This is a genomic window from Leptospira harrisiae, assembly GCF_002811945.1.
Lineage (GTDB): Bacteria > Spirochaetota > Leptospiria > Leptospirales > Leptospiraceae > Leptospira_A > Leptospira_A harrisiae.
Genome location: NZ_NPDX01000004.1, coordinates 230,567 through 288,237, shown reverse-complemented (window position 1 = coordinate 288,237; position 57,671 = coordinate 230,567). Strand labels below are relative to the sequence as shown.

Sequence of the window (57,671 nt, the reverse complement as noted above, 5' to 3'; positions counted from 1 at the left end):
CGAAATTGAATAATATATCGTTAAGTAGGGTAACCGCAGTAATGGCGTAGGCAATGAGCATAAGTCCCGCACCTTCCCTTTTTCTAATATAAGCTCTGATGAACAAAGGCACATACAGTATTATTGCAATCATTGCAAAACCGAAGAGATACAATGCGTAATGTGTGAAAATGGAAACTGGCAAAAACAAAGTTAGTAAAAAACTAAAGAAAACCAACCTGAGAACTTTTGTGATTATTTTGGGGATGTCCTTCGGAAATAAAAGATCGTAGAGTGTTACCATGGAAATCCCAATCATATAAATCACTCCGAACAGCAGTCGGATATATGAATCAAAATCCAGATCGGGGAATAGATAATAAAATGTATGCGTTTCAAAATTCAACTGTCGAATTCCCATAATCATACAGAAAAAACCGAACATCAGATATTCTTTGGAACGGAATCTTGACAGAAAAATAATCAGATGGTATAAGCCGATGATGATGATTGCAGAAGAACTCGCAATGTCCCGTATAACAAGATTGAGATGCTGTTTTTCTATGGATTTCCATTCTCCGAAATAAAGAGGTTCCCAAAATCCATGATTTTCATGATTGAAGTTGGATACCCAAACGACGATTGTCACTTCATCGGAAAGATAACCCAGATAGGACGTGCCTGGTTTCAGGTCAGGCTTCATTGTTTCAAAACTGTCTCCAGTTTGTCCCACTTTTACCACAGAACGGGAGTTAACGAAAATTTCGAAAGCAGACATGATTTCAGTCCAAAACAATCCGTAGTTTATTTCCCGTTTTGGAAGTTTGAGTTTGAGTCTGTAGGTTCCTTTTCCAAAAATAGGAAGGTTTTTCCCGTTTATTTTGTAGAATTTCCAAAAAGAGGGAACCGGAAAATAACCATGGCATTTTTTTTTCCATACGGACTCATCCGATTCGGGAGGAATCAATTCATCCCAACAAAATTCCCAATCTCCTTTCAAATTGATCACAGTTTGTTTAGGTTCCCATGCGGAAAGATCCATTGATCCGGAATTTATATCGGGGAGGGGAGAGGTTGCGACTTTACAATAAGAAAAAGATATAAAAACTACGAGTAGAGGTAGAAAAAATTTTTTTTTAAAAAAAGAAAGCGAAATTACCATAAAACTACCCATAGGCGAGAAAGAAATAGAGCATTTGACTCAACTGAAAAAATTCGCTTGAATTGAAGCTTCGTATATCTGATTCCGAGAGCAATCTATTATTTTATACTCTAAAAAGCTTACGAAACTGACAAACGCCAGCCGCAAATTGAAATTAACTTTGTTTGTTTCAAAAGCGAAGACAATCTATTGGGTAATGTTATTGATGGAATTGTTTTCTTCTATGCGGAGCAGCGGTCGGGTGAATCTTGAAATTGATAGTCAAAGCCGTCGATTTCGAGTTTATCTTTGTTCCAACGGGCTTGTCTTTTTTTTGTTTGGTTGGGAAGTGAGGAAGGGAGTTTTTGAAATTCTAATTGAATGACTTTTTCGGAAATCCATTGATACTTTCCTCTATACTTTGGTTTTTCCATTGTACCGTCACTTTCTCGAAATTCAACCAAAGTGAGTTCAAAGGAACCATTGGTATCAAATTTGATTTCCGAGATTGACCCATAAGCACCTGGACTTGGACCAAACCAAATCATATTTGTAAAGAGTTCTTTGGGACTTAAACCTGCAATTTCATTAAATCGGTACGTATTCCGAAGTAAGGAAAGATCTTTATCTTTTAGCATCAAACTTTTGTAAGTCTTTTTATATGTGACTGCCTGATGCAATAACTGAAATACGTCTTGTTCTTCTGTCAAATTCTCACATTGACTGAGTAGTATGGTGTAAACGCAGGCCAAGTTATAGTTTGCGTATGGGTCATTCGGATTTTTCTTTAAACTTTCTTTGAACCACATTTCGGCCTGAGACCAATTTTTCTGGTAAAAGGCATCAATCGCTTTTTGGTTAGTCACCGATAATGGTTCTGCATTTAGCGGAATTCCAAATCCGATCAAAAGAAAAAATGTGAGTAAATAAGTTCTAATAGGAGTCATTTGCTTTCGTATCTACAATGTACGATTTAGATCGAATCTCTTTCATTCGCAAGAGGAATTTTTATCGCAAAAACCGAGTGGGTCAAGTCATAGAAGGTGTGACCCTTACTGATGGGAGTGTAAGTGCGGTAGATAAGGTTTCCCACATCGACTTGTACCTTACTTCCTGGGATCCACTTTGTTTCTTTTAACTTTGTTCCCGTCATTTCGACGAGAAAGAAACCTTCTGTTAGCTGTTCTATTTTTGAAACTTTGGTCTGTGTGAGAAAAATCCAAAGGACTGACTTGATACTTCGTTTAAAAAATGAATTTGATTCCGGCTTGGCCATTCTCCGTTCGGAACTACTTTAGCATTGTTGCAAAATGATCCGTTAAAATCAGAATGTTGTATTGGTATATCCTAGCACAATGCCAATTTTAGGAATCGGACCTTGCTTAAAATCGATTCCTCATAGGAAAGATATCAAGGAAGGGATAAACAAATCACTTCATACACGGTGATTGGTTTTGACTTTCCTTTGACAATGACTTGATCAATTTCTCTAATTTCAAAACCATCATCTAGCGAATATTTGCCGACCACTTGTTTGTATGTTGCCTCAGATATTAAAATAGGACAATGGTAATGTTTTGTTAATCCTTCGATCCTAGAAGCTAAGTTTACATTGTCGCCAATAACCGTATAATCCAGTCGTCGGTCTGAGCCAATATTACCAACAATTGCTTCTCCTGTATGGATTCCTATTCCAACTTCTAATTTGTCTTCTGGACTAGTCATCTTTAGGTTTAACTCTTCTAATTCACGAATCATTGCAACTGCGGATTTAACGGCTCGGAGTGCGTCATCATCTCGTTTGAATGGTGCGCCAAATATGGTCATGATTGCATCGCCTATAAACTTATCAATTGTACCATTAAATTTGAATATGACATCAGTCATGCGAGACAAATATTCATTTAAAAACTGAACCACTTCTTCGGCGGATCTTTGTTCTGAAAATTTTGTAAAAGAGCGGATATCTGAAAAAAGGATGGTTACTTCTTTGTTTTCGCCACCAGGTTCTAGTTGTGCCTTGTTTTTATAAAACTCACTGACTAACTGTGAAGGAAGAAATCTTTCCATCATTTGTTTTGCATTTGCTTCTTTCACCATTTCAATATTAGAAACAGTTGTCACATAACCGACAGCAAGCATCATACCCAAGGCAAACATCATGGGAATAAAATCGATTGGGTATCCTTCGCCTAATCCAAGCGAAATCACCAGAAAGTAAACAAAAGCAAGAAATGCTCCGTAGATTGTCCCGATTTTTGAATGTCTCAGTAGATTGAACTGGTAAATAAAAATGGCACTAATCATTGCTATAAAGTATAAAAGTCCATTTTCTTTTTGGATTGTTGGATCCAAAAAGATCATTAGTCCTATAATTAAATAATCGAGAGTGATTGTGAAAAATTTTAAGTAAGGTTTATATGGTAAAAAAAATACAAAAAGCAAAACCAAAGCCGCAAACACTAAAAATGTAAAATCCAAGGAAACGGTGACCAAACTAGGTGTAACAATTGTATAGCTGATCCATCCAAGGTAAGATAAAAAATCCATAGTGGATGTGACTGAAAATAAAGCGAAACGGACAAGAGCAACTGTCTTTTCGTTTTTCATCTCCCTTGCAATCAGAATTTCATCCACTAGCGACTGTTTCATTTAAATACCATTTAGAAAAATTGAAGAAGTTTTTTGTCTTAAATAAACTCTAAAATCCGGGAATGGTTTTGGAATTTGCGGAACACATTCGTCAGGGTTTTGAATTGAGATCACAAATCCGCTTTGCCATTTTTTGGAATTCAATCCAACCCTATTCGTTGAATTGAATTCAGCCTAAATACAAGCCAGAACAAATGATTCCTTAAATGTTTCGATTTTTTTCGATAAACTTCAGGAACTCTGGAGATTGATTCCATTCTTTGTAGAACTGCCCATCTCCATCAAGGTCATATAGAATTTGAACATCATACTTTAGATCTAATGCCTTCTTTAATAATTCGAATGTTTTTCCTTTGTCTTTTTTTGACATGTAATAGTATATTGCTAAGTTTGCATATGGGTAGGCGGAACCAGGATCACAATCGATTGACTTCTCCAATTCAACTTTTGCTTTATCCCACTCTGATTTTAATAAATGAATCCAACCAAGATTGTTGAAAGATGTACAACTTTGAGAATTTATTTGAATTGATTTTTTTAAATCATTTGAAGCAAGGTCAAATTTTTTTAATTTTGTATAAACCAATGATCTGTCAAAATAGGCAATGTATTCGTTTGGTTTTTGTTGGATTGCTTTTTCAAAATCATTTAAGCTATTATCCATATCTCCTAATAAATAATAAGAATATCCTCGATTGCTTAATAAGAAATAATTTTTTGGGTCAATGTTTAACCCTGCTGAAAATGCAGTTATTGCTTTTTTGAAATAGCCAGTCTCTAGAAATTTATATCCAAAATTTGAAAAACAATAAATTTTATCTTTTGATTCGTTACATGTATTTTTATCTAAATTATCAAAGGTATCATCTGATTTTGCTGAAGAGGAGCGAAATTGGTCACTGATTCCATATGTAAATGGTGAATTTGATAAAAATCCACTAAACATAAAACCTTGAAATTCTTTATAACGAACTTCCACCCATTTTGCTTTAATATTTTCAATGGTATCTTCTACATCAGTAAATCTTAATATGACAACTTCTTTTCCAAATGGGACTAGAGTAACTTTTGGATTTGTCCTTCCCGGCTTTTCACGAATCAATAATCCAGATTTGGCATTAACATAACCTAGTTTTCCATTTGACTCTGTTTTTTTTGAATCAAACGAAGAACAATTAATTATGAAGATGGATGTAAATATAAAATAACATAAATATATGATAAAGTTTTTTGTGGGTTTCATATCAATAGGCTAATTGGTCGGGCTGCAGAAATCAATGTCAAGTTGAATTAATATATTTACTTAACTTCAATTCCGATCTACCTTATTCCTTCGACTATTTCTTTCGAAGTAACCATGCAGTTGGAACCAGGAAAAATAAAATAAGAATTCCGAATCCAATGATGCTAAGCCATATATTCAAAAAAGATAATATGGTAACAAAGGCGTAAATATAAGGCCCTTTGATGAAATGCGAAGTGATTTTTTGAATTTCGATTGGGTCTGACTCCGGGTTCAGCAGTTCTTTCTTTTTGACCCCATACCTCCACACAAGGTTGAACGGGATCCCTCCAATGGCAATCCAGGCTCCATATAGAAATACTGCAAAATTTGCATTTGTATTGTTCTGCAACATATATTCGCCGAGCATTTCGGAACAGAATGGTATAAAGATTACGTTTAACAAAAGCAGGTTATTTAAGATCATTAGGTTGTGATCTATATATTTTACATGCCTAAATATGGTATGATGGTTCGTCCAAACCACTGTGATGATCATAAAGCTAATAAAAAAACTTAAAAAACTTGGCCATCTTTCCAAAAGAGCAAATAGTAAACTACTTTCGCCAATTTGTTCGGGATGTGGGATTTTGATTTCCAGGGCCATGAGTGTGAGAGCGATCGAAAAAATGGCGTCGCTATAAGCTACCATCCTTCCGGATTCGGTGAGGACAGGTGCCGGACCTGTTTTTTTGTGCGGAGTTGTGAGATTTTTTATCTTTGCTGCCATAGAATACCTAAGAGTTTTCCAAATATAAAAAATGAGGGAAAGGAATTCAAACATTTCCCTTTATAGAATCTAAAGATTCTTGGACAAAATTTGAATTGCAAAACTATAAAAACCAAGGCCAATCTATGCAGTTTAGAATAGCAGGAGAACTTTATGGAAAAACGTTTTGCCACTTGGGCTGAGATTCTTGATATAACGATTTTAATAGGGACATTGGTTGTGTTAGGTGCTTGGATTTTAGGTTTTCCTTTGTTTTACCGAACGGACGGACCAGTTTTATCAATTTTTACAGCCATATCGCTACTTGTGATTGTAGGATTGCGACTTTCCACAAAACATTTCCATCTCTGGCCATTTACTGCCAATCTTGCCTTTTTGATGATTGTAGGTGGTGGGAATATTTCTTCCATTTTGATGTTGGTATCAGCACCAGCAGTCCATATCAATCCTAAGTCTACATTAGTGATGACCTCTATTTTTACATCCATTGGTCTTGTGTTCTTTAGTATTTATGAAATTCTTTTGTATTTACGTAAAACTCCGAAAAGTATTTGGATTCTGGATGATATTTTGATCCACCTAGCTCTTGTTCCTGGAGGAATTAGTTTGATTGGTCATATCTTTCAAAATCCAACTTATCTAAGTATGTCTAGGGATCCACGAGTAGGGATCTCGCCGCTCGAAATGGTGTTTATGGCAACTCTAACAGTATCTACGGTTTTATCGAATCCAAACTTGTTCCTTTGGAAATTCCTAAAAGGGGGAGTCGCCAACCAATTGACCTTTGTTGGTTTGTTTATCAATCAATACATAGCACCTATCATTTATTTGTTGATTGCTGGTGTTAATTGGCAAATGGAAACATTTGGCCCAGAATTATTTATTTTTCTTGGAGGAGTCATTGCCACTTTAGGATTTCTATTGTTCCAGGCCAAAATGGAAGAGAATGGGGAAAAAAACATTTAAAATGAATGATGGCATTGATTTGAAGGTTGGGAAGGAGAAGGGAATGTCTAAAAGTTTTGAACTTCCAAAAGATTTTTTATTGGGTTCGGCAACAGCTGCGACACAGATTGAAGGAGGGGATATCAACAACAATTGGTATCATTGGTCTTTGGCTGGCAAAGTAGGGAAGGACGAGTCAAGTTTTACAGGTGCAGATCATTACGCACGTTATGTGGAAGATGTAAAACTTTTATCAAAACTCAACCAAGAATGTTATCGTATGAGCATAGAATGGAGTCGGATCCAACCGTCCCAGGGAGAATGGTCAAAGGAAGCGGTGGCACATTATCGTGATGAGTTTCGACTTCTTTTGGAAGCTGGGATCAAACCTCTTGTCACACTCCATCATTTTTCTTGCCCTGAATGGTTTCAAAAAAAAGGGGGCTGGTTAGGAAAAGATGCTGTAAAAGAATTTCTAGATTTTGTAGAATTTGCGGTAAAGCAGTTTGGTGATCTTGTTTCCGAATGGTGCACCATTAACGAACCGAATGTTTTTGCTAATGATAGTTACGTGGATGGTAAATACCCTCCAGGAAGTTACGGTGATATCCCTGCATATTTAAAAGTAACTCGCCGACTCATTTTGGCTCACTTAAAATCTTATCAACTCATCCATAAAATTCGAAAGGAATCTGGTTATGCTGATCCAACTAAGGTTGGTTTTGCGCACCATCTTGCTATTTTTTCACCTCTTACTTCTCATCCTTTGGCTCGTCTTGGCTGTTTTTTGAGCGATTATCTATTTCATGAAATTCAAACGAAAGGTTTTGTCGAAGGAAAGTTATCCTTTCCAATCGGATTTGGTTACCCGGAAGGTAAGGGTGTATTTTGTGATTTTATTGGGATTAATTATTACTCCCGCCATCTTTTTAAAGTAAGTTACAATCCTGGTAATTTGTTTGCTGTACCAATGGTTGATCCTCTTTGTCCTGAATCTCGTAAAAACGATTTGGGCTGGGAAATTTATCCAGAAGGATTATCGTCCGTTTGCCATAGGATTTGGGACGAGTACAAACTACCGATTTATATTACTGAAAATGGAATTCCTGATGAAAAAGACGAAAAAAGAGAAAAATACATTGTAGACCATCTAGCAGAGATTCGCCGGTTAATGGATGAAGGTGTTTCAGTCGAACGTTACTACTATTGGTCATTTTTGGACAATCTTGAATGGAACGATGGTTATGGTCCAAAATTTGGGCTAGTGGAAGTAGATTATGAGAATATGAATCGAAAGATTCGTAGTAGTGGGCTTCGTTATGCGGAAATTTGTAAAACTAAAAAAATTAATTATAATCCAAAGATTGAATAAACAAAAATATTTTTCTTCTTTGGATTACAATAGGCTTTATTGCTTTCTTAATTCAGAAAAATATTTTTCTCGTTTTTGGAATGTTTTGTTCTATTTTTTAGCTTTTTGATTTAAAAGATAAGAAACAAAAATGATCACAAGGATGGAATCAAATACAAGGGCGATCGCCGACTTTGAAAGATAAGATTGCCCATAAACCAAGTTGAGCAAAACAAATGTACTTTTGCTAATAGAAGAAACAACAAGAATTAGGTTTCGGTTTGGTTCGTTATAAGCACCATACACCAACATCCCTCCGGTCAAAGCAATGAGGGCTCCCCAGTTCCGAACTATGATATTGGCTAAGTCTCCGTTTAATGTGTCACCAAATGTTAAAGTGAGCCCGAGAGTTGGGTGTAATGCGGAAAGAATCATGGAACAGGTAATGATACCAGATCCAATCATGATCCATTTGATCTTGGAAATAATGAATTTCATCGTAAATGCCTCGGAGATATAGAAAGCAGAATTTTAAAGAAAATCCAGAGTTTTATTTCTTTCCAACGAAATAGAATGTAAATTTTTCTTCTAACAAATGAGAATGGATATACTATTTATTCTTTTTTCATTTGAACAAACGAATCCAAATTCATTTGAATAGACATCCGTTTTAAGTCGGCAGTTTCTTTTGTTTGAAATTTTGAATTCATGGTTAGTATCATTGAAAATAACAACCATAGGGGAATCGGTCTGGTATGAAAATTAGTAAAAATGGTTTAAGTTTTTTGTCTGAGTTACAATTGAATAACAATAGAAATTGGTTTCTCGAAAACAAAGATCGTTTCCTTGTAATTCAGAATGAACTAGTGCTGATGACTGGATATCTTTTGGCCGGAATTGAAAAGTTCGATAAAAGTGTAAATGGAGTAGATCCTAAATCTTGTATATTCCGTATCCACAAAGATGTTAGGTTTGCAAAAGATAAAAGTCCATATAAAACGCACTTCGGGATATTTATGAGAGGTGGGAATAAAAAAATTGATGGTACTGGTTATTACCTTCATATTGAGCCGGGTCAGTCCCTAATTGGTGGTGGTTGTTACATGCCCGATCCAAAGGCATTATATAAAATAAGAGAGAGCATGATAACTAATTCTAAAATGATTAAAACAATTTTAGAAGATCGTAAATTCGTTCAAGATTTTGGAACCGAATTTTATGCAGAGAAATTAAAAACGGCACCCAAAGGATTTGATAAGGATCATCCAATGATAGAACTTTTGAAATACAAAGGATTTGCTGTTGCCAAAAAAATTAAAAATGCCGAATTAACTTCCGAACAATTTGTAAGTGAGACTTTAAAATCATACCGTAATCTTTATCCATTAAATCAATTTTTAGAAAAGGCAATGGATCGAAAATAGGAAAGGATTAAGTCAAAACATCACCATGAAAGATGATGTTTTGACTTAAGATTATAAACCCTTTGTGCAACGTGCGCGGAACGAGATTGTATTTGTAGGTGGTGTGACTGCACCCGCAATTTTATCTACAGCACAGTTTTTTACCTGTATATCATATATAGTTGCGCTATTTTCTAGGATCTTCACATCACATGTCGAGATTGGATCATAGCCACCACCACCAGGCATATCAATATTAAAAACAAACGTTGGCCCTAGGGGTGTAAGTGATACATTAGTTGCAGTAAAATCAACCTTATGCAAAAAGAAAGAAGGCAGGGTTTGGTCGGTGCCGGGAATCATAATATTATCGTTTCCGTTTACATTTAAGTCCCCTCGGCAAACACCTAACACCTTGGTGTATTTAGTATCCCCTACTGTGATATCAACAGTATTGATAGCAGGCTCTGGTAAATTCGCATCTGTCGATTTCAAAATTGAAAGTAGAATTGCCGAATACAAATTGTTAGAATCATCTTTGTTGTTATCATAACCAACATTGTTACATTGTAACAATGTTAATAGCAGCAATAAGATGGTGATTGAAATTAAAGAGGTTTGCTTTTTATTTGCTTTCCTGAGAGCTTTAAACAATGGATTCTCCTTCTGACGGACTCGGTCCAATCAGACTTTATAAGTTATTTTAATCATAACTGGAAATCTATGGGTGTCGTCCTGGGACCGGAATCAGGAAGAGTTAATTATTCAAATAAATGAAAAAAATAAATAACCCACAAATCAACGTCATAGCTTTTGCTACTGATGCAGTCGTAAAGTCTGATCTGAAGTTCTCGTTTTTAGTAAATTTATTTCTGTTTCTAAGAAATATTCTAATGAGGGATGATTAAGTTTTCTATTCAAAGAAAATAGATTGAACAAGTGAATCAACAAAATGTCTCCGTTTTGTCGACGGGTTTGACCGCAAAAACGCTCCGAACGTTTTTTGGCCCATTCTGCAACGTTTCTAGCGGTATTTTCGACTTTTTTAGACCAGCAGTGGGAATATCGATTGAATGAAAATTCACACATACAATTTTGAAATAATCCACCTAACTTATAGTGGTTATAGCAGATTAATATGTTAAAAAATAAATTTATGGGAATTTCAATGTCCAACTTGAGACTTTCTTTTGTTTCGGTGTTTCTCTGTTTTTTTATTTCATGCGGTGGTGGCGGAGGCGGAGATTCTTCGGCATTATTGATGCTCCTTGGTGCTAGCATTGCTGCTGGATCTGGGGATTCCGCTTCTGGGCCATGTATGCTAACTACACAAAAAACAATCGCAGCTAACAATGGTCCGGTAGCAAATTATTATGGTACAGGGAAATCGCTTTATTATTCTAGTCCACAGTCTTTTTCTGCAGGTCCCGTCAATCCTAGTGCAGTATTTTATATAGAACAAAGTCATAGTTATACTGGTGCTGATTTTCGACCTGTGCACTATTACTTTTATAATTTTGCAGGGACTAGTTTCAGTAACAGGGAAGGAATTTTAGCCGGCCAACATGCAACGTCAATGTTAGGTTATGGTTCGAATTCTTTTTTCTATCTAGCTAGTGGTGCTCCTTATGTTAATGTTAACACAGCAAACAATTGGTATGTTGATTTGAATGGACCTGTTAGTACGAATTTTCAGTTCAAACAAACGATTGGCTGTAAGCCTATGACAGATGATGAAAAGTTTTTTTCTGCAGTTGTTAGCAGTAGTTCTACCAATGGCCTTTCTCGTACATGGGCAAAAACAAAAAAAATCAATGTCAATATTATTTTTCTAAACAACTCATATCAAACGAAAACATTAGAAGCAATTCAGCCAGCACTTGATCGCTTCAAAACCCTTTATGCGCAAAATACTGTAAATGTTGCACTTGTATTTTCAGTCAAAACATCCTCCGATCCAGAGTTTAATGAGATTTCAGATGTCTCCTCTGAAAATACATCTCTTACCGGTGGACTGCTTCGTTTGTATACAACTACAGCTTCATTGCAAGACCCTAAGGCGTTGAATATATATATTGCCAGTGAAGCAACCGGAGAGGGTGGTCTTCTTGGAATAGCAGGAGGGATTCCTGGTCTTCCCGGATTTACTGGTACAAAAGCATCTGCTATGACTGTTTTCATTGAACCTCATCGTACATCTGGGAGCGCAGGGAGTTTGCTCTCAAATTCTGATTTAACTTTTGTTGGGAATACGATGGCACATGAAGCTGGACATTTTCTGGGTTTATTCCATACTTCCGAAAGTGCTGGTTCAACCAATGCTGCTGCGCCAAATTATACACAAGATCCATTGATTGAAACTCCCTACTGTGGTACGGCACGGGCAAGTTTTCTCGTCAACGATGGCGTTATTGCTCCACAAGAATGTCTAGGAACTGGATCTACAGATTCAAGCGGTTATAATATGATGTTTTGGGCGAGTGATGGATTAACAAATCAAAATCAAATTACAGGAGAGCAGGGTTGGATTATTCGAAGAAACCCACTTGCGTATTAAATCTATGAATCGATTATTTTCTTTAGTTTTTGTTTCAGCGTTAATTTTCGTGGTTCCATTATTTTCCGAGTCATTAGACCAGGAAAAGCTAGATCGACTAGTTGTTAGTTTATCTCTGAGTCGACACCCAGGGGATGTGGATTTAAAAAAACTAGCCACCGCAATTGATCCAAATCCCGTTCCTTATCTGAAGGAAATCATTGAAAATAGTCCTGTTCGTGTTTATGTAAAAGTAAATGCTGTTAATGCTCTTGCAGAGTTTGAGTCATCAGAAGCAAAGGCGGGTTTAGAGAAACAATTATCTGGTTCGAATCAACATCGATTGGTCAGACAGTCGGTTATCAAATCGTATATCAATAAATATTATGGCGTCGATCCAAATACAACTTCAACGAAAGTGAGAGCTTTAATAAAAGAGCGCGAGTTCTTGGATTTCGCAGAAAGATCCATTGAGATATCGAAAGGAAAAAATTTTCCAAATGGAAAATCTAAAGATGGAATCAAAAAGATGGAAATTTCTGAAGAGCAAAGAAACCAGAGAAAGTTACTTAAATAATAAATACATTATTGTAGCATAAATTACCGCGTTCTAAGATAACATCATTGGGTGCTAGAATTAACAGCATGCTCCTGTCGCACTTTCACCCAGTGAGGAATTTACTGGGTTTGGCCCACAATCAAAAAGACCAAAATGTTTTGATTTATCGCCAATAATCTGAAAATGTTCCTTATAATGAGTTGTTGAAACCATATCAGCTGTGTTCCCGCATACTAACATAGGCTTTCCCGTAATAAAGTTGTGATGATCATCTAGTAGGAAGTTATGTGGATTTCCTTCGATTGTACCTTTATAATAAGCCACTTGTCCATAATCTTCGCAACGATCTTCTAATGGAATATTAAATGCTCTAAAGGTGATTGAGTAAAAGTTGATATTTCCAATTTTCTTCTCAATGTCTGGGTTGAGTAAACTAATTTTGGATTGTGATACAATACGAAAATCATTAATATTCAACGAGGAAAGTAATCTTCTGAAGTCTTCTATATAAAGTGCCCCACCCAAACATTCTCCAAGCAATACGGGATCTTGTTTTAGATTTTCCGGAATTCTTTGGTCAGAAAAAACATCGGAGAAATATAATTCACCTCCAGGTTTTAGAACTCTGAATATTTCAGAAAAAACCATATGTTTGTTAGGTGATAGATTGGTGACGCAGTTAGAGACGATTAAATCAATTGAGTGGTCTTCGATACCACTTGCTTTTAAATCTTCGATATAACCTGAAACAAATGATACATTGGATTTTTTAAAACCAAATTGTTCTTTGTGGTATTCAAGATAGGAGTTTGCAACATCAAGTTGTTCGGTTGTCATATCAATTCCAATGACAGATCCAGTTTCGCCAACTAATTGAGACAATAAATAGACATCTCTTCCCGAACCACACCCTAAATCTAAAACCTTTCTTCCTTTTAGTGCTTGTGGAAAAGGAGATCCGCATCCATAGAATTTATCAATAACCGCTGGGTGAATTTTTGAAACGAGTGGTAAATAATTGGAAGGAATGGATTCTATACTACAACAAGCTGATGTTTTTAGGTCTTTATTGGTTTGGAGAATTTTCCCATAATAATTTTTTACGGATTCAAAGGTCTCTAATTCGATGTTAGTTTGCATCATAGACTCCAATCTAAAAACAATAACAGATAACTTATATTTTTTAGTGCCTTAGCTCTGTAAATAGATTCATCTCCTTTACATTGAATGGATCGTACAAAATATTAGGATATTATTTTACTAGACTGCTCTGGTTACAAAAATTTAAAAAATCTTCCAAATTCATTGGTTTCGCAATGTAGTAACCTTGCCCAAGATCGCAATTCATACTTTTCAGTTGTTCCCAATCCGATCTAGTTTCAATGCCTTCGGCTGTGGATTTCATTTGTAATTTTGTAGCCATTTCAATACTCGAATTAATCAGCACTTTGGAAATGTTGCTCGTTGTCATTTCGCGTACGAACGATTGGTCTATCTTCAATTCAGTAAATGCAATCCTTGCAATTTGTTGCATACTGGAATAACCCGTACCGTAATCATCAATCGACAATCCAAATCCTTTCATCCGAAGGCGTGCTAAGTTTTCGAGTGCAGGTGCCATCTCTGTTATTGCTGCTGACTCTGTGATTTCAAGAATCACATATTTGGGATCGATTCCAGCGTCTAAAATGAGGCGAGTAATTTTGTCTGCGAGTTTTGTGTCTGTCAATGATTTGAGTGATAAATTGATAGATATTGAAATTTGAAAACCTTTTGAATGTAATAACTTACAAACTTTTGCCGACTTTTCTAACATAACAAACGTAAGTATATCTATATTCCCCGAATTTTCTAATAAATCAATAAATGCATAAGGTGCGATGACTCCGTATGAGGGATGGATCCATCTAGCTAATGCTTCTGCACCAATCAGTTTTCCAGTTGATAACTGTATTTTAGGTTGGAAAAAGGGTTCAAATTCGCCATTGGTTAATCCTTCTAAAATTTCATTTAACGTAAATTGTGAACCTGGGTTTGATTCATTTCTTTGTTTAAAATCTCGCGCTTTATAAAGAGAAAATAAAGTTTCTAAATGTGCAGGAGTGATTGGTTTTTCAATAGCTCCAAGTAAGTTGGTGCCATACGCACGTGCCATTTTCCGAACGGATTCGATTAAGGCACCATCAAGGGCACTCATAATGATGGTTGCGATGGAAGAGTGTGAGTTTCCAATATGTCGTAGAAATTCCATTCCATCCATCTCTGGCATATTTAAGTCGCAAAGAATGATATCAATAGGGTTTGAGTCTAACTCGTTTAAAATTTTCAGAGCTTCCGTTCCAGTTCTTGCTTCTGTCACGTGAATAGCTCCTAAACGAATTAAGATACCAACTATAACTTCTCTTTGGAAATCATCGTCTTCGATTACTAAAAAATTCAAATCGCTTACAATCATAATGTCACCTTATTAAAGTTATGTGGATTCATAAAAAATCAATAAATCTTTCTATGTTGATTACGTCTTCTTTCATTATTTCAATTTCTTTCAGAGCTTTATCTATTTCGTTCTCTTTAATAAGATTTTCAATTTTAGTATAACCATTGACTAAATCTCTAGCACCAGCTACTTGGCTTGAACCTTTTAGGCGATGTGCAAGATGGGCTGCTTCTGTAAAATTTGAATTTCCTAATTGATCAATGAGTTTTGTTAAATCGTCGCGGTGATGTGTTTTAAATTTTTTTAGAATGGAGATTTGCTCATTTTTGTCGGCAACTATGTTTGAAAGTTCAAAAAGATCAATCGGTGCTTCTGCGCTGAGTGTGTTGGTAGAATTTTTTTGTAGAGGACTTGTTAAGGTAGGTATCCATTTCAGGAGAGCTTGTTTTAAATTGTTCAAACGTGCCGGTTTGATCAAAACTTCGTCCATACCCACGGATAGACAATGTTCATTTTCTTCGCTTAAAACATTGGCAGTATATGCAATGATTGGAATTTTCTTTTGACCACTATAATTTTCAAGATTTCTGATTTCTTTTGTCAAAGTATACCCGTCTTTTATCGGCATATGGCAATCGGTGATGATCAGATCATATTTGTTTTCGAGCCAAAGTTTCAATGCCTTGTCTCCATCTTCTGCGCCATCGGCTTGGAGACCAAAAGATTCTAGTTGTCGAATTAGAAGCTCTAAATTTACTGAATGATCATCAACGGCAAGAATTTTTGGAATGTAGGCCTTGTCTTGTACAATTGGCACTAAAATGTTATCGTCCATGTGAATTGATTCAAGTTCATCCAAATCTATTTTGAGAGTGGGAAGAGACAAAATGAAGCTAAATGTAGACCCCACATTTGGTGTACTTTCGATTGTGATTTCACCGTCTAACAAATCGGCCAACCGCCTACATATCGCAAGACCAAGTCCTGTTCCTCCATACAATCTAGCTGTATCAGCAGTTGCTTGTGTATAAGTTTGGAATAGTCTTGATTGGTCTTTTTTACTAAGGCCTATACCAGTATCTGTTACAGAAAATTGAATTTGTTGTGCATGAGAAAGTTTCTTTAACAATATAGCAGAAACTTGAATATTTCCTTTGGATGTAAATTTAATTCCATTACTTACAAAATTATTTAAAATTTGCGATATTCTTAGCGGATCCATCAAATGAGCACCAGAAATATTCTCATCAATGGTATAAGATAATTTTAATCCTTTGTTACTCGCAATATGTGAATAAGTTCTAACTACTTCAGAAAGTAATCGCCGAATCGATGTTGGTTGGAGAGATAATTCTAATTTTCCATTTTCGATTTTTGACCAATCCAGGATATCACTCAAAATTCGAAGCAAACTAGTCCCAGATTCAAGAGCATTTTGAACCATCCGTTTCTGATCCATAGTTAAAGTGGTTTGTGAGAGAAGTTCTAACATTCCTATGAGACCACTCAATGGAGTTCTAATTTCGTGGCTCATTGTAGCAAGGAAAGAGTCTTTTGCTTTGTTTGCCAATTCAGCATTTTCTTTTGCTTTTTCTAGAAAAATTTTTGCAGCAACTTCATCTGTAATATCACGAAAAACCAAGATGGATCCAATAATTTTGCCTGATCTGTTTCGAATCGGTGCACAATTATTAGAAATATTAATTTTTCTTCCATCTCGATGGATTAAAATTGAATCTTTGTGGTCACCTCTTAATTTTCCTGTTGCTAAAACTTCGAGGATTGGAATTTCTTTTTCAAAATTAGATTGTGCATGAATCATCTTTAAAATTTTACTTACCGGGTGACCCATCGCTTCTTTTTCTTTCCAGCCTGTTAGATCTTCGGCCACTGGATTCAGTCGATTCACAATTCCATGTTCATCTGTTGTAATTACTGCGTCCCCTATCGAACTTAAAGTGATCGATAAATTTTGTTCGCTATTTAATAATGCTTCGTTTTTTTCAATGACTTCTTTGGCCCGAGTGAACACTTCAGATTCCATTTTGACAATCTGATCTTGCATATCTTCGGTAATTTCTGATTGTTCTAATTTTTGTCGTTTTAAACTAACAAATTCTGTTACATCCTCTGCTCTATGAACAATACAAACTAAGTTGCCATTTTTATCTAAAACAGGGACATTTCTCGGACTCCAATACCTAACTTCAAATCCACTGTCATCTGGTTTTCGAATATCATACTTTTGTAATGTCATAGTACTTGCTACTTTATAGTTCAGCACTTGCATTAACGAAAATTTAAGTTGTTTGACTCCGTCGGCAAATTCATCATTCGGATTGTCTGGGAAGATTTCAAAAATATTATGTCCGATAACATTTTCTCTTTTGATAAGAGTTGCTTTTGCATATGCATCACTGATATCGATGATATTGAAATCCAGATCTAAAAGCATATACAACTCGGGAAGTGACTGAAAAATACATTGAAAGTCAATTTCTATTTTGTTTCGACTTTTAGAATGATTCTCAGATTTTAGCCCTTCTGTATCCATCTCTCTTTTCCATTATGGCAACAAAAATATAAAAAAGTAGAACAACATAAAATTTTAATATAGGCAATCAGAAAATATAACTTCTGTGAAGTGGTGGTTGTACTAAATTTTGCGATTAAACTTTCGTTTTGTCTTAGTTTTGATTTGTTTAGGGAAAAAGACAGGAAATGATCCTGCAGAACCTAATTTTGAAAAAGAATGTAACCAAATGAAAAGGGAGATTGGAGAACTAGGTGCGGTGATTCATTTGTTTTTATTTAAACAAAAGAATCACACCGCCAATGTCATCTGTGGTAGACCTTATTTTTTCTAGAAGTTTCGATAAGTTCTCACCTTCCGAAAATGTAGCATTTACGCTTGAATCCATAGCTTGAGCCACATCAGAAATTAGTTTCTGCGAGTTGTTTTGGTCCGCAATGTTTTCTTTGATTTCAGCTAACATTCGTGAAAGTTGTTCGGATTCCGAAATAAGTTTTTCTTTAATCTCCATTTGATTGTTTGCAGATTCGGAGATAAAATCAATTTTTTCAAAGATTTGTTTAACTTCACCAATGATTTCTTTATAGAGTTGGTTGGTTTCATTTATTTTTTGGCGATTGAGCGTAACTTCTTCTTTGTTGCGTTTTACGTTGTTATCAATTTCTTTGATGCTATTCGATGTTTGGGTTGCTAGTTTTGATACTTCTTGGGCAACAACAGCAAAACCACTTCCATATTCACCTGCTCTTGCTGCTTCAATGGATGCATTTAAGGCTAATAGATTGACTCGTTCGGAAATTTCTTTGATGACAATCACCATTCCTTCAATTTTTCCAGAACTAACCGCAATGTTTTCGATGACCTTTGCCATCTCTTCCATTGCTTTATTGCCTTTTTGAATTTTTTCTGTGATACCAAATGTTAACTGTTTGGAAAGGTTACTATTTTTTTCAGATTCATTGATGTGTTCGGAAAGTACACGAATGCTGTCAGATACTCTGATTAACGTAGAATAGTTGTTTGTTGATGCGTTTTCAATATTTGTCATATTGTCTGTCATTTTACGGACAGTCAAATCTAGGTTTTGTGAATAATCCTTTTGTCGAATCAAACTTGAATGGAAAGATTCATCAGCTAACTTGGCATTATCAACGGATGCTGAGAGGCCTCCCGTCGCATCTTTGAGAAGAATGATGATGTCTTGGAAGATATGTAGTAACTCATACAAAGAGAGTAAAATGGAATCCACTTCATTTGTTTTTTTGAGTTTTGATTTGATTGAGGGTTCAATGTTTAAGTTACCTTTTATGGCATTGACTATTATGCGTTTTATAGTCGAAAATTGTTTTTTGTACTGATTTAATTGCCTCAATACAAACGATAACATGATTACTGAGAAAATAAATCCTGTCGATTGCAGGATTACCATAGTCCAGCTAAAATCCTTTTGACCAAAGAGTGCATAGAGCACGGACAAAAGCTGGATGGTTACCAATACGATTGATAAAACTGTGTATTGAGTTGTTTTATTGAATTTCATTCTTGGAATCTAAACTGACTCCAACCATTTGAATCCTTCTTCTGGAGTTTCGAAGATTTTAACTTCAATTCCATTGGAAGCAAAAAAATCTACGAGATTTTTCTCAGACATAGCGGATAAGGCTGACTGAGGTTGTACGAGTGCCCATTTTTTCCAACCAGCTTTGATGGCACGCGGAGTCCAATCGTTGTTTAACCATTCCACATCTTCCGCAGTATGTGTTCCCATATTGCGATTGTCTGAAAGCCATTTGACTGCCTTATTTTGGATGAGAGCCTCAACACCTTTGTTTAAACTGTCTTTTAAATTGGCCCCAGTATTTTTCCCAGTTTGTGTAAGAACGACGATCTTTTTATCCTCTATGTATTCTGTAACTGCTGTGGGGCATTGAAATATTATCATCCGATTTTGTCCTTCTTGTTGAAGTGATTGATATTTCTAGAGACGAAAATTGCAAGGTAATTCTATTCCGAGTCATTGCTTTTTTTTGGTTTTATTGGTAAATTATGGGAGCGATGAAATCCTTTATCATTCGGTGAGTATTTGGATTTTACAGTATCATCTATATTGAACTTCATTAAATTCTAATTGATTTTATTGTTTTTTTCCACTTACAAATGAATCATTTGTGGCAACTTTATATAGGATAAAAATTTATGACTGAACAACGATATTGGGCAAACTCCGAACCATATCACCTAATAGAAGTTATGTTAGAAGAAGATAAGGTCATCTTTAAAGATTGGTTTGATTCGGGAAAAGACCCAAATCGTTATGATTGGAGTTTTGATGAGTTTTTATCGGGGGAAGGAAAATCTCAAATCGAATACCAATTGGGTATCAATTCGTATTTAGAAATTTTGAATGAGGTGAAGTTGAGATTTGGTAAAATTTAGATTCATTAGGAAGAGAACCGAATTAATTCATAATTTAATTGAATAGACTTGTATTCGAATTATAAAATAAAAAAGTTCTTATGTTTTTTTTGAACATTCAGATTTGATTCGAAGGTTGACCAATTGTCTCTTTTACATTTTAATTTGTTATATGAATTGTTTCATCTGCTTTTAACTTTGATGGTCACTGCCTTGTTGTATTCCATTTTTATAAATCGGAAGTACTACAAGTTTCTCGGACGGCTTCATTCATTCTTAGAATCATTCAATCGCAAAAATTCACTTTTATCGTTCCATTCAAATCGAAAGTAACCAACCAGCTAAACTGCGTTCAGAAAAATAATGAAAACAGGACTGAGTTTGAAAAGATTTTCTTGCATTCTGTTTTGATTGATATACATATAGGGGTATGGGTATTAAAAAATGAGAACAGTGATTTTGGGTGCGGGAATTTCGGGGCATACAGCAGCGACATTACTCAAAAAAAGTCTGGGAAAAAAACATGAGGTGGTGGTCATTTCACCTAACGCAAATTGGAATTGGATTCCTTCTAATATCTGGGTGGGTGTGGGTGCCATGGTTCCGAAAGAAGTCACTTTTGGATTAAAACCAGTTTATGATAAGATGAAGATTCAGTTCATCCAAGCAAAAGCACTGAGTCTGTATCCTGATGGCTCACTACAATCGAAAGAACCATACATTGAATATGAATCAACTGCACCTGATTCAAAAGGCCAAATCGGTCGCATCAGTTATGACTATTGTATCAATGCCACTGGTCCAAAACTAAATTTTTCCGCCACTCCTGGTCTCGGTCCTGAAGATGGAAATACAGTTTCCGTTTGTACATATTTACATGCAGAAGAAGCAAATCTGAAATTACAAATATCAATCGAAAGGATGAAAAAAGGTGAAAAATTAAATTTTGTTTTTGGGACAGGGCATGGAATGTGTACATGCCAAGGGGCAGCATTTGAATATCTGTTTAATGTAGATCATGAATTAAGAAAGGCAGGAGTTCGAGAAAATGCCAAAATCTTATGGATTTCCAATGAATATGAGTTAGGTGACTTTGGAATGGGGGGAATGCACCTCGAACAAGGTGGGTATGTTACAAGTAGCAAAATATTCGCTGAATCACTGTTTACGGAAAGAGGAATTCAGTGGAAAACTAAAGCTCATGTAACAAAAGTCGAATCAGATAAAATATTTTATACAACATTAGATGGTGAATGTGGTTTTGTGAAATTTGACTTTTCAATGTTGATTCCACCTTTTAGTGGAGTCGGATTAACTGCATTTGGGAAAAATGGCGAAAATATCACCTCTACATTGTTTGCTGCCAATGGAATGATGAAAGTCGATGCAAACTATGAAACAAAACCATTTGAGAAATGGGATGCAAAAGATTGGCCGAGCACTTACCAATCACCCTTTTATTCTAATTTATTTGGGATTGGCATTGCGTTTGCACCACCACATCCCATTTCAAAAGTCATGAAAAATAAAGATGGAATTCAGATTTCTCCCACACCTCCAAGGACAGGAATGCCTTCCGCCATAATGGGTAAAGTTGTCGCACAAAACATAAGCCACCAGATCAAATTTAAAACAAAAGAAATAAAACACAATGCATCAATGGCGGAGATGGGTGCGGCTTGTATTGCTTCTGCGGGGAATGGAGTGATATCTGGATCTGCTGTCTCCATGACAGTATACCCGATTGTTCCTGATTATAAAAAATATCCTAAATGGGGTAGGTCACTTACATACACAACAGGTGAGATTGGTCTTGCGGGACACTGGATCAAAATGATTTTGCATTATATGTTTATGTACAAGGCAAAATGTAAACCGGGTTGGTGGTTGATCCCTGAATGATTGGAGATAATTATGAATACAAATGAAGTCGTTGAATTGGTATTATTGGAAAAAGAGGATTTGCACTCCTCTTATGAACAAGGCGACTTTACTGCAGTCCCAAATGGAAAAACAAAATTTTTTAGAACTTTTTTGATTTGGCAGTTACTTCGTTTTTTTTGGATTAACATTCGTATGATGGTAATGATTTTTAAGTCTCATCATTAGCGGAACGTTTGAGTCTATTTGCCAGCGTCATCTTTCGTAAAAGCATATTTAGTTGTTCTAAACAAAAAGGAAATTTATTAATTCTTTTTTTGTTGCCTACTCTTGTTTTGTCTAGGAAATAAGTTTACGGACATTATGGCATCTTATTCTAAGAAAGATTATTTCATCATCGGTTCTCTTTTATTTTTGAGTCTGGTTCCTACACTTGCTGGGATCTTTCGGTTACTACAATTAACCACCGGTGGAAATATAACAACCGATAGCCAAAGGTTCTTCAATGACCCAATCCCTGTTTTCGTTCATATAGTTGGTGTTATTTTTTTTGGTGTTCTTGGTGCCTTCCAGTTTTCACCTGGGTTTCGGAAACAACATATCCAGTGGCATCGAATTTCGGGAAGATTTTTGGTGTTCATGGGACTTATTTCTGCATTGTCCGGCTTATGGTTAACACTAACATACCCTCGTGTTCCGACGGATGGTGATTGGCTGTATGGAATTCGGTTGGTTGTGGGTATTTGGATGACCGCTTGTATATCCGTTGGATTTATTTTTATTTTAAAAAGAAATATCTCAAAACATAGTCATTGGATGATTCGTGGTTATGCGATTGGCATGGGAGCAGGAACCCAAGTATTCACACACTTGCCATGGTTTGTCTTTATGAGTGGAGAACCTTCCGGAATACCTAGAGATTTAATGATGGGGGCCGGTTGGTTCATTAATTTTATTTTTGCTGAATGGGTGATTCGAAAAAAGAAATTCTAAAGCCCGGAAAGGAACTTTTGACTCTTTTTGCAGGAGTGGGTGTAAAAAGTGAGTGTTGTCATTTTGTTGATAGAATGGTGTATATGCACTTTTCTTGCTACTTAGGTGGTTTGAAATGAAATACTCTCATGAAGATTTAAAACAAATTGGATTGTCCTGTTTGAATTTAAGCCTCCGAAGGACAAGTCGGCTCGTCACGAGTTATTATGATTCAATGTTAAAACCATCTGGGCTTCGGATCACACAATTCACCGTACTTGCCGGGATTGAATATGGAAAAGATCTCAGTATTACTGATCTTTCTCGCGTTACTGACATTGATCGAACTACTTTGCAGAGAAGTTTAGAAATTTTGAATCGAGACGGTCTAATCAATATAGAAAAAAAAGAAATTGGTAATGTAAGGAGTCTCACTCTAACAAAAAAGGGGGAATCCAAATTGGCTCAAGCGATAGAATTTTGGAGGTTGGCACAAAAAACAATGATTGATGAGTTGGGGAAATCTGCGTTCAAACTAACCTTAAATAGTTTAACCGAATTAAGAGAGCTTCCTGTTTTGCAGGTTGGTTTGGAAACCGAGTAAATAAATAGAATGGTTTAAATTTAGCAAAAACTGATTAGTATACAGTGTATATACACTATAAAAGGAGAAAACAATGGTAGTTATATTAGATGGAGTCAGAACTCCGTTTGGAAAATTTGGTGGTGGATTAAAAGATTATAGTTCGTCAGAGCTTGGGGTCATTTCGGCAAAAGAAACGATTCGTAAAACAGGATTGGATCCTGAAGAAATTGAAGAATCCATTTATGGGAACGTAATCCAAGATGATAAGGATTCTGCCTATCTGGCAAGACATATTGGGCTGAGGTCAGGGCTAAAAGAAAACTCAAGTGCACTTACGGTCAATCGCCTTTGCGGATCTGGAATGGAAAGTGTTATCATTGGTTCCCGTAAAATTCTTTCATTTGAAAACGATCTATTACTTGTTGGTGGAACCGAATCCATGAGTAATGCTCCTTTTGTTGTAAAAAATGTTAGGTGGGGAAATAAGTATGGAGACACAATACTCGAAGACCGTTTAGCACAAAGTTTAACTGATTGTTTTGTAGATTTAACAATGGGAGAGACTGCTGAAAACATTGCAAAACAGTATCAAATTTCTAGATCGGATCAGGATGATTGGGCGGGTATTTCTCAAGTCCGCGCAGAAAAGGCAACAGAGTCAGGAGTATTATCTGAAGAGATAGTTCCCATGATTAGTAAAGGGAAAAATGCAATTGTCATCCAAAAGGATGAACAGATCCGAGGAGTGTCCTGTGTTGAACAACTTAAGAAATTACCGACTGTTTTTCTGAAAGAAGGGAGTGTCACTGCAGGGAATTCTTCAGGGATCAATGATGGAGCCACATCTCTTCTCATTGCGTCGGAGAAATGGACTCAAAAGAAAAATCTAAAACCATTGGCAAAAATATTAGGATATGCGAATGTAGGTTGTGATCCTAAAATGATGGGCCTTGGTCCAGTTTTTGCTATCCCAAAAGCATTGGCAAATGCTGGAGTTCAGATGGATGAAGTAGATTTGTTTGAAATCAACGAAGCTTATGCCGCCCAAACTTTGGCTGTTATACGAGAGTTAAAATTAAACCCAGAAAAAACGAATGTGAATGGAGGAGCCATTGCCATTGGACATCCACTTGGTGCCAGCGGAACACGTGTCATACTCACTCTTGCCTATGAGTTGCGAAGAAAAAATTTGCGTTTTGGAGTGGCTTCTCTTTGTATCGGTGGAGGGCAAGGGATTGCAATCGTATTAGAGAATTCTGATTTTTGAAATCGAGCGATATCCTAAAGGGCCAAGTTTTTTCCTTTATTTACATGGAAATTCTTGGCCATTTTTTCTAAGAACGTTCATTCTGGTTTTCGAGCGCTTTTAAAACGTTTTTAACGGTTTTTGGAAATTAATTAAATTTTTCTTTAAAAAATCATTGTTTTCCTTTTTTTTCAATGCACATTGCAACTGTTAAGTTTATAATATGCTAAAATTTGGAATATCAGTATGAAAGTTAATTTTACATTTTTATTATTACTGAGTGTATTGTTTTGTAAACCAGCAAAAAATAATGACCTCACCGATGCATTGATTTTAGGTTCATTATTTCTTTCTCAGAAAAATATTTCATTTCGAATTGTGGATCCACAAAACTCACAATTTTTATTTCAAAATACACGGTCTGGTCTTGGAAACCAATCTCTCCCAAGTCGGTTTTTAAATGACGGGAAACTAAACCACTCAGTAGGTTGTCAGCGGGCAAGGATAGAAGTTCGATCCATTTTTTTATGGGAAAAAGGGATTATCTCTTCTGGCCAAGAACGAATCACAAATGCTTCGACAGTCGTATTTGATGGGAAGTGGATTGATAACCTAAGTGGTGGTCGAATGAAAGTTTCGTATCCGCTTGATTCGGGAAAAACAATTTTTGGAATTGGAGGTCCCGAAAATACTAATGCATTTGCATGGAAAGACGGAAAGTATGATCGGATCGGCCTTCATATTGGTTATATCAAATGCGAATTAGATGAAACTAAATTAGTTAACCCGCATAACAAATATTTTATCTACAATATGTGGAATGAATCGGAACAGGGAAAGGCCGACCCTCAGCATGGAAAAAGAAATTTTGTTATGGCATATCCGTTTGATGACGGAATTGAAAAAGTAAATACGATCGAATATCCAATATCTGCAACAACAGGTTATTTGGCATTGGACACTCTCAAGAACTATCATCCACGTGTTCATAAAAATGCTGGTACAGAGGCAGCTGAACTTGCGGATCCCATTGGGAATCCATTCTGGGGTTTGTTAACTGCTCCATTTACAGACAGATTGGATTTTGAATATTTAGACAATGATTATATTATGGATCGTTATAATGAAGACGGTTTGATTGTTTTAGAATTGCCAGAAGGAAACAGAGAGACATTGGTTTTAAATATGTCTTCGTTGTATAATTTTGTTTACCAAACAGAACAAGGAATGCCTTTCGCTAAGTTTTCTTCCATTGATTTTTTGAAGTTTGATTATAAACCAAATGAATATAAAGAATACTATTTCAATCCAAACTTTATTTCTACAAATGGAAAATACTTAGACCAATGGGTACTTCCGACACCTGGACCAGGCCAACCAGATCCAACAAATGGTAGGGACATTGGTTACTTTCTTCCCAAATTTTCGATTAGCAAAGAGTAAAATAAAAATTTAAATACTAGTAAAGCCTCCGGAATGGAGGTTTCTAACAAATAGGATCTCTAGTTTTCGCTTTTCATTTTTATGGTTTTAAAATTTGATAGAAGCAAAAGTTAATTCCAATGCTCAGTATCATCATTCCAACAGACAATGGCGAAAATTCCTTATTTCAGAATTCACTTGTTGGGTTTGCCAACCATCCAGAAATTGAGATCATACAGGTAAGTACATCGGAAGCCTTTACCAGGGCGGAACGATTGAATATTGGTTTCCACCAATCAAAAGGGGAAATTGTATTATTCCATCATCCCAGAACGGAACTGCCCAAAGAAGCTATAAACCATTTAATCCAGCTCAGTGGACAAAAAGAAAATAAAAACATATGGGGTGGTTTTATACATCAATTTGATAAAGAACATTTTTTACTAAGATTAATTTCATGGTATTCGAATTGGATTCGTGTTAGGTGCAAGGGAATAGTTTATCTGGACCATTGTATCTTTTTTGAACGAAACCTTTGGAGTTCAGATTTAAGTTTGGACTTTATTTTTGAAGATACAGAGTTAAGTTTAAAATTTAGAAAAATTGTATGGCCAGTTTTACTTCCTTATACTGCTGTTACTTCCGCTCACCGATTTGAAAAAAATGGGATACTAAAACAATCTTTCCTCAATTTGTTTTTAAAGTTGGGACATTTTCTCCACTTGCCGTCTTCACTACTTTTTTCATTTTACCAAAGATAATCAAAAAATAAATACTTTTGACAATCATTGGTATTTGTTAAGAAAAAGAAAAAATTTGATATTTAGAAGTTTTAAAGTAAATGATTTTGTTCAATAAAAGATCCAAATCTTACAATAGAATGGATATTTTTTGATTTGCAAATACCAAATAGATCGGTCATATTCATTCTGACTGTCAATCTAGATAAAAAAAGGAACAATAGATGTATGAATCGATTTATACTTTTTCTCTTACTCTCTTTTCAGATCAGTTTGTTTGCCGAATCAAAACCAATTTATGAAATTTGTAAACCTGAGATCGCAACTTACTGTTTGGGAGTGAAACCTACCAAAGCTCGGATTTTGCAATGTTTGAAAGAACGTGGAAAAAATTTATCGGAGGAGTGTACCAAAGCTGAAAATATCCTATCGGAAACTATGAAAGAAAAGTCACAGGGATTCTGTAAGGATGATGTAAGTGAATACTGTCGTTGGATCATCCCTGGTGGTGGCCGAATTTTAAAATGTTTATTTCAAAATGAAGCTTCTATTTCAACTAAATGCAAAGATGTATTAAACGAAACCTGACAAGCGCTAGTGGATGCGTAGGGCCTTGGTCTGCCGACTGGCAGACGGGAGCGTAAGCGGACCCCGGAGGAGCCCGGCCCATTAAACTATAAGACCAACAAATTACATAGGATTGGGAGCGCCAAACTTTTGCTAAATTTGATGGTTTTGTTTTTTAGAGATGGAAGTCACCGTTTGCTTCCGGTTGGTATTTGATTTTGGTGATTTGAAAATGATTTTCTCCGCCTGGGAATTTCCATTGAATGACATCTCCGGTTTTATATCCTAAAACGGCGGTTCCAATTGGTGCTAACACTGAAATTTTGTTCTCTTCTGTGTTGGCTTCTTCAGGAAAAACCAGTTGGAATTCTTGAAATTCTAGTTCTCCGAGGTTTTTCAGCTCGATTATTGAGTTCATCGTAACAAAGTTAGGTGGAATTACCTGTGAGTCCACTTTTTGGGCTCTTTCAATTTCTCCCAAAAGATCTTTAACATTGTGGTCCACTTTGTTTGTTTTGCTATGATTCGAAATCATTAATTTTAATCGGCCATAGTCAAAATGGGTTAGACATATTTTGTTTTGCGTATTCATGAAAGTACTCCTTTAATTTTGTGCAAAACTTTATAATATAATTTAGATGAAAGTTCTGTCAAGGCAGATTGGTTCTACAACCCTGGTATGTATGTATAACTTTCTTGACAAAAATATAGATTTTTATATTGTTGCCATAGCAACAATATGCATGATTCATTCGATTTAGAAAATTCCTATGCTTATTTGATTTATCGAACAGTGAGAGCCTTGCGACGTCAGTTCATGAGGCTAGCATCGGCCAATGGATTGGAATTATTTCCTGAGCAGTGGTTTGTTCTGGTTCGTTTGATGAAACAACCTGGTTGTAGTCAATCTGATCTGGGAAGGGATTTTGATGATAGACCGTCAATGGCACGTGCGCTTCGAAATATGGAAGAGAAGGGATGGATTAAAATTCAATCTGATCCAGAAGATCGAAGAAAAAACCAGGTTTATCCAACAAAAAAAGGATCTGAGATTTATGAATTGATGGTGACTGTTGTTACAGAGGAACGGAAAAGAATGTTTAAAAAACTTTCGGCCCAGGATTTTAAAAATTTCAAAAGAATCATCGATCAAATTTATGAGGAATCATTGGATTGATTTTTTTATATTATTGTTGCTATAGCAACAATAATAAGTTAACGGATGATTGGTGTAATTGTATTTTAGTAATCGCAAAAGAAGGATAAAGATAATGACAAACCAAACAATAGTAGAAACAAATCAGGAAGTATTGAAAAGAGAGTTCCTCTCTCTTATGAAGAATATTGATGAACGGAAAATTGCAGAAGTGGAATCTGCGTTTCATTCGGACTATACGGATAGCGTATCTATCAAAGGAAATACTTCTGTATTTAGTTCCGATAAAACAAAGTATATTGATTCCCTAAAAGAAGGCAAAATTGGTGGGGTGGACAGGGCTGTGACCATCCATTCGATTGAATTTTTGGATCAATTTGGATTTGTAAAAGCTGATTTGGAAAGTCCAGTGATGAAGTTTCAATCTTTGTATACGTTCTACAACAACCAAGATGGATGGAAGATGATCAAAGCAGTGGTGGTGGCTGAAAAGAAATAAATGAATTAAAAAATGACGAGAGGTTTTTTGATTGAATGGGATGATCCCCTGATTGAAAAACCTTTGAAGTTTATTCTTATTTTTTTAACTCTTTATAACGAAAACAACTTTCTATATGGTCATTGACAAGTCCGCAGGCTTGCATATGTGCATAGATGACCGTACTTCCTACAAACTTGAATCCTCGTTTGATTAGATCCTTACTTAAAACATCTGATTCTTTTGTGGTGGCAGGGACTTCACTTAAACTTTTTCTATTGAGATTGATAGGTTTTTGACCAACAAAACTCCAAATGTATTGATCAAAAGAACCGAATTCTTTTTGAATCTCTAAAAATCGTTTTGCATTGTTAACAGCAGCATTTACTTTTAGTCGGTTGCGAATGATTGCTGGATTGAGTAGAATGGCTTCAATTTTTTTCTCGCTGAATCTTGCTACTTTGACTGGATCAAAGTTTGCAAAAACTTTTCTGTAACCTTCTCGTTTCTTTAAAATTGTTGACCAACTAAGACCCGCTTGTGCTCCTTCTAAAATTAAAAATTCAAAATGAGTTCTATCATCATGAACTGGCACTCCCCATTCCTCATCATGGTATTTTATATATTGATCAAACTTGAGACACCAGGAACATCTTTGTTTTTCAGTGGAAATTTTTGTAGCCATATATAATGAATGGGACAATAGCCGAAATTTTGAAATACAATTTTTTGAAATAAATTATCGCTTTCTTTGATACAAATTTATGAAGATTAATTTAACTTTCTAAATTATTTGTTCATCTGATCGAGAAAAAGATCAATTGCATTATCTCTTTCCTTTAATTTTCCAAATAAGATGCCATAATGGTTTGTTTTTATTTCTTTTCCTGTTGCATTGGGTATTCGTTCTAACATTGATAAAAATGATTCTTTAGGCAAAAGGTCATCGTTCGGAAATAAATTCATTTCCGTAGCACGGAGGATAAGGGTCGGAGTAGGGATCTTCTCAAATTCTAGTTTTTTGTTTTCAATCATTTTGGTTATAACGCGTTTGGGATTTTGAATTAAGTATTTGAATACATGAAACAAATTCATAGAACCACCCATTTCTTTTAGTTCTTCCTCCATCACATATTTTGGCATATGACAGATATAACCTTCTTTGGTTTTTTCTAATTCAAGCCGGAAGTATTCTTCAATTTCTTTTGACCATTGAGGCACTAGAGGAGAGCTTTTTACTAGATTTAAATATGCATCGATTGAAGGATAAACAACGTCCAATCTTTCAAAAGATTGTTGTAAAACTTTAAGGATTTGAATCCGTTTTGCAAGAGAAAGAAGTCCACCTCCGTCCATAAGGATGATTGCTTTTGCGATTTCAGGAAAAATTTGAACATAACGAAGTACAACCATACAACCAAATGAATGTGCAAAAAATATAGGTTTTTTGATTTTGTAATGATTGATGATCTTTTGTAAATCGTTAATATGATTGTGAAATCCATAGCCGGAATTTGGTTTATCTGACTTTCCTCTTCCCCTTAGGTCATAAGAGATCACACGATGGCCTAGGCGGTTTAAGTGCTCGGCAAGAGATTTCATTGAGTATAAGTTTCCTGATAAACCGTGTAAACAAACAATCGTTTGTTTATTTCCATGCCATAACCCCACATGAATTTTAATTCCATTAGAATCAATCCACTCTTCCGTGTACTTTTTGGGAAAGGTTTTGGCTTTTGGTTTCTTCATAAGATCGATTAGAAATTAAATGAAACTCCTTGCAATTGAAATTATAAATAGATTTCTTAGATTATAATTTCTGTTGTTTTTGTTTGTTTCAATTTTTATACTACGCTATTTTTCGTAACGAAATTGTAATATAACTTTCGTAAATAGAATTTCTCTAAAATGATTCCCATTGAGATAGTGAGTTATGCCTGTTCAAATTGCGGAAAGTGATTTGGATCAATGGGCAAGGAATCGTGGGTAAATGATAGATGCTTAGAGGAATGAAACGTCTTAATCGATATGAAAATAGAATTTTAAAAATTGTAAAGTTAGGTGGTAAATTAGTCAGGTTTAAACAGTATGGTTTTTCCACAAGAACAGAAGGTGGGTTTCGTTTTCCTATTTATGTTTTAGAGATTGGAAAAGAAAATGCCATCAAACGGAATGTAGCTGGTCTTGTGGCTGGTGTTCATGGTCTCGAAACCATAGGTATCCGTGTTTTGTTGGATTTTTTGGATGATCTATTTGCACGTAAATCTTCGAAATTGTATCAAGAGATTAAAGACGGTGAATTAGGGATTGTTTGTATCCCGATTTTAAATCCTGGCGGTGTTGCGATGAAACGTAGATCCAATCCGCGTGGAGTTGACCTGATGAGGAACTCGGGAGTGGAAGCAGTAAAGGCTCCTTTCTTTTTTGGTGGTCACAAAATTTCGAATGTATTTCCATATTACCGAGGAAATATATTACAAGCGGAGTCTAGAGTATTAGATCGATTTTGTAATGAATATTTTTTTTCAGCCAAAAATTCGATGATACCTGTTATTGATATTCATTCAGGATTTGGAGCTGTTGACCATGTTTGGTGGCCTTATGCTGGTACACATGAACAATGTGTGGATGAACCATTGTTCCAAAAAATTGCAAATTATTTAACAACTAACTTAAATCATATACTTTATCGTTTTGGACCGCAAAGTGAAACTTATACGACACATGGAGATCTTTGGGATCGTCTGTACAATGAATTTCAAAAACCGAAAGACCTTTCTGGTGTATCAAGATTTCTTCCATTAACTCTGGAAATTGGAACCTGGTCTGATATCCAACTAGATCCTTGGAAGGTATTTCGAAAACGCGGAATTTTTAATCCAGCAAGAGAATCAAAAAAAGAATCAATCATAAGTCATCGTAAGTTTTTAACGGATGTATTGCGATTAGCTAAAATGAATCCAGAAGAGTTACCTTGATCGGTTGTTAGAGTGTATTTTTTTTATTTATTAAGTTCTCTACCCAAAAACTTACCTTTGCCGAGTAAATAAAGGGTAACGCGGTCGACGTTATCTTTTTTACTTTTTTCCGATTTGATTTTAAAGATATACCTCATGATTTCATTTTGGAGAGATGGGCTTAGGCTCTGAAATTTAGTTTTTGTTTTTTTGTTTTTTTCCAGAGCTTCTTCTAGTTCGGGTGAAACAGGGTGTTCGATTGAATCTGGATTAAATTTAATTTCAAAATGAGCTCTATCACCCACTTCTTTTTTGGCGGCCTTTCTCATTGGAGTATTGAGATACAGTCGCCAATCTCCCTTATATTTAACAAGTGTTTGGGTGAATTCAAATCCTTCCATTTTGAGAAAAATTCTAATTTTGCCCTTATCCTTTTTTGCTTGCTCCATTATAGAGTTTAGAATGTTTTTGGGCAAAAAAAACAAACGGATTAATCCCAATGATTTCAATTTTGGCAGAAAATGGTAAATATTGGAAATTGGTCATTCTGTTTTTTTATGAAATTAATTTTGATTTAAACAATCATTTTTTAGTACGATATCGTAACTTTTATACAGAGGGTGTTATGTTCCCTTTTTCTTAAAATTATCACTTTACCATAAACAAAACCCTGTTATCGTATGTCCTCTGGGAATGCGAATGGTCACTTGGGTATTGGTAAAAAATGTATCAAATCAGTGAAGTATTAAATCTTATTTTTGACACCATAGGGTTACTCATCACCTTACGACTGCTTTGGTCTGGGTTAATACCCAAATTCTATTTTTTGATTTTGGGATTTGTTTGTGTTTGGCTTGGCAATATTTTCACAGTAGTTGAGGGGTATATTTTTCCTGACTTTTTTAATTTATTAGAACATTTATTTTTCTTTATTTCTTCGCTTCTCTTTTTGGTGAGTTTAAAAAAAGAAATTTTGGTGACTACACACTAATATGAGTTTTATTGCGTTACTAAATCTTGCCACACTATTAGTTTATGGTATCGCAATTGTATTGATCGTAAAGAACTTAGTTCATAGGCCCTCATATCGAGGGGAAGGTGCATTTGTTTTAATATTGGCGATTATCCCATGTTATGTGAGTATTTCGAATGTTTTTGAACATGGTTTTTTTATAGATTATTTTGATGATTATGAAGGCTTTTTTAAAGATCTTTACGCAATGTTCTTTTTAATTTATTTGTATGTTCACTCTGTCAAAAAAGAGCAAACTCAAAGGATCGAACATGAAAGACAAATTAAATCTGATTTCAAATTAAAAACCAAATTGCTCACTGAGATTCATCACCGAGTGAACAATAATTTACAAATTATTTCCGGACTTTTGGCGATGCAAGTTGAATCAGAGAACGATATAAAATTGACTACTTCGCTTGGTTTAATTCAGAACCGTATTATGGCGATTGCATCCGTTCATAAGATTATTTATGGTTCACCAAATTTACTGTATGTGGATTTAAATCTTATTTTTGATTCTATATTAGGAAATTTAAAAAATACATACATTAACAAAGAAAATAATGTAGAATTATATGAGAAAATTGAAGAGGGATTAGAAATGGATTTGGATCGGGCGATCCCTATGGGTTTGATTCTAAATGAGTTAGTTTCTAATTCCTTTCGTCATGCTTTTATGAATCGAAACCATGGAAAAATTATCGTAAACCTTGGTAAAACTATAAACCAATTTGTTCTTGTTGTAAAAGATGACGGAAATGGAATTGATAATTCTATTTTAGATGGAAAAGGAATGGGGTTATCACTCGTTAGAAACCTTGTAAAGCAGTTGCGGGGGACAATGGAAATCAAAAAAGAAAATGGTGCCACTGTCGAAATCAAATTTCCAATATTAAACGAAAGTCAAATTCATATTTAATTATCATTTTGGTTCTTTTTAAGGGACGTTTACTTTACCGGTTATGTAATTGTCAACAAATCCATTTGGGCCATCTTTTACAAGGTAAGAAGAAAGAACAATACATGCTGGTGAATATGCTGTAACATCAAATACTCGATCATCGGTTTTATACTCGCCAATTCCAATGGGTGCAAACTGTTCTAACCATGATAGGTTAACAGGCCCTGATCCGCCGCTTGGAGTAGTGCTATCTGCATCTAATGAAAGATATTCCTCTGAATTTGTTTCAATTTTTGTTTTTGCAGTATAACTCATTTGGTTTCCAACTAAGTCTACGACTAAACAATGTGTGTTACAATTTCCTATTACCGTGGGTGCATTAACACTTCCAAGGCAAGGAGAGGGTGGAGGCGGTGGTGGAGTTGTATCAATGCTTCGATTCCCTTTTGCATTTGTATTCGAACCAACTACTATAATTTTATAAGATGCATTTAATTCAGGTGTTAAAAATAAAAAATTTTGTAACGAACTGTCAAAGTAAGTTGCGGATATATAATTGATTACGTTGTAATTATCAGCTGCAAGAGCAATGATGCTTGGTCTTCCAATGTATGCATCTAATTTAGTGAACTGACTTAAATCAGCTCCAGCTTGGAACTTAACTCGAATGACTTGGTATTCGGTTCCACCGATGAGAGAACGTTTTGTTTCATATGTGATTGCAGGTAATGAAATGGAATTCGGTGGAATCGCTGGTGGAGAAGGTGGAGTTGTATAAATTTCTCGAAAGGAAATTATTTTTCCCTCTCTTTTGAGTGTTAAAATAACTTTGAAACTTTTTGTATAATCTGAATATGAGAATGGAATCGATTTTGTTTGGTACAAATCTTCCTTTTGGGTAAATTGACCAGTAACTTGGTTTGTTTGAGTGCTGAAGGAAATTTGATTTGGATTTCCTAAAAATGCTTCTACTGTTTCCGAATCTCCTTTAGCTTCTTTTAATTTATATTCTATGAGTATGTCCTGGAAATGGATGTTTCCATCTTTTCGATAAAATGTTTTTGCTTCTGCAGATTGAAATTTTTCCTCGAGTGAAGAAGATATTGGATTACCAACAAAACTCAGAAGGGCAATTGCTGATAAATCCTCTTTACTGGATTCTTTGTTGCACGATAATAAGGAAAAAGTTGAAATTAGAAAAAAAGAAAAAAACAGGCTTTTCATATATATATATGTACAACAATTGAGAAGAATGTATTATTCTAAATTTTGTGAATATTAAAATTTTTACCTGCTCATATATTAGAATATATAGAAATATATATGTTGTCATGAGATTATTGATTCATTAGGATTTTCTAAGGATTTATGCTACGACTAAAATTTCTTTGGCAGGGTTTTCCCTAGGAATAAACTATAAGAAAAGAATTTCATCCAATTGTCTGATGCAGTGAGTGGCTGCATCTTTAAAAGGAAATTTACCTTCTGGATCAATATACACGGTATCCACTCCGGCAGCTTTCCCCGCTTCTAAATCATAAATATAATCACCTATCATGACAGTGTCATTTGGGTTTGCCTCCCAAAGTTCCATCAAACGTATGATTCCTTCTGGATCTGGTTTTGGTAAGACATGTTCTCGGCAGAAGATAAAATCTGTTTGGAAATAAGTGAAAAGACCCGTTACTTTTAATGTTTCAACCGAATTATTAAAACTATTTCTTGTAAGTATACCTAAATTGTTAGATTGTAAGTTGATTTTTTGAAGTAATTCAAAACTACCGGGAGATGGATTTGCTAATCTCGCAATTTCTAATTCGATTGCATCCAACAGAGTATGTTTCTCCAAGGATTCTTTAGGAGGTAATCGAGAAAGTGATGTTAGTATATCTGTGTCTTCAGGAAGACCTAACTGTCGTTTAATCTCGGAAAAATTATGCATTGCAATCGTCAAGGTACCATCCATATCGAAAATCCAATTCTTTTTTTTCTGGTAGAACTTCATTGTGACAAATCCATTTTTGTGTTTATATTCCTGAAGTAATGTTCTTCCTTTAGAGGAAGAGAGAGAAAAATTGGCTCGGGATTTAGGTTTTTGATCCTTTTTTGTAATGAATATTCCATTCTTTCTTCTAGAAAAATATTTTTTATCCATTCAGACAAAAGTTCTGATGTATAGATACCACATAATGGTTCTACACCAGTCTTCGAATTATAAAAAACACCTTGCACTGGTTTGGTTAAACATATTCAGGTTCCTTACATTCAAATTTATTAAAAATTCCTGGATTAGAATTAGTATCACTAAGACTTCCAGGTGGTACAAACACCAAACCACCGAAAGGTGCACTTCTTTGTTCCTGCAATTCTGTTGGGCGTGGTAATATTGAAGAAGAAATTAAAAATGGAGCTAAAAATTTAGATGTCATTATGGTGAGTACTGGCGCCGGTACCGGGTGTGGGAGCTGTCGACCAGAGGTGAATCAAATCATCAAACAAATGTTAGAACATCCCCAAACTGCTGTTTGAACCTAGTTTTCGGCAATTTCAGCCCATTGAAACCGAGATTATCCATCTAAGACGGACAATTTTCCTAGTTCTGCGGAAGGTAGTATCACAAGAATTACTTGAAAATGAGACCTAATCTCATTTTATTGGAAATATCCTCAGCTCGGAGCCTTCGTTGAAAGCAAAAACTTGGTATAAGTTGCATTTGGTCCTCGGAATATTTGGGGCTAGTTTCCTTTTGGTTTTGGGAATGACTGGTTCCCTTCTTGTTTATGGAAAAGAATTACAGACGCTCACAGGTGTTCTTACCGTTCAGGAAAAAAAGGAGCGATTGCCCTTTGACCAATTATACGAACGTTTGTTAGAGCAAGTTCCAGAAGGCAGTGTTGCTGGATGGTTGGTTTCAGATATAAAAAACCAAGCAGATCAAGTTTGGTTCCATAATAAGGAGATACCAAGTAAAGAAATAGTTTATTTGCTCAATCCTTATGATGGGAAAGTCGCGGGAAAATTAAAAGAAGATCGTAGCAATAGTTTATACGGTTTCCTTCTTGTTTTGCATTATAGTCTTTTTCTTGGAGGTATTGGCTATTTTTTCACAGGATGTATTGCTTTGGTATATTTAATTTTGGCAATTAGTGGAATTAAACTTTATAAACGATTTTGGAAAAGCCTTTTACGATTGCGTTTGAAAGAGAGTATGCAGATTCTATTTTCCGATTTACACAAGTTTGTTGGTATCAATGCTATTTGGTTTCATCTGATATTAGCAATCACAGGTGGATGGTGGAGCTTACGCGACACTTTGATTCTAAGTCATCCAGAAGAAAATGTAGTACACAATATATGGTCACCCGAGGATTCAATCAATCAATTGTTAGAACAAACAAAAAAAGAAATCCCGGGATTTCAATTGGGATATATATCCTTTCCACACCATTCGAAAGAAGAGCCAATTGGATTTTATGGAAATCGTTTTGATTCATCGGGACTAGAAAGCCGATATGGTTCCTATGTCCGTTATGATGTAAAATCAAAACACATATTTGATAAGATAAATATGTCGGAAGAGAGTTTTTGGAATCAAGTTTTGGATTCTTTTCGGCCATTGCATTTTGGCACATTTGCAAATCATTTTAGTAAAATTCTTTGGGTGGTTGGTGGGCTGACACCGGCAATATTAGCAATCAGTGGAATTACTATTTTTTATATCAAAAGAAAGAATAGAAGAAGAACCCAAAAAAAACTTTTGAGTTCTTCCGTTTGAATTTATTTTATTGCCAACATTTACTAGGGTCGTAACAAACGTAAGTGCCTTTGAATCTTTCACAAGCTTCTTTGGCACTTTTTAAATCTGTGACTCCATAATAAGCATTTGCTGGAATTAAATATTTATGTTCACCTTCTGTTGTATATGCGTATGGGATTAGATCATTGATTCCATCCACTCCATCGTAATGACAAGCAGCAACTTTATTTGTGATAGCACAAGGCCCACTCAGTCTTTCTACCACAATTTGAATTCCTATTGCATTTCCAATGGTTGCATACGTTTGTTCCATATCTTTTTCCCATTCTGCTTGTTTTTCTAGGTAAGCAGTTGAATACTCTCTACAAAACAAATGTGGTCCATTTTTGATGCTGAATCTATGGCTATAAGCAACATTTAAACCTAGCCGTTGTGCTTCGCTCATGCTGTTTGCATTGATTTGTTGGAGTGCTAACATCGAAACCAGATCGTCGCTGGTAACCTTGTCTTTCGGGTCAAATAAATCACATTGGAATACGAAGAGTCCAGTCGTGATTAGGATAAGAAGGGATTTAATTTTTGTTTTCATTTGTTTCTCCAGAAATTTAAATTTTATAAGTTAACATAAATCCGTATGTTTTTGGTGCACCGGGTACTGCTTGGAAAGTTCCATCGATGTAAGACGTAAAGTAGTAGCGGTCATTGATATTGTTCATATAAAGATAAGCTGAGATTGTATCTGTTTCGTATCCAACTCTTGAGTTGATTACGTAATATGGGTCGCTATAAACTGTGTTATCTGCGGCAAAATACATTTGGCCAACTGCTTGGAATTCACCGCGAAAGAATATTCCATATTCATTTCTGAATTGTAAGTAACTTACAATATCATATTTAGGTATGAAGTGAACCCACTTACCATTGAAGTCACGGTTGAGAACAGAATCGTGAAACTTATTAAAAATTCCTTCTGTGTAACCTGCTGATAATCCAATTTTGGTATCTTTTTGTGGTTTGATAAATGTTTCTAATTCGTAACCTCGAATCGTTACAAGTTCTGCATTGAGATTTACATATTGTGATAAATTAATTGCACGTACAACATGGAAGTCTTGTGTTTCCGTATAAAACTGAGTGTATTTTAATCCAAATTTTCCTTTAAAAAATTCTGATTTAATACCAGCTTCGATTGTATCATTAATCTCTGGTTTGAATGCTGCTTGGTTTGGGATATTGACAACTGTGCTATAACCTGCGTTTTTATATCCGCGACTAAAACCTATAAAAAACATAAGATTGTTAATCGGTTTGTAATCAAATATCATACGAGAAACATTGTAATTGTAGCGGTTGTTGATAGTGTATGGATCTGATAAAACAAGAGTTTCTCCTAAAGGATTGTTGGCTCTGGAAATTCCAACTGCTTGTTCTGTATGGGAAAGTTGGCTTTCTTGTCTTTCTAATCTAGCTCCGAGTGTGATTGTAAATTTTTCTGCAAATGTATAACTATTGTGAGTATAAAAACTTATATTTCTATCATGAAGTCTTGAGAGATTTTTCTCCCTTGCCGGTGCACTTAGTCCAGGAAAATCATTGATTACATAAACTTGAGATCTATGTTCTCTTGCTTGGTCTATATTTGTAATTTTGTTTGAAGTATAAATTCCAGCTTTAAATTGTAATGGATCATTTTTGTCTTTCGATTCAAAATAGATGTCATTCAGAAAGGTTGTGGCCTTTTCTACATAAATAGATCTATTTTGGTCTGTAGTAGTAAAATCGGAATCTGCTGTGATTGGATCTATATCCATCTTTCGAATCGCAGAAGCTGTTTTTAGATTTGTATGAGGGAGTTTGGTGGTTGTGGCAAGAGAATAAGTGTTTCCAGTTACATTACTTTTTCCTTCGTAATCCCAATATACCTTTCTATCTCCATTGACTCTATTGATATAGGTTCCATATAACTTAGAACAGTTGGATGGTTGGGCAACACAACCTTGCAACAAAGCCTTTTCTCTTTCTGATTTGGCACCTAAATAGTTTACTAAATTTAAAGATCCATCATCGAAACTTTCTGCACTAATTTGAAGATCAGCTTCAAAAATTTCGTTTGGAGTAAAAAATAAACGAAAACGTCCAGCTCTTCCTTTTCTTCCATCTGGATGTGTTTTGTAAATTTCTACAGGTAGTTCGTAAGGACGATTGTTCGGATAATAAAATCCAGTTATATTAGATAGATATCCTTCGCGTTCTGTACTTTTACCAGCAATACCAAAAAATAATTTATCTTTGATGATGGGTGCATTATAGTAAATGGATGTTTCTTGTTTTTTATAATTTCCAGCATCATACGTGATTTTTCCTTCGGCAACGTTGGTTGGTTTTTTTGTTCTAATTTCTACAACTCCACCTTGAAAGTTTTTTCCAAATAAAGTGGCCTGGCTTCCTCGATATACTTCTATATTTTCTAGACCATATAACTCAGTGTTAAGTGCAACATTGTCGTTTAATGGAATCCCATCTAAAATCAAACCGACCGCAGGTTCGCTGAAGGCGATACTTCGCATACCTCGGATGTTAAAATAAGTAAAATTTCGTGATCCTGAATCGATAATGGAAAAATTGGGAACTTGTTTATCAATGTCATTGGTCCGATTGATTCCTGCGTCTTGGATGTCTTGTTCGTTCAAACGACTAATGCTATTGGGTGTTCTAAGAATTTCGCGATCCCTCGGATCCTTTTTTCCAGTGACTCGAATTCCACTTTCCATTGGTTTCGAAGTTGAGTTTGGTGTGGGCTCCGCCTGTCCGTTTCCGGCTTGAGGATTTTTTTCCTGAGTTTGCGAAAGTAGCGGGGTGGTGGATACAATTGTTATGAGGGCGAAAACCGAAAAAAGTTTGGATCCTTTACCAGGCGAGATGCCAAAAATAGATAGTTTTGGAATTCCGAAAGAACTATTATTCTGAGATCGATTCTCAAAAAGGAAAATCATGTGGCCATTGCCTCAGAAATGCCGTCTTATGTCGATAATTAAATGAGATAAAGACTCAGTATCGTTTATATAGGATTTCCCTTAAATTCTTGAGATGGCTTGAATTTAGGTTTCGCGGAGTCTAAGTCTTCATGAATGAAACAGACCCAATCAAAAGAAATATTTTTCAAACCGTACTGCGAATCCTTTTAGGATCATTTTTGGTTTTTGCTGGAACCGGTCACCTAACATGGCATAGAACTGAATTTTTAGCACAGGTACCAACGTGGCTACCGATCAACGCAGATATAGTCGTTTTATTGTCTGGGGTTGTGGAAATTGTTTTAGGATTGTCCTTGGTTTTCCTCCGCAACAAACAGGTACAAGTTGGTTGGGTTGTTGCTTTATTTTTTGTATTAATTTTTCCTGGTAATATTTCCCAGTATGTCAATGGAATTAGTGCTTTTGGTTTGGATACTGATCGTGCTCGTTTGGTTCGATTGTTTTTTCAACCCGTACTCGTTCTTTGGGCTATTTGGAGTTGTGGGTCTTGGGCAGACTTCCAATCAAAAAGAAAAAACTAATATTTGATTTGGATACAAACTTAATAGTAACGACAGAGTTATGTTACGTTTGTATCCTTTGATTAAAAATAATTTTTATGTTCTATAATGAGGCATCGATTGGATACAACTCGGATGCCAGCAGCTTCTGCTTTTTTTTCAGCTTCAGGATGCGAAATCCCTAACTGAAGCCAGATTACTTCTGTTCCTCCTAAACTTAAAATTTCGTCGATTACTTCTGGAATTTTATCCGAACTACGAAAGACGTCGATAAACTTACGATCTTGCATGGGCACATCTTTCAAACTTTTGTAGATAGTAAATCCACCTACACTATGTTCTTTGGGATAAGTTCCAATGACCTTCCAACCTTTGTCTCGAATATAAATTGGAACATAGTGGCTTGGTTTGGATGGGTCGTTACTGAGTCCATAGACAGTGATGTCCCGATATGACTCGAGGAGAGATTTGATTTCAGAATCAGCTACATTCATTGGAATATTATACTTGGCTCAAGAGGAATTGCAAGTGAAGAAATTACTGCTCTACACAGATCAATTGTTGATTGCTTAGATTACATGGGTCTGCGGACCAACCTGCAGTGATATCTGCAATTGCTGTTGAATTCCCTTGTCCCATAACGCCTGTAAATGAACCAGAGTTGCTAGTCCATAAATTACATGTATTACTAGTATTTGTTGTCCAATTAGTATTTAAACCTGTCCAATACTTTGAGTTTAAAGAAAAAGTGTTTGTCAATGTAGAAATAAATAATCCTCCGGAACTAGTAGTTCCTATAGTACCAGCAGTTTGATAGTATGTTCTACTTGCTGCAAATACCCAGTCAAGTTGACCATCTCCGACATTTCCGGTGATGGATGCTCGTCTTGTTACTCCATCAACTACCATAGCTTTGTATGTTCCTGTTCCAGGATAATTTGCGTCTGAAGAACAGAATGCATCGAAATTTGCTGCGCTTCCTGGGTTTGGTGGATATCCAGAACTAGAAAGGAAAATTTTGCAGGGATTGCAAGATATACTACAATTTATTAATATTGAATTAATATCAGAATCTTTCACCATACCACTACCATTTAAAATCGTGCAGAATTGACCAACTGGTTGTTTCGCGATGTTGATAGAATAACTGGTTCCAGTTGTAACGATATTTGAAAATAAAAAATACGTATTATTGCTTTCGACCGCAAGAGTTACCATACCATTTAACGTGAGCTTTAATCCATTACTATATAGTCCAGAGATGGAGCCAGAAATCGAATATGGAATAATTGTTGATATATAGTCTTTTCCGCAGGTAGGCGATTTATCTTTAAGCACGATTTTCAAAATCTGAGTATTTTTGAAAGCCACTGATTTTGGGTCACAATAGTTATTGAATTCAGCAATCTTACAATTAGAGCCCAGTGAAATCACAGCTAATATTACAATGAATAAAAAGTTAGATTGATTCTGTTTTTTAGGGTAACTCAGATTCATACTTAAAATGAATTAAAAATAGACAGTCAATAAATTGCAATTAAATATAGTTACGATTTTTGTTTGCTATTTCAGGTAAATAAGATAAATTTAATCTATATTTTTCCGCATGATTCTACGAATTGAATTTTTAAAACGTATCTCTGTCACTGCTCTATTGGTGACAGCAATAAGAACTCCGATGGTTGCAAAGACAAAAGGTAACTTGAAGCGTGGACCTAAAAAATTACCGGAAATTCCTGTATATCCAATGTCAGCGACGGATGAAATTCTCTTCACCTTGGCTAACAAGGTTTATCGGGATGGTATGGAGTTCGATACGTTTTTAAAAATGGTATCCTTCGAGTTACAAACCCTCTATCCAGTGGATTTAACAAAAGAAAATTTTACCTACAAAGATTTATACTTTGTTTCCATTCGAAGTGAAGTTGTTTTCCAACTTGTCGTAAAGCTCGTAGAAGTTTGGCAAAATCTTTGTATCCAGTTTGGATTAGAAGATTATCAAAAAAATGAATTGGAACAAGATTCTCTAAAAATTAAAAATTGGATCCTTTCACTGGGGGATGAATTTAAAGTAGGTGAGACTCCTTATTTTTTCTTAAATACAAAAGAGGATTTGAATTGGATTCCTTCAAAGAATATATTCGCTGTTCCTTGGTTAGGTTCACATAAAGAGGAAGTGATCCAATTTTTTCCTCTACCATTGGAGTTCCAGAATGTCAGTAACGATTCTAAACTATATAATAGTACATTAGAATACAAAAGAAATACTATTTATGAAATCTTAAGTGTTTTGAGCCTTCTGCTTTATCGGCTGCAAACGAATCTTGCACTGTGGCACCAATATACGGTTAGGTTTTATTATTTAAATTTTGTGGATCAATATTTATCAAAAATTCAAACTCAAAACGAACCAAAGGAAAAAAACAAATTTACTAAGAATCTATTTTTGATTCGCTCAGTTTCCGTTGAATCTGCAATTCGCACGATAAAAGAAAGAGCATTTCATATGCAAAGTGGAGTCTATCATGCAATTGATAGGCAAAACCAACAAATGGTAGTTTCCTCTCTCATTCAAACGATTGGTCAAGTTTCAGTTGCGACTGGTGGAGATAAGGATCTCTGTAAGAGGTTGCGATTAGTCAATCGCTACGGTGGAAATTTGACTTTGTCTACAGCTGCCACTGCCACAGGTTCTCTACCTTTTCTCGAGGATGCGTTAGAAGTTTTGCAAAAGGAACGAAAGTTGTACTTTCCATGAGGTATCAATGAAATTGCCAAAAAATCCGATTCAATCTTTAGAATCACAAAGAGAATCCATCATACAAAAACAAATCCTATTCCTTCAAAAAGAAATATTAGATTGGGTTTCTAAGGATTCATTTTCAACCTTAAACCAAAAAGAAATACTACTAAGAATCAATGTACGTCCTAATTCTTATCATCAGAAGATTTCGAATCAAAATGAAGTCAATGCCTTGGATTCAAGGTTAAAATTTATTTCTCTAACTTCGGAAAGATTGGAAAAATTATTTGAACTTCATCCGATTCAAACAACCTTCCAAAAACAATCTTTTTTGATACGAAAGGCGATCGTATATTTAGACACTATGCTTCAGATCTCAAAAAAGTTATTGTTGATCTCGAAATCAATGACAACAGGCAAACCTATTGACTTACAATTTGAAGTAAATGCGCTGATTGATGAAGTGGATCGTTTGGCTTCAACTGCTGAGTATAATCATATGCGTTTGTTTGAAGGGGATTTTGCAAAAAATTCTAGAGTTGCTTCCTTGTGGTTTATCAATGAATTAAATGAAAAATTATTTAGAGTTTGTATTGCCACAATGACATCTAGGTCTTTAGGATTAACTTTGAATAATGGAAATCCGTTGACGTTGTCGAATCCAGTTTTGTTTCAAAAAAAAATTGAAGGAGCAATAAATACAATAATCGAAGAGCGAAACCGAATGCAATCTGTTCTTAATTGAGAGATGAAAATTGGAATTAAAGTTTGGATAAATATTTCCTAGGAGTCGTATAATAAAAAGATTGTCTTAGGTAAGAATTTAAGTATGAATACTCTCGAAATTAAATTTAATGAAATGCGCAGTAAAAAGAACAATTCGACAAGTGATTCGTTTGCACTATACGATGCGTTGGAAACTGTCTCAATAGAAGATATGATTGGACGATGGCACGGATCTGGTTTTCATACTGCCCATACGATGGATGGCGCCTTGGAAACTTTTAATTGGTATGGAAAGGAATTTGTAGATCCCGATAACGTTCATCCGCTAGTATTTCGCTCTTTTGGAAAAACTTTATTTAAGGTCAATCCTTCGCTGATGCCAGTTCGATTGGCTACTTTAATCCCATCTACTAAATTGTGGCCATTAAAATACTTGTTTTTATTGGTTCGTTTTTTGTTTCAAACTTCAAAATCGAAAGCACGAGTTAGGAGAATTGAATTTCGTGGACAACTAACAGCCGCAATGATCTATGATAATTTGCCCATTCATGATGTGTTTAAGAAGGTAAACCAAGATACAATGTTTGGTTGTATGGATTTTAAAGGAATGAAACAGCCTTTTTTCTTTGTATTAGAAAGGGACAAATAAAAATATAGATCCCTCGTGTACTGTAAAACGAGGGATCTTCACTTATGAAAGTTTAGTCATTTAACCAAGCGATTCCCGATTCTAAACTAGGCACTGATTTTAATTCAACGTTTCCTGTTTTTAGAGTTTGGTCATCGATTGAAATTGCTGCCAATGCTGAATTTGGAACGACAACTGCCATTTTTCTTAAACTAGAATTACTTGCTTTGGGGAACCAATTGACATTCACCCATTCCTGGGCTGACCGCGTGACGAGTCCCATTCTTCTTGTATCAGCTAGCCACTTACGTATGTTAAACTTATTGATAATATTCAGTGCTTCATTTAAGATTTCTATGTATTTTTCTTCGCTAAAGTCTGGAGTCCAAACAACTTCTAATAAATCTTTTTCTTTTATATAGTAGATACTTCCAATATCTGATCTAAATTGAAGTTTGTGTGTAGATTCGTCTCTCTCGGAAATGTTTGATTCATCAGAGACAACATTTGTTTTAAAAAGATCTACCATCGAAATTAGTTTGTCCGCTGTATTGGCAATTGCCGTAATTTTTTCGGCGAGTAAGTCACTACTTTCAGAATTACTAAAAGATGATTGGCTGATGGAAGAGACAGAGGCCATCACTTCATTGGTTGCTGTTTTATGTTCAATGACAGCTTCCTTGATTTCTTCAGATCGTTCTTTTACGAAAGTTGCTTCTTGTAATAGTTTGTTTTTTAGATCTTTTTGAGTATTCACGGCTGAATGAACTTCGGTAATTTTTTCTGAGATGGAATCAATATTTCCAATGATTTCTTGAATTTCCATTGTAGTCTTTTCAATTTGATCTCTACCTAAAGAAACATCATTTTGATTTTTCTTCATGAGAGAGTCGATTCCTTTCACAGCACCAGCTGTTCTTTCTGCAAGTTTAGAAACTTCTTCTGCTACTACAGCAAAACCTCTTCCAGCATCACCAGCCCGTGCTGCTTCAATAGAAGCATTAAGAGCAAGCATATTCACTTGTTCGCTGATTTTTGAAATGACATCGACAGTCTTTGAAATTTCAAGCGAACTTTGAGATAAATTATCCATAGCTTCATTCATAGTACGAAGTGTGTTTTTTCCAGCTTCTGCACGATCTATGATATTTTTAATTGAATCCAGAGTTCCTTCTACATATTCACCTGTTTTATCGATGGCATCGGAAAGTCGATCTACCTCTGATGTTAAGTTACTCATACTTTGTGAATTGTTTTCAGCGATGTTTGAGATGGATACTGCTACTCCCGATATTTCTTCTATGGATGCTGAAACTTCTTCTGTAGCAGCTGATTGTGATTGTAAGTTGGATGCAAAGTCGAGAGTAACTAATTTCATCTCTTGTGAGTCTGAAGATAAGGTATCTGCAGAAGTTTTGATATGTTGGATTAGTTCTTCTTGAGCTTGTAACATTCTATGAAAACTAGAATAGAATTCTGCTAATAAATCATTTTTTTTAAATATGAGTCGAGCTTGCAAATTTCCAAGCCCAACTTCCTTAAACGCAACTTCTAGTTTTCCAAAAATTTTTTCAAACCAAGAGCTAAGTGCCAATCCGAAAATTAAACTTATAATCAAAAGAATGATCAATGAAAACCCAATTGTCGATGTTAGGTTTTCAGGTAAGGCGTTTTGGATCTGCAAAACTAAAGTTATGCTAAAAAGAAAAAGTAACCCAAAGGCCAAAAAGGAAAGAAGGAAATAGGTTTTAAGTTTTGAATGCATAAGTTTTCTATTTCCAATTTTAACAATTGCAGAAGAGATGCTAGCCTAAAACTCTAGAGTGTTAAAATTCATTTTGGTTTTTTGGGTTTCGTTTTCTCACGGGACATAATGATAAAATCATTACATCGGATATTCCAATTGTGTTGTGACAAATCGCAATGTTTGTGATCCATAGCGAATTTCTATTTCATTTAAAGCATCCTTTAGTTGGTCTATAGGCTTTTGGGATTTCGAAATTTCTTTACTAAGTGTCATTTGACTTTGGTCTAGATTATTTATTTCAGAAATGAACTGAATTCCTGATTTCGTAAAAACAGTTTGGTTGGGATTTGTCACAATTTTTGCTTTTGACTTGTAGGTGCGAGAGTAGGCATCTGCGACTAGAGCAATTGAAATTTCATCAATACCTTGGTAGATAGGAATACCGATGGTTTCGTGGTTCCAAATGAATGTTAGGTTCTTTGCAGCTGTTCTATAATCTTCCCAGCTAAAATGAAAGATTTCACTGTTGTGGGTTGGGTCCCAATCTGTCACTCCCAGGTCTTTCGCAATGGTTTTTGCTTTTTGGAATCCTGCGATTGATTCAACAATCGCTAACGAAATGGGAATGGATGCGGTAACTCCAGCAGTCGTAATGATATTTTTATTTTGAATGTATCTTTTATTTTTTGTCCATATACTGTCTTGGAATGTTTTAGATAAATCGGGCATTGAATACCAATGTCCGGTAGTATGTTTTCCTTTTAGTAAACCGGCATGTGCTAAGGTCCAAACACCATCACAAATGCCAACAATAGTTGCACCTTGTTTGTTTTGATTTTGGATCCATTGGATTAATGTTTTATTGTCTGCGTTATGGATGGCTGGTACAATAACTATGTCTGCTCCTTCAGGATGTAAGGTATCAAAGTCAGCAATTGAGGTTGTGATTTCGATAGAAAGGGCAGGAAATAAATCCATTCTTCCTTTGTTAGGTGCGATAGCAAAAATTTCTGCTATCTCTGCTCGGTTGATTATCCCATAAGGAATGATAAAATCAGTTAATTCCGTATATTGGTTTTCTCCTATAATTGTTATCACAGGTTTTTTATGTGTTGGTTTGATAGGAATTTTATTCAACCTTTCCGTTTGTGTTTGGCTCAATAGATCAAAGGATCGAATCCCAAATGGGAAACTCATGAATAGGAGGAAGGCCATAAATAGGAAAAGATTAGAATGGAATTTGGTTTTTTTTGGGAAAAGGATTTTGTTTCGGTTCATACAAAGAGTATCGCAGATCATAAAATTTAGGTCGTCCGTGCGGATACAGGTGGACTAAAAATGTTTTCAAATTCTTTTAAAAAATAGACAGAAAAAAATTTGGATTCTTCATTGTGGTATGAATTTGATTCCGTTTGCAGGGACCGTCATTGCTTCATTACTTGCATTCTCTTATTGGATTGAATCAAGAGAGAAGAGGGTAGAAAAAGTTAAACCAAATTCCTCTGAAAATCACCATCTGAGTTTGACTAAGATTCAATCTGGTTTAGGTAATCTCTATCGATATACTCCGACTTTTCTTTTTTTATCACTGGCCATTCTTCAATTTCATATTTATGGAGAGTTAACAAAAGAAATTCGTTCCTTTCCTTTGTTTTACGGAATTCATATCCCTTGTCTTTTCCTGATCGGTCCTCTTGGATATATATTTTTTGAAGAACTAAGTGGAGGCAGGTCGGAAAAAATCCAATGGTACCATTTATTGCCAAGTATCATTAGTTTTTTCTATCTATATTTATTTTGTCCTGATAGTTTTCAGATTTCTTTTTTAGATTCACAAATCCATGAACCGACTTCTTTTTACTATTCTTCCATCGGAGTCCTTTTGGGTTTTGGAGTTGTATCTATTTTTGGATATACACTTACCATTTTAGTTCGAATACTTCGTTGGAAGTTAGAATTTAAAGAAACGATAGAATCCTCTTTTTTGCCTTTTTTGTATTTCATGGGATATTCATTGTTAGTTGTTAGCTTGTTTGTGTTCTCGCAACTTTTTTATATGCAGATTTTTCTTTTTGCCTGCGCAACTTTGACATTTCTATTGGCATATATCTTCGTATTAAAAGCGGTTCATAAAGAATTCATTCCTAATTTTAAAAAAGAAACTCGGTTGGCTCGTTACCAAGAAAGTCGAGTCAAAGGAGTCGATATTACTTTAGTTCTCCAACAATTAGAAGAGTTAATGGGTTTAGAAAAATTGTATTTAAATGAAGACCTAAGTTTAAGCTTTTTATCAAAACGATTGGGTTTAAATACACATCAAGTTTCCGAAATTTTAAACTCTAAACTTGGATGTACGTTTCGTAATTACGTTAACGGATATCGCTTGCAGGAGGCTGCGAAACTTCTATTAGAAAGAAAAGAGATGACTATTTTAAGTGTTATTTATGCTTCTGGATTTAATTCCAAGTCTTCCTTTCATAAACTATTTCAGAACCGTTTTGGTATTTCTCCCCAAAACTATCGATCATTATCCAAATGAAACTATTTCCTTTTTGTTGGTTTTTGTTTTGGGTTATCTTCTTTGAGAACGGCTGCAAAATATTCTCCTATGACTAGGTCAGACCATGAATTTGCTTTGATTCCTTGGAAGTATGCAATATGACTACCGCGTTTCGTATGCAAATGAATTGTATTTGGTAGGGTTTCTAACCAATGCAAGTTTTCTAATACATTTTGATTCACACAAATAGGATCGTCTGCTGAGTTCAGAACAAGTAAAGGGGTTTTTATATTTTTTGCAACTAACACTGGATTGGAATGGTAATAATAATTTTCTTTATCTTTGTATCCGGAAACTGCATGTAGTTTGTCTTGAAACTCACCGATTGTTTTTATTTTTAAAAGTTCATCTATTCCTTTTAATTTGGATAAACTTTCATAATGAGTTTTTAGAAAATAGTTAATTAACCTTTGGCCCATAATTTTACTATAAACCGGATGGACCCTATGAAAAGCTTTTTCGATATCATAAGCCGGAGAGACAGCCACAGCTGCTTTAAATTGACTTTTTGCACCAGCTTCACCTAAATAACGTGCAAGTAATCCTGAACCAGCCGAAATTCCAACACCAAACATTTGTTTTTTTGGGTATCTTTTTTGGATATGGGATAATTGTTCTTTTAAGTCGGAAGTAGAACCCATTGTATTGATTTTGGGTTTTGTAAGTGGGAGATTTCCATGTCCTCTGCGTATACAAACTACTACAATCCAATCATATCGTTCACGTAAGTATTTAACAGTGGATTTTACATCTTGTTCGTCTCCACTGATCGTATGAAAGAGCACTATGATTGGGGTTTCATGATTGGTTGAGCGATTCTTTATACCTGACCAAGCTAGGCCAGTGATTCCACCATCCTTCATTTTTATCTGTTCCAATTGGTCATATTCATATTTTTTTGTACGATACTCGCGAAACATAAGAAGGAATAACATTAAATGTTGGTTAAAACACCAAAAAGTCGGATAATATTTTTCTGTTAGGTGAGGGGATCGCTCAATGACACGGAGTAAAAAATCAGATTCACTAAACCTAAGAACTGGTGTTTCCACCACTTCCCAAAAATAGTAGAATAGAAAAAGAACCAATCCAACAAAAACTGAAGTAAGTAACGGATGGGAAATGAAAAAATTCACAGTATGATCCTATGTGTATACAAGTTTTGCATTTAAGTTTCTCATAAAATCGATGTCAAACTTTACTACCTTTCGATCGTAAGTTACAATACCGTTAATTTCTTCTTCCACATCACTGACTTGAGTATAAATTGCAGCACTTAATCCCTTATCGAGTAACGGTATTAGTTCGTTTTCAATTAGATTTTTATATTCATTCTCTAAACTCTGTTTATTTGGAAGTATCTTATATCCGAATAATTTGTTTTCATCGTATACATGACCTTCAGTTTTTAAAGAATAACCACCAAATTCACTAAGTACAATCACTCTTTTTTCATTTTTAGGAACTTTTAACTTTTGATAATATAAGTGCAAACTCTTTAGATCACTGCTTCCCTGGCCTTGGTCATACCAACCGCTGACGCTGTCGATGGTTCTTGTATTATCCAGTTGTCTTAATTTTTCTGTAAGTTGAATGCTATCAAACTGTCCCCAACCTTCATTAAACAAAACCCAAACTGACAAACTAACTGTATTTTTTAGTAAGTTGACAGTTTGGTCTATCTCTTCAATAAATTCCTTTCTACCAATTTCATCAGTTCTATTTAAGAATTTATATTTTGTATCTTTAGTTTTCCAACCTATAAAAGGTAAATATGCAACTTTCCAAGTTTCATAATCACCGCCACCACAAACAAAATCTTGCCAAATTAGAATTCCAAGTCGATCACAATGATAATACCAGCGCAGAGGTTCAATTTTAATATGTTTTCGTAACATGTTAAAACCCATTTCTTTCATGAGTTTGATTTCTTTAATCATCTCTTCATCGTTTGGTGGTGTTAGTAGACCTTCAAACCAATATCCTTGGTCTAGCAGACCATTATGGAAATAAGGTTTGTTATTTAGGTAGAGTCTTTTGAATTTTCCATCGAATCCGATTGAAAATTTTCGCATTCCAAAGTATGATTTTACAGTATCACCGTCTGACTTAATTAAAACTCCATACAATTTTGGATTTTCCGGTGACCAAAGTTCCATATTAGGAACTTCAAGATTTGCATTTTTTAAATTCGATTCTCCTATACAAGTTTCGCCGTCAAAAATTTGAACGCTGACATTGTCACTATCTGTTAAGACGTTGATTTCTACTTTTTTTGTGTCTATATTTGGCGTTATCTTAATATCTTTTATATAATTTTTGGTTACACTCTCTAACCAGACTGTTTGCCATATCCCTGATTGAGGTGTATACCATATCCCACCACGTTTTAACTTTTGTTTCCCTCTCGCTTGACTTCCGAAGTCAGTCGGATCTGTAACAATTAATTGGATTTCGTTTTTACCGATTTGAATCCATTGGCTAATGTCAAATTGGAAAGGTAAGAACCCGCCTTTATGTGACCCAACTTCTTTCCCATTAATAAAACAAATACAAGAATAATCAACGGCTCCAAAATGAAGTAATGTGATATCTCGAACAAAAGTAGACGGTATATCAAATTCTCTTTTGTAAACTAGTTCTTCATTCGGTTGGAGTATAAAGTTTCCGATTCCACTTGCAATTGACTCAGGAGAAAAAGGAACATTGATTTTGTATTCAATGTTGGTTGTGGTTCCAGATTTAATATAAGTTAGGTCCCATTCTCCATTTAAGTTGATATAACTATCTCGTTCTAGTTGTGGACGAGGGTATTCTGTGTGAGAAACGGTTTTCATTTTGATTGGTTACCTCGGAGAAGTAAAGAAAGAGGAATGAAGATGAGTAAACAAAAAACTGCTCCTACCAAGAATATTTCTGGAGCAGGAACATGTGCAGTTGCACCATTCACTGGATCAATATAAGTTAAGTTAGTTCTTTCGTTGATTGTTTCTCCAATCATAGGACCTATATACATTGGAATTAAAACAAAAAAGATCATTCGAATCCCTTGCAGTTTTCCAGTATTTTCTTGTGGTGTATAATCTCGGATTTGTGCACCTAAAAGTGCTAAAACTTGAACGAATCCTGTGATTAGGATTAAGCTTGTTAATCCAGTGAACCACATAACTTCCGTTTTTAAACTTAGATCGATGGTTTTTGACATTGTATATAATGAAATCATTCCCACTATATAAAGTATAGAAAAGTAAATTAACAATTTGTCTTTGTTTTTTCCATCAAATTGTTTGCCAAGTAAAACTGTGATGATACTTGCACCAAGAATCACTCCAGCAAGAACGATCGAGTATTGTATGGCATCAAATTTTAAATACTCTTGCATATAAATAATTAAATATGGCATGTAAACTTGACTTGCAATTCCATAGATTCCCATAGCTAAAAAGTATAAATAGAGATTTTGATTTTTTTTAATTACATCCAGTTTGAATCCGTATGAAATGTCAGATAAAAAGTTAGTATTCTGCTTTTTTAGATTAGGATTGTCCTTGATAATCCATATTCCAATTACTCCAGAAACAGACATCATCGTTCCAACAGCAACAAAGAGACCTGGGTATCCGAGAGCATTCACAATGATTCCGAATCCACCTGCAACAATTAACATTGCAAGGAGGGGCATAGCCGACAAAACTCCTTCTGCAAGACTTCTCGCATTCTCTGTGTTATCCGTCACATATGCATTAAAAGCAGCATCATTGGCAGTAGAGCCAAAGGCTGTCATGATACAATCCAATGTGATGACAATGGCGATGGTAAGGCTCACAATTTGAGTTGTATCCGAAAGTTGAAACCATTCGGCAGTATTTTCTTTGGATACAAAGGCAAAGGAAAGGGTGAGTAAACCCCAAAGAAGATAACCAAAAGAAATAAAATACTTTCTATTCCCGGCTTTATCAGTTAAGATCCCGGCGATTAGCGTAGTAAGTGTGGCGACAATGCCACTCAGTTGGACCATCAGTGTGACAGAAGAAGTGTTCTTCGCAATGGTATTATAAATAAAAAGATTAAAATACATATTCTCAACAGACCAAGCGATCTGTCCGACGAGACCAAATAGAATGAGCACTGACCAGAGCCGGCCACCTAAATTGTGATTGTTCATGATCGCATAGTGTCAAGGAAAGACACCTGTATTGGCGACCATAATTTTGACACTGGTTCAAATTTCTTTGATAGTGATTCTAATTACAAAAGGGTAATCAGAAAACTTTACCTAATTGAAATCCTATCCATTGGTGTTGTTGGGGTAAACCTTTGCCAGATTGAAAATCGATAGTTTGGTAGTTATAGTGAATCCCAAACATAAATCCGGCATTGGATACGGAAACAAATCCTGCACGAACAAATCCGACTGCCCGTTTTAAATCTGCCACGTAAGTTTTGTCATCCCGGTATTCGATTTCCTCACGTAACAGTTGTAATAGCACTTCTCTTTGTTTGGGATCAAGAATGAACTGTGATAAAATTTCATAGGAATAAAGTCTTACAATTGGAGGAAGTTTCCCTCCATCTGGTCTGAAGATAGAATAAATTGCCAAAGCACGGGCGTTATCTGGGATTTGGTCCCATTGGTCGGAAAGATTTTTTAATAAAAATAATCTCGTACCTCTTTCAATGTCTTCTGCACCATTAAAAATATTATTGAATATCAAATAATTGAGCCCTATATCATAGGGATTTGAAGTTCCCTTTACTAAAAATTCATTAAAAAGAATATACCTTTGTAAGGAATTTCTACCGTTATCTTCTGCAAGTGCTCGATATTGTATTTCTCTTTCTCCTGCTTCCGGAGTTGGATTATTTAAATAGTTATCCCAGTTGCTAAATGCGGACTCTCTACTTTGTGCTTTATAAGTTCTGTCTGTTCCAATTTGTCCTTGGATGGTTGCATTATAAAATTGAAATGTACCACCAGGATTAATATAAAAATACCAATATCCTTTTCCATCTTCATGAAGTATTGGTGGACCTGGTTGTAAGGCGGAACTTCCTGGTCCCGGAGTTTTATCTACATTTCCAAATCGAAAGATAAGACCAAACGAAGCATCTGATTGTATATTTCCAAGATTTAAATTGTATTGTGTTCCAAAAAAACGATGATGGAACTTTCTTACGTCAGTTCGTAAAGCTCCAGAATATGAGTTTGGAATTTGAGTATCCCATCCTTGCGGTGTTGGTGAACCAATTAGATTGTGAAAGTTCATTTGGGCCGACTTGCCACCCACTGAAGGTCCAATCATCCCCACTTCTAATTCGGTGGTGATACTTGTGTCTTCCGTTGCAGTCGTTAAGGAGTTACTAAAGTATGCTCTGCTTGAATAAGGTCTATCACCATAGGAAACATCCGCCTTGGTAATATTTGTTGGTGTGTAAAATTCTTGTCCTAATGCAAAACCTTGTAGGTATTTTGTGGATGCTGATGGTGTAATAAATATATCATTCCAGTATCCTAAAATTTTTCGAGTGGGATTAGACTCACCGGCAGTCATATGAAACTCCAATCGAGAGCCATTTGTATAATATCGATCAGAGAAAGCTCCAAACGCATCGTTCTCCATAATGAGTCGGATTTGGTATTGGTCTTTTGGCTCTGGCACTGTTCTTTCGATTTCAGGTTGCAGGTCTTTTTTGATTGGGATTTGTTTCTTTATCGCCTTTGTTGATTGGGCATTTAAACCGAAGTTAAAAATTGCCAAAAGGATAAGGAAACGTAGAGCTTTCATGATCCTATAGAAAAAACCCCAGAAGAATTCGCAAGGAACTCTCTAGGGTTTTGGGGAATGTCTAGTAGTTTAATTGACTGTCAAGGTTCCCATTTGGGCATCAGAGTTATGCAAAAAATTTAAAAGAAGGATGAGCCAGAGAGAATCTTGGTTCAGAACCTCTAATTTTTTTCTCTTTAAATTGTCTGTTGAATCAATATATTCTCTCCACTGACAAAGAATCGTAATAAAAATATAAGGACTTTTTTAACGGATCTATCGCTTCTCTTCTGAATCATCTTTCAAATACAAATAACGTTCCGCCACAAAGGTTCCAAAAGGAAGAACGGAGGCAAGCGCCGCTAATAAGGTTTTTTTCACCTTCCAACCTAACTCCACTTTTACTTGGAAAAGTTCCACTAAATACAAAAGGAATAATAAACCATGAATAAGACCTACAATCTTATTTGGTTCTGGATTTTGGTATAGATACTTGAGAGGCATGGTCACAAAGAGGATCGTGAGAAACGAAAGGCCTTCTAAAAAAGCCAAAATGCGAAATCTTCCTAATTTTGTTTGGAGTAAAGTATACAACGGCAAATCCTTTAAAGTTCGGTATTTTCCAGGTTCCAAAAAATCTTTAGTTTCGTCCTTACTTTCTTCAGCGACTTACTTTTCTCTTTTTCTTTCCGTTTCCACTTTTTCTGGTAAAAACGGCTATTTTGAGGTAGTTCCTGAGTGTCGTTTGGCCCAATCCACAAATTAGTCGACAATTGTTCGGGATTGACAATTCGGACTAAGCCCTTTAGAATCTAAAGGATGCAGTTTCGAATTTCACTGGTTGTACTACTTTGTTTCACGCTTTCCCTTCATTCTGAAGAAAAGCCCGTATATTCTGCCGCGATGGCGAAAAAGGACATCACTGGTCCACCCGTAGGTGTCATGTTCTGGGGTTACGCCAGGGAAGACCAAACAGGTCTTGGGATTCAAACCAGACAGTTTGCACGCTCTCTTGTCATTCGTGACCAAAGTTCTAAAAAACTCATGGCCTATGTGACCGCCGAAGTAGGAGGAGTGCCGTTTGAAATCCAAAGAGATGTTGTCAAAAGACTTCAAAAAGAATTAGATCCAGGATTTAACTATGGTAATGTGCTTATCAATGCATCTCATACACACAGTGGTCCTGCTGGACATTTTCATTATTCCGAAGTATCGTTTTATTCAAAAGAATTCTATTCAGAATCTTATGCAGTGCTAAGAGATGGAATTTTTGAATCTATTAAAGAGGCATATCAAAAGTTAAAACCTGCAGAATTGATTGTTGGAAAAGCTATGGTGAAAGAAGGGGGAATCAACAGAAGTCTTTCTGCTTATCTTGCTAACCCAGATTCAGAAAGAAAATTATACTCAGACAATATTGATAGAGAGATGCTCCAACTAACAGTATCAGTGTCAGGAGTTCCAATTGGGTTTGTAAATTGGTATGGCGTACACCCAACCAATATTACTTTTGATAATCGATTGATTTCTTCAGATAACAAAGGGATTGCCTCTTTACTTGCAGAGTCAGAAGCCAAAAAACAAGGAGCAAATGATTTTGTTGCTATCTTTGCACAGGCAAATGAGGGAGATGTCTCTCCAAATCTAAATTTAAATAACACAGGTCCTGGAAAGGATATTTATGATAGTAGTTTTATTATTGGAAAAAGACAATTTTTAGCAAGCCAACAAATCTTAAAGTCAGAAGGCAAACGATTGTCAGGTGGTATTTCTTTTACACAAAAATTCATCGATATGAGTAAACATCCCGTTAGTAGTGAATTTTCTGGAACGGGTAAAAACGAAATCACTTGTCCTTCTGCTTACGGATATTCCTTTGCTGCAGGTTCAACGGAAGAAGGAGGAGGGCATTGGTTGTTCCATGAAGGAATGACAAATCAGAATCGAAGATTTTATATTGATTGGATTGCAAAGTTTATGTTGCAATCTCCATCAGATGAATTAAGAGAATGCCAAAATCCAAAAGCAGTTTTATTTCCGATGGGAGAAACAAAACCAATCCCTAGTTTGCCACAAATTTTGCCTTATGGACTCGCTGTTATTGGTGATCTAACAATTTTAGTTTTGCCACATGAAGTCACAACCATGTCCAGTCGAAGATTAAAAAAAGAAGTTCAGTCAGTTTTAAAAGAACAATCATCTGAAATCGTATTATCTGGATTAACAAATGATTTTTCCGGATACATTACAACTCCAGAAGAATATTCCACACAAAATTATGAAGGTGGTCATACATTACATGGGCCACAAAGTTTAAATGCCTTAA

General features: G+C 35.4%; 56 protein-coding genes and 1 pseudogene (2 of these 57 running past the window's edge). 27 read left to right on the top strand and 30 right to left on the bottom strand.

Annotation, left to right across the window (positions count from 1 at the left end; translation table 11 throughout):
• The 6 genes from CH364_RS14680 to CH364_RS14655 all read right to left on the bottom strand — a co-directional run.
• A protein-coding gene (locus tag CH364_RS14680) for an ATP-binding protein (protein ID WP_100744204.1) crosses the window boundary here: on the bottom strand, positions 1-1,141 show its beginning. The gene continues 1,403 nt to the left of window position 1, outside the view; 1,141 of the gene's 2,544 nt are visible here — the first part of the coding sequence; its start codon is at positions 1,139-1,141; its stop codon lies beyond the left edge, outside the window.
• Between the two features lie 221 nt (positions 1,142-1,362).
• Positions 1,363-2,067 carry a tetratricopeptide repeat protein gene (locus CH364_RS14675; RefSeq protein ID WP_100744205.1) on the bottom strand — a complete coding sequence of 235 codons (705 nt, stop codon included), beginning with the start codon at positions 2,065-2,067 and terminating at the stop codon, positions 1,363-1,365.
• 26 nt (positions 2,068-2,093) lie between these two features.
• Positions 2,094-2,396, bottom strand: a complete 303-nt coding sequence (locus CH364_RS14670) for a hypothetical protein (RefSeq protein ID WP_243401381.1) — start codon at positions 2,394-2,396, stop codon at positions 2,094-2,096.
• Between the two features lie 134 nt (positions 2,397-2,530).
• Positions 2,531-3,772 (bottom strand): adenylate/guanylate cyclase domain-containing protein, encoded by a 1,242-nt coding sequence (locus tag CH364_RS14665; RefSeq protein WP_100744206.1) that lies wholly within the window; start codon positions 3,770-3,772, stop codon positions 2,531-2,533.
• A 202-nt stretch (positions 3,773-3,974) separates the two neighbouring features.
• Positions 3,975-5,015, bottom strand: a complete 1,041-nt coding sequence (locus tag CH364_RS14660) for a tetratricopeptide repeat protein (protein WP_100744207.1) — start codon at positions 5,013-5,015, stop codon at positions 3,975-3,977.
• A 94-nt stretch (positions 5,016-5,109) separates the two neighbouring features.
• Entirely contained in the window at positions 5,110-5,784 is a 675-nt protein-coding gene (locus CH364_RS14655) for a TMEM175 family protein (protein ID WP_100744771.1), read from the bottom strand.
• 153 nt (positions 5,785-5,937) lie between these two features.
• Between CH364_RS14655 and CH364_RS14650 the strand changes: the two genes are divergently transcribed.
• Together CH364_RS14650 and CH364_RS14645 are read left to right on the top strand one after the other, a co-directional pair.
• Entirely contained in the window at positions 5,938-6,750 is an 813-nt protein-coding gene (locus CH364_RS14650) for a hypothetical protein (protein ID WP_100744208.1), read from the top strand.
• A 43-nt stretch (positions 6,751-6,793) separates the two neighbouring features.
• The gene (locus tag CH364_RS14645; protein WP_100744772.1) at positions 6,794-8,101 is read left to right on the top strand and encodes a glycoside hydrolase family 1 protein; all 1,308 of its coding nucleotides are present in this window, start codon (positions 6,794-6,796) and stop codon (positions 8,099-8,101) included.
• Between the two features lie 90 nt (positions 8,102-8,191).
• Here CH364_RS14645 and CH364_RS14640 read toward each other — a convergent pair whose 3' ends face one another.
• A complete protein-coding gene (locus CH364_RS14640; protein ID WP_100744209.1) occupies positions 8,192-8,578 on the bottom strand; it encodes a hypothetical protein in 387 nt (128 codons plus the stop codon).
• Positions 8,579-8,835: 257 nt separating this feature from the next.
• On the opposite strand from CH364_RS14640, the gene CH364_RS14635 reads away from it, so the two are divergent.
• On the top strand, positions 8,836-9,504 hold the full coding sequence (locus CH364_RS14635; RefSeq protein WP_100744210.1) for a DUF2461 domain-containing protein: 669 nt from the start codon (positions 8,836-8,838) through the stop codon (positions 9,502-9,504).
• A gap of 51 nt (positions 9,505-9,555) precedes the next feature.
• Here the strand turns inward: CH364_RS14635 and CH364_RS14630 are convergent, their stop codons facing one another.
• Positions 9,556-10,137 carry a hypothetical protein gene (locus CH364_RS14630; RefSeq protein WP_207762265.1) on the bottom strand — a complete coding sequence of 194 codons (582 nt, stop codon included), beginning with the start codon at positions 10,135-10,137 and terminating at the stop codon, positions 9,556-9,558.
• Between the two features lie 484 nt (positions 10,138-10,621).
• Between CH364_RS14630 and CH364_RS14625 the strand changes: the two genes are divergently transcribed.
• Both CH364_RS14625 and CH364_RS14620 read left to right on the top strand, forming a co-directional pair.
• On the top strand, positions 10,622-12,040 hold the full coding sequence (locus tag CH364_RS14625; RefSeq protein WP_125178699.1) for a hypothetical protein: 1,419 nt from the start codon (positions 10,622-10,624) through the stop codon (positions 12,038-12,040).
• A 4-nt stretch (positions 12,041-12,044) separates the two neighbouring features.
• Positions 12,045-12,596 carry a hypothetical protein gene (locus CH364_RS14620; RefSeq protein ID WP_100744212.1) on the top strand — a complete coding sequence of 184 codons (552 nt, stop codon included), beginning with the start codon at positions 12,045-12,047 and terminating at the stop codon, positions 12,594-12,596.
• Between the two features lie 60 nt (positions 12,597-12,656).
• On the opposite strand, the gene CH364_RS14615 is transcribed toward CH364_RS14620, so the two are convergent.
• From CH364_RS14615 to CH364_RS14595, 5 genes are all read right to left on the bottom strand, one after another.
• Positions 12,657-13,721 carry a methyltransferase domain-containing protein gene (locus CH364_RS14615; RefSeq protein WP_243401382.1) on the bottom strand — a complete coding sequence of 355 codons (1,065 nt, stop codon included), beginning with the start codon at positions 13,719-13,721 and terminating at the stop codon, positions 12,657-12,659.
• Between the two features lie 109 nt (positions 13,722-13,830).
• Positions 13,831-15,033 carry an EAL domain-containing response regulator gene (locus tag CH364_RS14610; protein WP_100744214.1) on the bottom strand — a complete coding sequence of 401 codons (1,203 nt, stop codon included), beginning with the start codon at positions 15,031-15,033 and terminating at the stop codon, positions 13,831-13,833.
• A gap of 28 nt (positions 15,034-15,061) precedes the next feature.
• On the bottom strand, positions 15,062-17,569 hold the full coding sequence (locus CH364_RS14605; protein ID WP_100744215.1) for an ATP-binding protein: 2,508 nt from the start codon (positions 17,567-17,569) through the stop codon (positions 15,062-15,064).
• 253 nt (positions 17,570-17,822) lie between these two features.
• Positions 17,823-19,088, bottom strand: a complete 1,266-nt coding sequence (locus CH364_RS14600) for a methyl-accepting chemotaxis protein (protein ID WP_100744216.1) — start codon at positions 19,086-19,088, stop codon at positions 17,823-17,825.
• A 9-nt stretch (positions 19,089-19,097) separates the two neighbouring features.
• Positions 19,098-19,490, bottom strand: coding sequence for an STAS/SEC14 domain-containing protein (locus CH364_RS14595; RefSeq protein ID WP_100744217.1), 393 nt, complete (start codon positions 19,488-19,490; stop codon positions 19,098-19,100).
• Between the two features lie 254 nt (positions 19,491-19,744).
• Between CH364_RS14595 and CH364_RS14590 the strand changes: the two genes are divergently transcribed.
• From CH364_RS14590 to CH364_RS14550, 9 genes are all read left to right on the top strand, one after another.
• Entirely contained in the window at positions 19,745-19,984 is a 240-nt protein-coding gene (locus CH364_RS14590; RefSeq protein ID WP_100744218.1) for a hypothetical protein, read from the top strand.
• A 423-nt stretch (positions 19,985-20,407) separates the two neighbouring features.
• Positions 20,408-21,865: an NAD(P)/FAD-dependent oxidoreductase gene (locus CH364_RS14585; RefSeq protein WP_100744219.1), complete on the top strand. Its 1,458-nt coding sequence runs from the start codon at positions 20,408-20,410 to the stop codon at positions 21,863-21,865.
• Between the two features lie 12 nt (positions 21,866-21,877).
• A complete protein-coding gene (locus tag CH364_RS14580; protein ID WP_100744220.1) occupies positions 21,878-22,072 on the top strand; it encodes a hypothetical protein in 195 nt (64 codons plus the stop codon).
• 135 nt (positions 22,073-22,207) lie between these two features.
• Positions 22,208-22,837 (top strand): DUF2306 domain-containing protein, encoded by a 630-nt coding sequence (locus CH364_RS14575; RefSeq protein WP_100744221.1) that lies wholly within the window; start codon positions 22,208-22,210, stop codon positions 22,835-22,837.
• A gap of 115 nt (positions 22,838-22,952) precedes the next feature.
• On the top strand, positions 22,953-23,420 hold the full coding sequence (locus tag CH364_RS14570; protein ID WP_100744222.1) for a MarR family winged helix-turn-helix transcriptional regulator: 468 nt from the start codon (positions 22,953-22,955) through the stop codon (positions 23,418-23,420).
• A gap of 73 nt (positions 23,421-23,493) precedes the next feature.
• The gene (locus CH364_RS14565) at positions 23,494-24,669 is read left to right on the top strand and encodes a thiolase family protein (RefSeq protein WP_100744223.1); all 1,176 of its coding nucleotides are present in this window, start codon (positions 23,494-23,496) and stop codon (positions 24,667-24,669) included.
• Between the two features lie 225 nt (positions 24,670-24,894).
• Positions 24,895-26,091, top strand: coding sequence for a hypothetical protein (locus CH364_RS14560; RefSeq protein WP_100744224.1), 1,197 nt, complete (start codon positions 24,895-24,897; stop codon positions 26,089-26,091).
• 119 nt (positions 26,092-26,210) lie between these two features.
• Positions 26,211-26,831: a hypothetical protein gene (locus CH364_RS14555; protein ID WP_100744225.1), complete on the top strand. Its 621-nt coding sequence runs from the start codon at positions 26,211-26,213 to the stop codon at positions 26,829-26,831.
• Positions 26,832-27,038: 207 nt separating this feature from the next.
• Positions 27,039-27,398: a cysteine rich repeat-containing protein gene (locus CH364_RS14550; protein ID WP_100744226.1), complete on the top strand. Its 360-nt coding sequence runs from the start codon at positions 27,039-27,041 to the stop codon at positions 27,396-27,398.
• Positions 27,399-27,552: 154 nt separating this feature from the next.
• On the opposite strand, the gene rnk is transcribed toward CH364_RS14550, so the two are convergent.
• The gene (gene rnk, locus CH364_RS14545; protein WP_100744227.1) at positions 27,553-27,969 is read right to left on the bottom strand and encodes a nucleoside diphosphate kinase regulator; all 417 of its coding nucleotides are present in this window, start codon (positions 27,967-27,969) and stop codon (positions 27,553-27,555) included.
• A 147-nt stretch (positions 27,970-28,116) separates the two neighbouring features.
• On the opposite strand from rnk, the gene CH364_RS14540 reads away from it, so the two are divergent.
• Positions 28,117-28,554 (top strand): MarR family winged helix-turn-helix transcriptional regulator, encoded by a 438-nt coding sequence (locus CH364_RS14540; protein WP_100744228.1) that lies wholly within the window; start codon positions 28,117-28,119, stop codon positions 28,552-28,554.
• A gap of 94 nt (positions 28,555-28,648) precedes the next feature.
• On the top strand, positions 28,649-29,032 hold the full coding sequence (locus CH364_RS14535) for a nuclear transport factor 2 family protein (protein ID WP_207762266.1): 384 nt from the start codon (positions 28,649-28,651) through the stop codon (positions 29,030-29,032).
• Between the two features lie 76 nt (positions 29,033-29,108).
• Here CH364_RS14535 and CH364_RS14530 read toward each other — a convergent pair whose 3' ends face one another.
• Positions 29,109-29,696: a DNA-3-methyladenine glycosylase I gene (locus CH364_RS14530; protein WP_100744229.1), complete on the bottom strand. Its 588-nt coding sequence runs from the start codon at positions 29,694-29,696 to the stop codon at positions 29,109-29,111.
• Positions 29,697-29,800: 104 nt separating this feature from the next.
• A complete protein-coding gene (locus tag CH364_RS14525) occupies positions 29,801-30,760 on the bottom strand; it encodes an alpha/beta fold hydrolase (protein WP_100744230.1) in 960 nt (319 codons plus the stop codon).
• A 248-nt stretch (positions 30,761-31,008) separates the two neighbouring features.
• Here CH364_RS14525 and CH364_RS14520 point away from each other — a divergent pair, with 248 nt between their 5' ends.
• Positions 31,009-31,989: a M14 family zinc carboxypeptidase gene (locus CH364_RS14520; RefSeq protein WP_100744231.1), complete on the top strand. Its 981-nt coding sequence runs from the start codon at positions 31,009-31,011 to the stop codon at positions 31,987-31,989.
• Positions 31,990-32,012: 23 nt separating this feature from the next.
• Here CH364_RS14520 and CH364_RS14515 read toward each other — a convergent pair whose 3' ends face one another.
• Positions 32,013-32,417 (bottom strand): YdeI/OmpD-associated family protein, encoded by a 405-nt coding sequence (locus tag CH364_RS14515; RefSeq protein WP_243401383.1) that lies wholly within the window; start codon positions 32,415-32,417, stop codon positions 32,013-32,015.
• A 275-nt stretch (positions 32,418-32,692) separates the two neighbouring features.
• On the opposite strand from CH364_RS14515, the gene CH364_RS14510 reads away from it, so the two are divergent.
• Positions 32,693-32,959 carry a hypothetical protein gene (locus CH364_RS14510; protein ID WP_100744232.1) on the top strand — a complete coding sequence of 89 codons (267 nt, stop codon included), beginning with the start codon at positions 32,693-32,695 and terminating at the stop codon, positions 32,957-32,959.
• A 1-nt stretch (position 32,960) separates the two neighbouring features.
• Positions 32,961-33,902 carry a sensor histidine kinase gene (locus CH364_RS14505; protein WP_100744233.1) on the top strand — a complete coding sequence of 314 codons (942 nt, stop codon included), beginning with the start codon at positions 32,961-32,963 and terminating at the stop codon, positions 33,900-33,902.
• Between the two features lie 18 nt (positions 33,903-33,920).
• On the opposite strand, the gene CH364_RS14500 is transcribed toward CH364_RS14505, so the two are convergent.
• Positions 33,921-35,108: a hypothetical protein gene (locus CH364_RS14500; protein ID WP_100744234.1), complete on the bottom strand. Its 1,188-nt coding sequence runs from the start codon at positions 35,106-35,108 to the stop codon at positions 33,921-33,923.
• 190 nt (positions 35,109-35,298) lie between these two features.
• Positions 35,299-35,889 (bottom strand): HAD family hydrolase, encoded by a 591-nt coding sequence (locus CH364_RS14495; protein WP_100744235.1) that lies wholly within the window; start codon positions 35,887-35,889, stop codon positions 35,299-35,301.
• Positions 35,890-36,128: 239 nt separating this feature from the next.
• Between CH364_RS14495 and CH364_RS14485 the strand changes: the two are divergent.
• Together CH364_RS14485 and CH364_RS14480 are read left to right on the top strand one after the other, a co-directional pair.
• A pseudogene (locus tag CH364_RS14485) lies at positions 36,129-36,413 on the top strand ((2Fe-2S)-binding protein); the annotation flags it as partial.
• A 154-nt stretch (positions 36,414-36,567) separates the two neighbouring features.
• Positions 36,568-37,659 carry a PepSY-associated TM helix domain-containing protein gene (locus CH364_RS14480; RefSeq protein WP_100744236.1) on the top strand — a complete coding sequence of 364 codons (1,092 nt, stop codon included), beginning with the start codon at positions 36,568-36,570 and terminating at the stop codon, positions 37,657-37,659.
• 7 nt (positions 37,660-37,666) lie between these two features.
• On the opposite strand, the gene CH364_RS14475 is transcribed toward CH364_RS14480, so the two are convergent.
• Both CH364_RS14475 and CH364_RS14470 read right to left on the bottom strand, forming a co-directional pair.
• Positions 37,667-38,230: an LIC_11695 family lipoprotein gene (locus CH364_RS14475; RefSeq protein ID WP_100744237.1), complete on the bottom strand. Its 564-nt coding sequence runs from the start codon at positions 38,228-38,230 to the stop codon at positions 37,667-37,669.
• Positions 38,231-38,246: 16 nt separating this feature from the next.
• Positions 38,247-40,634 carry a TonB-dependent receptor gene (locus CH364_RS14470; protein WP_100744238.1) on the bottom strand — a complete coding sequence of 796 codons (2,388 nt, stop codon included), beginning with the start codon at positions 40,632-40,634 and terminating at the stop codon, positions 38,247-38,249.
• 131 nt (positions 40,635-40,765) lie between these two features.
• On the opposite strand from CH364_RS14470, the gene CH364_RS14465 reads away from it, so the two are divergent.
• On the top strand, positions 40,766-41,197 hold the full coding sequence (locus CH364_RS14465) for a DoxX family protein (RefSeq protein WP_100744239.1): 432 nt from the start codon (positions 40,766-40,768) through the stop codon (positions 41,195-41,197).
• A gap of 62 nt (positions 41,198-41,259) precedes the next feature.
• Here CH364_RS14465 and CH364_RS14460 read toward each other — a convergent pair whose 3' ends face one another.
• The gene (locus CH364_RS14460) at positions 41,260-41,670 is read right to left on the bottom strand and encodes a CoA-binding protein (RefSeq protein WP_100744240.1); all 411 of its coding nucleotides are present in this window, start codon (positions 41,668-41,670) and stop codon (positions 41,260-41,262) included.
• 43 nt (positions 41,671-41,713) lie between these two features.
• A complete protein-coding gene (locus CH364_RS14455) occupies positions 41,714-42,673 on the bottom strand; it encodes a DUF1554 domain-containing protein (protein ID WP_100744241.1) in 960 nt (319 codons plus the stop codon).
• Between the two features lie 109 nt (positions 42,674-42,782).
• On the opposite strand from CH364_RS14455, the gene CH364_RS14450 reads away from it, so the two are divergent.
• The 3 genes from CH364_RS14450 to CH364_RS14440 all read left to right on the top strand — a co-directional run bounded on the left by CH364_RS14450 (position 42,783) and on the right by CH364_RS14440 (position 45,294).
• Positions 42,783-43,934, top strand: coding sequence for a hypothetical protein (locus CH364_RS14450; protein ID WP_243401384.1), 1,152 nt, complete (start codon positions 42,783-42,785; stop codon positions 43,932-43,934).
• A 7-nt stretch (positions 43,935-43,941) separates the two neighbouring features.
• A complete protein-coding gene (locus tag CH364_RS14445) occupies positions 43,942-44,664 on the top strand; it encodes a flagellin family protein (protein WP_100744242.1) in 723 nt (240 codons plus the stop codon).
• Positions 44,665-44,748: 84 nt separating this feature from the next.
• Entirely contained in the window at positions 44,749-45,294 is a 546-nt protein-coding gene (locus CH364_RS14440) for a DUF4334 domain-containing protein (RefSeq protein ID WP_100744243.1), read from the top strand.
• Between the two features lie 52 nt (positions 45,295-45,346).
• On the opposite strand, the gene CH364_RS14435 is transcribed toward CH364_RS14440, so the two are convergent.
• Both CH364_RS14435 and CH364_RS14430 read right to left on the bottom strand, forming a co-directional pair.
• Complete coding sequence (locus CH364_RS14435; protein ID WP_100744244.1) at positions 45,347-47,038, bottom strand: methyl-accepting chemotaxis protein; 1,692 nt, start codon at positions 47,036-47,038, stop codon at positions 45,347-45,349.
• Positions 47,039-47,158: 120 nt separating this feature from the next.
• Positions 47,159-48,298 carry a DJ-1/PfpI family protein gene (locus CH364_RS14430; protein WP_243401385.1) on the bottom strand — a complete coding sequence of 380 codons (1,140 nt, stop codon included), beginning with the start codon at positions 48,296-48,298 and terminating at the stop codon, positions 47,159-47,161.
• A 118-nt stretch (positions 48,299-48,416) separates the two neighbouring features.
• On the opposite strand from CH364_RS14430, the gene CH364_RS14425 reads away from it, so the two are divergent.
• Positions 48,417-49,559 (top strand): AraC family transcriptional regulator, encoded by a 1,143-nt coding sequence (locus CH364_RS14425; protein WP_100744245.1) that lies wholly within the window; start codon positions 48,417-48,419, stop codon positions 49,557-49,559.
• A 2-nt stretch (positions 49,560-49,561) separates the two neighbouring features.
• On the opposite strand, the gene CH364_RS14420 is transcribed toward CH364_RS14425, so the two are convergent.
• From CH364_RS14420 to CH364_RS14400, 5 genes are all read right to left on the bottom strand, one after another.
• Positions 49,562-50,716, bottom strand: a complete 1,155-nt coding sequence (locus CH364_RS14420) for a YheT family hydrolase (RefSeq protein WP_100744246.1) — start codon at positions 50,714-50,716, stop codon at positions 49,562-49,564.
• Between the two features lie 9 nt (positions 50,717-50,725).
• On the bottom strand, positions 50,726-52,417 hold the full coding sequence (locus CH364_RS14415; RefSeq protein ID WP_100744247.1) for a glycoside hydrolase family 2 protein: 1,692 nt from the start codon (positions 52,415-52,417) through the stop codon (positions 50,726-50,728).
• Positions 52,414-53,745, bottom strand: coding sequence for an MFS transporter (locus CH364_RS14410; protein ID WP_100744248.1), 1,332 nt, complete (start codon positions 53,743-53,745; stop codon positions 52,414-52,416). Before CH364_RS14410 ends, CH364_RS14415 begins: the two co-directional genes overlap by 4 nt.
• 97 nt (positions 53,746-53,842) lie before the next feature.
• Positions 53,843-55,366 (bottom strand): lipid A deacylase LpxR family protein, encoded by a 1,524-nt coding sequence (locus CH364_RS14405; protein WP_100744249.1) that lies wholly within the window; start codon positions 55,364-55,366, stop codon positions 53,843-53,845.
• 255 nt (positions 55,367-55,621) lie between these two features.
• Positions 55,622-55,939 (bottom strand): DUF3817 domain-containing protein, encoded by a 318-nt coding sequence (locus CH364_RS14400; protein ID WP_100744250.1) that lies wholly within the window; start codon positions 55,937-55,939, stop codon positions 55,622-55,624.
• A 225-nt stretch (positions 55,940-56,164) separates the two neighbouring features.
• On the opposite strand from CH364_RS14400, the gene CH364_RS14390 reads away from it, so the two are divergent.
• Positions 56,165-57,671 carry the 5' portion of a neutral/alkaline non-lysosomal ceramidase N-terminal domain-containing protein gene (locus CH364_RS14390; protein WP_100744252.1) on the top strand. The gene runs 506 nt beyond the window's last position, so 1,507 of the gene's 2,013 nt are visible here — the first part of the coding sequence; the start codon lies at positions 56,165-56,167; the stop codon falls past the right edge of the window.

Coding starts and splice junctions, on each gene's coding strand:
- CH364_RS14675 (WP_100744205.1), bottom strand. CDS start 2,067: ATGACTCCTATTAGAACTTATTTACTCACATTTTTTCTTTTGATCGGA.
- CH364_RS14670 (WP_243401381.1), bottom strand. CDS start 2,396: ATGGCCAAGCCGGAATCAAATTCATTTTTTAAACGAAGTATCAAGTCA.
- CH364_RS14665 (WP_100744206.1), bottom strand. CDS start 3,772: ATGAAACAGTCGCTAGTGGATGAAATTCTGATTGCAAGGGAGATGAAA.
- CH364_RS14660 (WP_100744207.1), bottom strand. CDS start 5,015: ATGAAACCCACAAAAAACTTTATCATATATTTATGTTATTTTATATTT.
- CH364_RS14655 (WP_100744771.1), bottom strand. CDS start 5,784: ATGGCAGCAAAGATAAAAAATCTCACAACTCCGCACAAAAAAACAGGT.
- CH364_RS14650 (WP_100744208.1), top strand. CDS start 5,938: ATGGAAAAACGTTTTGCCACTTGGGCTGAGATTCTTGATATAACGATT.
- CH364_RS14645 (WP_100744772.1), top strand. CDS start 6,794: ATGTCTAAAAGTTTTGAACTTCCAAAAGATTTTTTATTGGGTTCGGCA.
- CH364_RS14640 (WP_100744209.1), bottom strand. CDS start 8,578: ATGAAATTCATTATTTCCAAGATCAAATGGATCATGATTGGATCTGGT.
- CH364_RS14635 (WP_100744210.1), top strand. CDS start 8,836: ATGAAAATTAGTAAAAATGGTTTAAGTTTTTTGTCTGAGTTACAATTG.
- CH364_RS14625 (WP_125178699.1), top strand. CDS start 10,622: ATGTTAAAAAATAAATTTATGGGAATTTCAATGTCCAACTTGAGACTT.
- CH364_RS14620 (WP_100744212.1), top strand. CDS start 12,045: ATGAATCGATTATTTTCTTTAGTTTTTGTTTCAGCGTTAATTTTCGTG.
- CH364_RS14615 (WP_243401382.1), bottom strand. CDS start 13,721: ATGATGCAAACTAACATCGAATTAGAGACCTTTGAATCCGTAAAAAAT.
- CH364_RS14610 (WP_100744214.1), bottom strand. CDS start 15,033: ATGATTGTAAGCGATTTGAATTTTTTAGTAATCGAAGACGATGATTTC.
- CH364_RS14605 (WP_100744215.1), bottom strand. CDS start 17,569: ATGGATACAGAAGGGCTAAAATCTGAGAATCATTCTAAAAGTCGAAAC.
- CH364_RS14600 (WP_100744216.1), bottom strand. CDS start 19,088: ATGAAATTCAATAAAACAACTCAATACACAGTTTTATCAATCGTATTG.
- CH364_RS14595 (WP_100744217.1), bottom strand. CDS start 19,490: ATGATAATATTTCAATGCCCCACAGCAGTTACAGAATACATAGAGGAT.
- CH364_RS14590 (WP_100744218.1), top strand. CDS start 19,745: ATGACTGAACAACGATATTGGGCAAACTCCGAACCATATCACCTAATA.
- CH364_RS14585 (WP_100744219.1), top strand. CDS start 20,408: ATGAGAACAGTGATTTTGGGTGCGGGAATTTCGGGGCATACAGCAGCG.
- CH364_RS14580 (WP_100744220.1), top strand. CDS start 21,878: ATGAATACAAATGAAGTCGTTGAATTGGTATTATTGGAAAAAGAGGAT.
- CH364_RS14575 (WP_100744221.1), top strand. CDS start 22,208: ATGGCATCTTATTCTAAGAAAGATTATTTCATCATCGGTTCTCTTTTA.
- CH364_RS14570 (WP_100744222.1), top strand. CDS start 22,953: ATGAAATACTCTCATGAAGATTTAAAACAAATTGGATTGTCCTGTTTG.
- CH364_RS14565 (WP_100744223.1), top strand. CDS start 23,494: ATGGTAGTTATATTAGATGGAGTCAGAACTCCGTTTGGAAAATTTGGT.
- CH364_RS14560 (WP_100744224.1), top strand. CDS start 24,895: ATGAAAGTTAATTTTACATTTTTATTATTACTGAGTGTATTGTTTTGT.
- CH364_RS14555 (WP_100744225.1), top strand. CDS start 26,211: ATGCTCAGTATCATCATTCCAACAGACAATGGCGAAAATTCCTTATTT.
- CH364_RS14550 (WP_100744226.1), top strand. CDS start 27,039: ATGAATCGATTTATACTTTTTCTCTTACTCTCTTTTCAGATCAGTTTG.
- rnk (WP_100744227.1), bottom strand. CDS start 27,969: ATGAATACGCAAAACAAAATATGTCTAACCCATTTTGACTATGGCCGA.
- CH364_RS14540 (WP_100744228.1), top strand. CDS start 28,117: ATGCATGATTCATTCGATTTAGAAAATTCCTATGCTTATTTGATTTAT.
- CH364_RS14535 (WP_207762266.1), top strand. CDS start 28,649: ATGACAAACCAAACAATAGTAGAAACAAATCAGGAAGTATTGAAAAGA.
- CH364_RS14530 (WP_100744229.1), bottom strand. CDS start 29,696: ATGGCTACAAAAATTTCCACTGAAAAACAAAGATGTTCCTGGTGTCTC.
- CH364_RS14525 (WP_100744230.1), bottom strand. CDS start 30,760: ATGAAGAAACCAAAAGCCAAAACCTTTCCCAAAAAGTACACGGAAGAG.
- CH364_RS14520 (WP_100744231.1), top strand. CDS start 31,009: ATGCTTAGAGGAATGAAACGTCTTAATCGATATGAAAATAGAATTTTA.
- CH364_RS14515 (WP_243401383.1), bottom strand. CDS start 32,417: ATGGAGCAAGCAAAAAAGGATAAGGGCAAAATTAGAATTTTTCTCAAA.
- CH364_RS14510 (WP_100744232.1), top strand. CDS start 32,693: ATGTATCAAATCAGTGAAGTATTAAATCTTATTTTTGACACCATAGGG.
- CH364_RS14505 (WP_100744233.1), top strand. CDS start 32,961: ATGAGTTTTATTGCGTTACTAAATCTTGCCACACTATTAGTTTATGGT.
- CH364_RS14500 (WP_100744234.1), bottom strand. CDS start 35,108: ATGAAAAGCCTGTTTTTTTCTTTTTTTCTAATTTCAACTTTTTCCTTA.
- CH364_RS14495 (WP_100744235.1), bottom strand. CDS start 35,889: ATGAAGTTCTACCAGAAAAAAAAGAATTGGATTTTCGATATGGATGGT.
- CH364_RS14475 (WP_100744237.1), bottom strand. CDS start 38,230: ATGAAAACAAAAATTAAATCCCTTCTTATCCTAATCACGACTGGACTC.
- CH364_RS14470 (WP_100744238.1), bottom strand. CDS start 40,634: ATGATTTTCCTTTTTGAGAATCGATCTCAGAATAATAGTTCTTTCGGA.
- CH364_RS14465 (WP_100744239.1), top strand. CDS start 40,766: ATGAATGAAACAGACCCAATCAAAAGAAATATTTTTCAAACCGTACTG.
- CH364_RS14460 (WP_100744240.1), bottom strand. CDS start 41,670: ATGAATGTAGCTGATTCTGAAATCAAATCTCTCCTCGAGTCATATCGG.
- CH364_RS14455 (WP_100744241.1), bottom strand. CDS start 42,673: ATGAATCTGAGTTACCCTAAAAAACAGAATCAATCTAACTTTTTATTC.
- CH364_RS14450 (WP_243401384.1), top strand. CDS start 42,783: ATGATTCTACGAATTGAATTTTTAAAACGTATCTCTGTCACTGCTCTA.
- CH364_RS14445 (WP_100744242.1), top strand. CDS start 43,942: ATGAAATTGCCAAAAAATCCGATTCAATCTTTAGAATCACAAAGAGAA.
- CH364_RS14440 (WP_100744243.1), top strand. CDS start 44,749: ATGAATACTCTCGAAATTAAATTTAATGAAATGCGCAGTAAAAAGAAC.
- CH364_RS14435 (WP_100744244.1), bottom strand. CDS start 47,038: ATGCATTCAAAACTTAAAACCTATTTCCTTCTTTCCTTTTTGGCCTTT.
- CH364_RS14430 (WP_243401385.1), bottom strand. CDS start 48,298: ATGAACCGAAACAAAATCCTTTTCCCAAAAAAAACCAAATTCCATTCT.
- CH364_RS14425 (WP_100744245.1), top strand. CDS start 48,417: ATGAATTTGATTCCGTTTGCAGGGACCGTCATTGCTTCATTACTTGCA.
- CH364_RS14415 (WP_100744247.1), bottom strand. CDS start 52,417: ATGAAAACCGTTTCTCACACAGAATACCCTCGTCCACAACTAGAACGA.
- CH364_RS14410 (WP_100744248.1), bottom strand. CDS start 53,745: ATGAACAATCACAATTTAGGTGGCCGGCTCTGGTCAGTGCTCATTCTA.
- CH364_RS14405 (WP_100744249.1), bottom strand. CDS start 55,366: ATGAAAGCTCTACGTTTCCTTATCCTTTTGGCAATTTTTAACTTCGGT.